The organism is Deltaproteobacteria bacterium, from assembly GCA_020848905.1.
GTDB lineage: Bacteria > Myxococcota_A > Polyangia.
Map to the genome: position 1 here is coordinate 1 of JADLHG010000061.1, position 57671 is coordinate 57671.

41 protein-coding genes (1 of these 41 running past the window's edge) are annotated in these 57671 nt (G+C 71.7%); 17 read left to right on the forward strand and 24 right to left on the reverse strand.

Annotation, left to right across the window (positions count from 1 at the left end; translation table 11 throughout):
* Window positions 1–7 precede the first annotated feature (7 nt).
* Both IT371_26470 and IT371_26475 read right to left on the reverse strand, forming a co-directional pair.
* Entirely contained in the window at window positions 8–1081 is a 1074-nt protein-coding gene (locus tag IT371_26470) for a hypothetical protein (GenBank protein ID MCC6751225.1), read from the reverse strand.
* A 270-nt stretch (window positions 1082–1351) separates the two neighbouring features.
* The gene (locus tag IT371_26475; GenBank protein ID MCC6751226.1) at window positions 1352–1810 is read right to left on the reverse strand and encodes a hypothetical protein; all 459 of its coding nucleotides are present in this window, start codon (window positions 1808–1810) and stop codon (window positions 1352–1354) included.
* A gap of 369 nt (window positions 1811–2179) precedes the next feature.
* Between IT371_26475 and IT371_26480 the strand changes: the two genes are divergently transcribed.
* From IT371_26480 to IT371_26490, 3 genes are read left to right on the forward strand one after another with little or no spacing between them, the layout of a single operon-like run.
* On the forward strand, window positions 2180–2743 hold the full coding sequence (locus IT371_26480; protein ID MCC6751227.1) for a redoxin domain-containing protein: 564 nt from the start codon (window positions 2180–2182) through the stop codon (window positions 2741–2743).
* The gene (locus IT371_26485) at window positions 2740–4320 is read left to right on the forward strand and encodes an NAD(P)/FAD-dependent oxidoreductase (protein ID MCC6751228.1); all 1581 of its coding nucleotides are present in this window, start codon (window positions 2740–2742) and stop codon (window positions 4318–4320) included. Before IT371_26480 ends, IT371_26485 begins: the two co-directional genes overlap by 4 nt.
* A gap of 11 nt (window positions 4321–4331) precedes the next feature.
* Window positions 4332–11213, forward strand: coding sequence for an SDR family NAD(P)-dependent oxidoreductase (locus tag IT371_26490; GenBank protein ID MCC6751229.1), 6882 nt, complete (start codon window positions 4332–4334; stop codon window positions 11211–11213).
* Window positions 11214–11240: 27 nt separating this feature from the next.
* Here the strand turns inward: IT371_26490 and IT371_26495 are convergent, their stop codons facing one another.
* Together IT371_26495 and IT371_26500 are read right to left on the reverse strand one after the other, a co-directional pair.
* Window positions 11241–12017, reverse strand: coding sequence for a glutathione S-transferase family protein (locus IT371_26495; GenBank protein ID MCC6751230.1), 777 nt, complete (start codon window positions 12015–12017; stop codon window positions 11241–11243).
* Between the two features lie 27 nt (window positions 12018–12044).
* Window positions 12045–13076 (reverse strand): hypothetical protein, encoded by a 1032-nt coding sequence (locus IT371_26500; GenBank protein MCC6751231.1) that lies wholly within the window; start codon window positions 13074–13076, stop codon window positions 12045–12047.
* A 563-nt stretch (window positions 13077–13639) separates the two neighbouring features.
* Between IT371_26500 and IT371_26505 the strand changes: the two genes are divergently transcribed.
* The gene (locus IT371_26505; protein MCC6751232.1) at window positions 13640–14740 is read left to right on the forward strand and encodes a hypothetical protein; all 1101 of its coding nucleotides are present in this window, start codon (window positions 13640–13642) and stop codon (window positions 14738–14740) included.
* Window positions 14741–14789: 49 nt separating this feature from the next.
* On the opposite strand, the gene IT371_26510 is transcribed toward IT371_26505, so the two are convergent.
* Complete coding sequence (locus tag IT371_26510; protein ID MCC6751233.1) at window positions 14790–15998, reverse strand: M28 family peptidase; 1209 nt, start codon at window positions 15996–15998, stop codon at window positions 14790–14792.
* A 292-nt stretch (window positions 15999–16290) separates the two neighbouring features.
* On the opposite strand from IT371_26510, the gene IT371_26515 reads away from it, so the two are divergent.
* Window positions 16291–17424 carry a M23 family metallopeptidase gene (locus tag IT371_26515; GenBank protein MCC6751234.1) on the forward strand — a complete coding sequence of 378 codons (1134 nt, stop codon included), beginning with the start codon at window positions 16291–16293 and terminating at the stop codon, window positions 17422–17424.
* 25 nt (window positions 17425–17449) lie between these two features.
* On the opposite strand, the gene IT371_26520 is transcribed toward IT371_26515, so the two are convergent.
* The gene (locus IT371_26520) at window positions 17450–18529 is read right to left on the reverse strand and encodes an endonuclease/exonuclease/phosphatase family protein (GenBank protein ID MCC6751235.1); all 1080 of its coding nucleotides are present in this window, start codon (window positions 18527–18529) and stop codon (window positions 17450–17452) included.
* Between the two features lie 403 nt (window positions 18530–18932).
* Between IT371_26520 and IT371_26525 the strand changes: the two genes are divergently transcribed.
* On the forward strand, window positions 18933–20720 hold the full coding sequence (locus IT371_26525) for a hypothetical protein (protein MCC6751236.1): 1788 nt from the start codon (window positions 18933–18935) through the stop codon (window positions 20718–20720).
* Here the strand turns inward: IT371_26525 and IT371_26530 are convergent.
* Window positions 20696–21625 (reverse strand): trypsin-like peptidase domain-containing protein, encoded by a 930-nt coding sequence (locus IT371_26530; GenBank protein ID MCC6751237.1) that lies wholly within the window; start codon window positions 21623–21625, stop codon window positions 20696–20698. The two genes, IT371_26525 and IT371_26530, sit on opposite strands and share 25 nt — an antisense overlap.
* Before the next feature lie 459 nt (window positions 21626–22084).
* Here IT371_26530 and IT371_26535 point away from each other — a divergent pair, with 459 nt between their 5' ends.
* A complete protein-coding gene (locus tag IT371_26535; GenBank protein ID MCC6751238.1) occupies window positions 22085–22690 on the forward strand; it encodes a hypothetical protein in 606 nt (201 codons plus the stop codon).
* Here IT371_26535 and asnS read toward each other — a convergent pair.
* A complete protein-coding gene (gene asnS / locus IT371_26540) occupies window positions 22687–24087 on the reverse strand; it encodes an asparagine--tRNA ligase (GenBank protein ID MCC6751239.1) in 1401 nt (466 codons plus the stop codon). The two genes, IT371_26535 and asnS, sit on opposite strands and share 4 nt — an antisense overlap.
* Window positions 24088–24170: 83 nt before the next feature.
* Here asnS and IT371_26545 point away from each other — a divergent pair, with 83 nt between their 5' ends.
* The gene (locus tag IT371_26545) at window positions 24171–24656 is read left to right on the forward strand and encodes a hypothetical protein (protein MCC6751240.1); all 486 of its coding nucleotides are present in this window, start codon (window positions 24171–24173) and stop codon (window positions 24654–24656) included.
* A gap of 38 nt (window positions 24657–24694) precedes the next feature.
* On the opposite strand, the gene hemW is transcribed toward IT371_26545, so the two are convergent.
* A complete protein-coding gene (gene hemW, locus IT371_26550; protein ID MCC6751241.1) occupies window positions 24695–25975 on the reverse strand; it encodes a radical SAM family heme chaperone HemW in 1281 nt (426 codons plus the stop codon).
* A gap of 4 nt (window positions 25976–25979) precedes the next feature.
* On the reverse strand, window positions 25980–29057 hold the full coding sequence (locus IT371_26555; protein MCC6751242.1) for a hypothetical protein: 3078 nt from the start codon (window positions 29055–29057) through the stop codon (window positions 25980–25982).
* Here IT371_26555 and IT371_26560 point away from each other — a divergent pair.
* The 4 genes from IT371_26560 to IT371_26575 all read left to right on the forward strand — a co-directional run bounded on the left by IT371_26560 (window position 29046) and on the right by IT371_26575 (window position 33250).
* Window positions 29046–29285: a hypothetical protein gene (locus tag IT371_26560; protein MCC6751243.1), complete on the forward strand. Its 240-nt coding sequence runs from the start codon at window positions 29046–29048 to the stop codon at window positions 29283–29285. The two genes, IT371_26555 and IT371_26560, sit on opposite strands and share 12 nt — an antisense overlap.
* Window positions 29286–29398: 113 nt before the next feature.
* On the forward strand, window positions 29399–31453 hold the full coding sequence (locus tag IT371_26565; protein MCC6751244.1) for an FAD-dependent oxidoreductase: 2055 nt from the start codon (window positions 29399–29401) through the stop codon (window positions 31451–31453).
* 37 nt (window positions 31454–31490) lie between these two features.
* Window positions 31491–32795: a hypothetical protein gene (locus IT371_26570; protein MCC6751245.1), complete on the forward strand. Its 1305-nt coding sequence runs from the start codon at window positions 31491–31493 to the stop codon at window positions 32793–32795.
* A gap of 29 nt (window positions 32796–32824) precedes the next feature.
* Window positions 32825–33250: a GNAT family N-acetyltransferase gene (locus IT371_26575; GenBank protein ID MCC6751246.1), complete on the forward strand. Its 426-nt coding sequence runs from the start codon at window positions 32825–32827 to the stop codon at window positions 33248–33250.
* Window positions 33251–33254: 4 nt separating this feature from the next.
* Here IT371_26575 and IT371_26580 read toward each other — a convergent pair whose 3' ends face one another.
* Window positions 33255–35267 (reverse strand): hypothetical protein, encoded by a 2013-nt coding sequence (locus tag IT371_26580; protein ID MCC6751247.1) that lies wholly within the window; start codon window positions 35265–35267, stop codon window positions 33255–33257.
* Between the two features lie 320 nt (window positions 35268–35587).
* Here IT371_26580 and IT371_26585 point away from each other — a divergent pair, with 320 nt between their 5' ends.
* Window positions 35588–36271 (forward strand): hypothetical protein, encoded by a 684-nt coding sequence (locus IT371_26585; GenBank protein MCC6751248.1) that lies wholly within the window; start codon window positions 35588–35590, stop codon window positions 36269–36271.
* Window positions 36272–36276: 5 nt separating this feature from the next.
* Here IT371_26585 and IT371_26590 read toward each other — a convergent pair whose 3' ends face one another.
* From IT371_26590 to IT371_26605, 4 genes are all read right to left on the reverse strand, one after another.
* Entirely contained in the window at window positions 36277–37398 is a 1122-nt protein-coding gene (locus tag IT371_26590; protein ID MCC6751249.1) for a hypothetical protein, read from the reverse strand.
* 892 nt (window positions 37399–38290) lie between these two features.
* Entirely contained in the window at window positions 38291–40591 is a 2301-nt protein-coding gene (locus IT371_26595; GenBank protein MCC6751250.1) for an NADP-dependent malic enzyme, read from the reverse strand.
* A gap of 43 nt (window positions 40592–40634) precedes the next feature.
* A complete protein-coding gene (locus IT371_26600) occupies window positions 40635–41993 on the reverse strand; it encodes a radical SAM protein (protein ID MCC6751251.1) in 1359 nt (452 codons plus the stop codon).
* Between the two features lie 74 nt (window positions 41994–42067).
* Window positions 42068–42643: a C-type lectin domain-containing protein gene (locus tag IT371_26605; GenBank protein MCC6751252.1), complete on the reverse strand. Its 576-nt coding sequence runs from the start codon at window positions 42641–42643 to the stop codon at window positions 42068–42070.
* Between the two features lie 402 nt (window positions 42644–43045).
* On the opposite strand from IT371_26605, the gene IT371_26610 reads away from it, so the two are divergent.
* Window positions 43046–44791, forward strand: coding sequence for a protein kinase (locus tag IT371_26610; protein MCC6751253.1), 1746 nt, complete (start codon window positions 43046–43048; stop codon window positions 44789–44791).
* On the opposite strand, the gene IT371_26615 is transcribed toward IT371_26610, so the two are convergent.
* From IT371_26615 to IT371_26640, 6 genes are all read right to left on the reverse strand, one after another.
* On the reverse strand, window positions 44785–45696 hold the full coding sequence (locus IT371_26615) for a hypothetical protein (GenBank protein ID MCC6751254.1): 912 nt from the start codon (window positions 45694–45696) through the stop codon (window positions 44785–44787). The genes IT371_26610 and IT371_26615 overlap by 7 nt on opposite strands.
* On the reverse strand, window positions 45686–46618 hold the full coding sequence (locus tag IT371_26620; protein ID MCC6751255.1) for a sigma-70 family RNA polymerase sigma factor: 933 nt from the start codon (window positions 46616–46618) through the stop codon (window positions 45686–45688). The genes IT371_26615 and IT371_26620 overlap by 11 nt, the downstream gene beginning before the upstream one ends.
* Window positions 46615–47691 (reverse strand): hypothetical protein, encoded by a 1077-nt coding sequence (locus tag IT371_26625; GenBank protein MCC6751256.1) that lies wholly within the window; start codon window positions 47689–47691, stop codon window positions 46615–46617. The genes IT371_26620 and IT371_26625 overlap by 4 nt, the downstream gene beginning before the upstream one ends.
* Window positions 47692–47782: 91 nt before the next feature.
* Complete coding sequence (locus tag IT371_26630; GenBank protein ID MCC6751257.1) at window positions 47783–48925, reverse strand: polysaccharide lyase; 1143 nt, start codon at window positions 48923–48925, stop codon at window positions 47783–47785.
* A gap of 131 nt (window positions 48926–49056) precedes the next feature.
* Window positions 49057–50310 carry a DUF4105 domain-containing protein gene (locus IT371_26635; GenBank protein ID MCC6751258.1) on the reverse strand — a complete coding sequence of 418 codons (1254 nt, stop codon included), beginning with the start codon at window positions 50308–50310 and terminating at the stop codon, window positions 49057–49059.
* A gap of 68 nt (window positions 50311–50378) precedes the next feature.
* Window positions 50379–51563: a hypothetical protein gene (locus tag IT371_26640; protein ID MCC6751259.1), complete on the reverse strand. Its 1185-nt coding sequence runs from the start codon at window positions 51561–51563 to the stop codon at window positions 50379–50381.
* 231 nt (window positions 51564–51794) lie between these two features.
* Here IT371_26640 and IT371_26645 point away from each other — a divergent pair, with 231 nt between their 5' ends.
* Together IT371_26645 and IT371_26650 are read left to right on the forward strand one after the other, a co-directional pair.
* On the forward strand, window positions 51795–53318 hold the full coding sequence (locus tag IT371_26645) for a HAMP domain-containing protein (GenBank protein ID MCC6751260.1): 1524 nt from the start codon (window positions 51795–51797) through the stop codon (window positions 53316–53318).
* Between the two features lie 108 nt (window positions 53319–53426).
* Window positions 53427–54239, forward strand: a complete 813-nt coding sequence (locus IT371_26650) for a TIGR02266 family protein (GenBank protein MCC6751261.1) — start codon at window positions 53427–53429, stop codon at window positions 54237–54239.
* 28 nt (window positions 54240–54267) lie between these two features.
* On the opposite strand, the gene IT371_26655 is transcribed toward IT371_26650, so the two are convergent.
* The 3 genes from IT371_26655 to IT371_26665 are packed head-to-tail and all read right to left on the reverse strand — an operon-like array spanning window position 54268 to window position 56414.
* Window positions 54268–55032, reverse strand: coding sequence for an SDR family oxidoreductase (locus IT371_26655; GenBank protein MCC6751262.1), 765 nt, complete (start codon window positions 55030–55032; stop codon window positions 54268–54270).
* Window positions 55029–55595 carry a hypothetical protein gene (locus tag IT371_26660; protein ID MCC6751263.1) on the reverse strand — a complete coding sequence of 189 codons (567 nt, stop codon included), beginning with the start codon at window positions 55593–55595 and terminating at the stop codon, window positions 55029–55031. The genes IT371_26655 and IT371_26660 overlap by 4 nt, the downstream gene beginning before the upstream one ends.
* 24 nt (window positions 55596–55619) lie before the next feature.
* The gene (locus tag IT371_26665; GenBank protein MCC6751264.1) at window positions 55620–56414 is read right to left on the reverse strand and encodes a hypothetical protein; all 795 of its coding nucleotides are present in this window, start codon (window positions 56412–56414) and stop codon (window positions 55620–55622) included.
* A 226-nt stretch (window positions 56415–56640) separates the two neighbouring features.
* Between IT371_26665 and IT371_26670 the strand changes: the two genes are divergently transcribed.
* Window positions 56641–57671, forward strand: the 5' portion of a protein-coding gene (locus IT371_26670; GenBank protein MCC6751265.1) for a PEGA domain-containing protein. 193 nt of this gene lie beyond the right edge of the window; only the first 1031 of its 1224 coding nucleotides appear in the window; its start codon is at window positions 56641–56643; the stop codon falls past the right edge of the window.

The window sequence follows — 57671 nt, forward strand, 5'->3', positions numbered from 1 at the left end:
GAAGGGTCTATTCTGCGGCGCTCGCGAGCTGCGCCTCGATGGCGCCGAAGAGCGAGGGGAGCTCGACCGAGCCCACCCGGCGGTTCTCGAAGCTCGAGCCCTTCTTGCCGGCGGGCAGATCGGGGATGGTGCGGGCCCCCGCGCCGATCGTCAGCCAGCCGTCGATGCCCTTCTTCCCGTTCGTGGGGCGGAGGTCCCAGGCCAGCGCGAGCGGGTCGGAGATCGCCGCGTTCACCACGGTGATCAGGCTCAGGGCGTCGGCGCCGTAGTTCTTGGTCACGAAGTACTTCGGGTGCGGCCACTGGCGCGCGCCGGTGCGGGCGGCGAAGGCGCGCAGCGTGGCGAGCGTGCCCGCGTTCACCCCCTGCAGCTCGGCCACGTCCGGGTGTTCCGCCGCGTAGGCCTGAATCCGGGGCAGGCTGCGCGCGAAGGCCGCCTGCCAGGCCGGCTCCAGCATCGAGGAGGAGGCGCTTGCGCACCCCTCCACCTTGAAGATGCCCTTCGTCGTGGAGTAGCTCACCCTCGGGCGGATCGGGTTGCCCTGCCGGTCCACGACGAGCCCTAGCGCGCGCGCGGCGTTGAAGGCCGTAGCCGCCGCTTGCTCCTCGGCGCTGGCCTCGAAGCCCACGTCGACCCAGGTCGCCCCGTGCGGCTCCCAGGCGGTGGCGTAGGGGAGCTCCCCCTTGTGCTGGATGAAGTTGAAGGGCCAGCTGCGACGACCGATGCGACCCCAGCCGGTGTGCTCCTGATGGGCCGGGGTGCCGTAGTCCTGGTAGCCGATCGTCCGGCAGCCCGCGGCCTCGTGCCAGCGCGTGAGCGTCGCGGCGTCGTTCACGACCGCCACGATGGTCGCGCCCATCTGCCCCCGGAGCTCGCCCGTGGTCCAGCGGAAGAGGTTCAGGTAGTGCGGCACCTGCGCCGCGGCGAGGGCTGCGTGGTCCCGGGCCAGGCGCTGCGCCTTGGCCGCGGGGAGCGTCACGGCGAAGCCCTGGTGCTCGAGGGTCACGTTACGGGCCCACGCGCTCTGCGCGGCGAGGGCGAGCAGTGCGGTGAGAATCGAGGCCCGACGGATCGAAAGCATGGAGGTCTCCCCGGGGCGATGGCCAAGGCCCGGGGCTCCTCGATGCAGGCTCCGTGCCGGCGGCCCCGGAGGACTGCGGTCGAGATTGCGAGAGCTTAGCGAGACGAGGGAGCGGCGAGCGCTGGCACCACGGCGAGCCAGACGCGCGCCGCTGCGCACATCAGGTTGCTCGCGTCACGGGGGTGTGAGCCACGCCGATCGGTCATGCGCCTTGAGGCAGCCCCACTTCGCCGGAGGCGGTCGCAAGCTCGCCCGCCGTCCTCGCGGAGCTCAGCGTCCTGGAACTTCGTCGGTACGCAGCCTCCCTCGCAGCTTCCAGCCCGTGTGCAGGAGCCAGGTTCGTGGCGCGCCGACCGTGGGCTCTCCCGAGGGCGGTACCGGCGCGCAGTGCTTCCGTCGGTTCTGGAGCACATAGCTGAGGGCGTGCTTCGTCTCGCTCGGCGTTTTCAAGATGCGCTGGTGGTAGCGGTCGGCGAAGACCCGCCCGTGTCGCCCGAGGCGGTCGTTGAGTCGCCGGGCGAGCCCTGCACGAAATGCACCCTCGATCAGCCGGAGCTGCGGCTTCGCGCGCAGGTTCGGGAGGTCTGACACGACCTTCATCGTCACGTGCACCGGAAAACGGCTCGCGAGCAGCGGCCGCATCCGATGGGGGAGGCCGCTCCCCGGCTGTTTCTTCCGCCCCGCACCCTTCCGCTTCCCGCCCCAGCCCGTCGCCTCCCGCAGTGGCAACGGGAGCTGCTTCGCAGAACCCGCCGGCGCACGCGCGTCCGAAGACCGGTCATCGCCCGAGGAGGATTTGCGTTTGCGTGCCAACATGAATAGGGCTAATACCAGCAAAGCGCCGGTCTGACGTCAAGCGATGGCCTTGCGCGTACACAAACACAACAACACAATAAACCCCCCCTCTCCGCCGCACCGATCCACCCCGGCCCTCCGCATGTGCCCACTGCCGCTCGCGCTCTCGCTCACCCCCCGCCATGTGCCTACTGCAGCCCGCGCCCTCGCTGACCTCCACCCCCACCACCTACGACACCCACCACCTCGCGCCGGTTGCGCGCGCGCCGGCCGTCGTGGTCCAATGATCCTTTGGCTTTGACGATGCGATTCCGGCTGGCGACGATCCTGTTCCTCCTGCTCCATCCCCTCCTCACCCCCTCGGGAGAGTGTCGGATGCTCGGGAAGCGACTTCCTTCCTTCACGGTAGTATCCGGCGACGAGCAGGTGGCGACGGCGGAGACCCTCAAGGGCAAGATCGGCGTCATCTTCTACGAGCACAAGGACGTGGCCGAGCTGACCCGCCCGGCCAAGGAGGAGCTGAACCGGCACTACGCCGCGTGGGGCAAGGAGGCCGTGCGATACGTGGTGCGCCTGGCGGTGATCGACGCCTCGTCGGCCTTCTGGCCGGCCACGCTGGTCTGGAAGCGCAAGCTGCGCGAGAACTCGCAGAGCTGGAAGATGACGATCTACGGCGACTGGAAGGGTGACCTGCGCAAGAGCCTGGGCGTCGAGAAGGGGACCACGAACCTCTTCGTCACCGACCATCGCGGCATCGTGCGCTACCAGCACGCGGGCGCCCTCCCGGCCGCGGAGGTGGAGCGCGTCAAGGCCCTGCTCGTGGCGATCTACCGCGAGATCGTGCCGACGGCTCGCAGCACGCCATGACGCAGGGAGCCTCCGCGGGGGCCTACGGCTTCTTGCAGGAGATCACCGAGCGCGAGCGCTACGGCTGGGTCCTGCCGCCCTTCCCGCGGCGGCGACCGAGCGGGAGCACCGAGCACGACGTGGTGGTGCTCGGCGCGGGTCTTGGAGGCCTCGCGGCGGCGGCTCTGCTCGCGCGGGCGGGGCTCAAGGTCCTCGTGGCGGAGCGGGCGGCGGAGCCGGGGGGCTTTGCCACCTCGTGGGCGCGCGAGGCCGAGGTGGACGGAGCGTCCCGCCGCTTCGTCTTCAGCACCGGCGCGCACGACGTGAGCGGCGTCTCGGCCCGCGGTCCCGTGACGAACCTCCTGCGCCGGCTGGGTCGCGAGGGGGCGCTGAGCTGGCACCGCCTCACGCACGAGTACCGCGTGGGAGGCGAGCGGCTGGTCGTCCCGCCGGACTACAGCGCGTTTCGCGAGGAGCTCGCGCGCCGCTTCCCGGCCGAACGGGATGGGCTCGCGCGCTTCTTCGGCGAGATGCGCGCGGTCTACGAGGACCTCTACGGCGACAGCGACACCTCCGGCGGCGTTCCGTCGCCGCCGAGGAGCGCGGTGGAGAGCCTGTCGTTTCCCTTTCGCCACCCCGTCGCCTTCCGCGCGCTCGACCTCCCCTATCGCGAGTTCGTGGCTCGCCACGTGCGCGAGCCGCGGCTGCGGCGCCTTCTCTCGGTGCTCGAGGCCTACCTCAGCGACGACGGGCGCGTGCTCTCGACCGCCACCATGGCCTTTCTCTTCGGCTACTACCTGCACGGCGGGTTCTATCCGGCCGGCGGGCTCGGTCGCCTGGTCGCGACGCTCGTGGAGGTGGTCGCGGCGCACGGCGGGGCTGTCACGACCCGTGCGGCCGCCAGCGCCGTCCTGGTGCACGGAGGTCGCGCCGTCGGAGTCGAGCTCGTCGGGGGCGAGCGCCACTACGCGCACGCCGTCGTCGCCGCGATAGATGTCTTTCAGCTCTATCGCCGGCTCCTCCCACCGGCCTGCGTGCCGGAGGAGTTTCTGGCGCGGTTCGAGACGGCGCGCCCCTCCACCTCGGCGCTCACCGTCTATCTGGGGCTGCGAGGCGTGCCCGCCCTCCCGCCGCTCGTCTTCGCCCCGTTCGCCGACGGGCGAGAGCTGCACGTCAGCAACCTGTCGGCCGTCGATCCGTCGCTCGCCCCCGCCGGCTGCTCGGCGGTCACCCTCTTCACCATGATCCCCGCGACGGAGGCCCCGCCCTGGCTCGTGCAGGGTCCGGACTACGCGGCGCGCAAGGAGGCGCTGGCCGACGAGCTCGTGGCGCGCCTCGAGGAGCTCGAGCCGGGGGTGCGTGCGCGGCTCCTCTTCCGGCAGGTCGGTACGCCGGCCACCTTCGCCCGCTACGGCGGTTCGGAGCACGGCGGTATCTACGGGCCGGCCCTCGGCGGCTTCCGTCCGTCGTACCGCAGCCCGGTCAAGGGGCTCTTTCTGGCCGGCGCCGGGGTCTTCCCGGGGCCGGGCGTGGAGGGGGTGGTTATTTCCGGCACGCTCGCCGCCGACGCGGTTCTCAGCAGCTTCCGTTCGCGCTAAAGGATCGGCCCATGTCCTCGCCCCCACCGTCGCCCGCGATCGCCGTCATCGGCCTCGGGTGCCATTTCCCCGGCGCGCGCACCCCCGGCGAGCTCTGGGAGAACGTGCTCGCGCGTCGTCGGCAGTTTCGCCGCTTCCTCCCCGGTCGCCTCTCGCTCGAGGACTACTATCACGCCGACCCCGACGCCCCCGACAGGACCTACGGCGCGCGCGGGGCCTTCATCGACGGCTTCGTCTTCGACTGGCAGCGTCGGCGCGTTCCGCAGCGCACGATGGCCAGCACCGACACGGTGCACTGGCTGGCCCTGGAGGTGGCGTTCGCGGCGCTGGCCGACGCGGGCTACGACCCGGCCGCCCTCGCGGGGCACGAGCGCGCCGGCGTACTCGTCGGGAACACGCTCACGGGCGAGTTCAACCGGGCGCACGGGCTCAGGCTGCGCTGGCCGTACGTTCGGCGCGCCCTGCGCCAGGCCGCCGTCTCGCGCGGGCTCTCCGAGGCGGTGACGGACGACCTGGTGCGCGCCACGGGGGAGCTCTACCTCTCGCTGCTGCAGCCCATCACCGAGGACACGCTGGCCGGCTCGCTCTCCAACACCATCGCGGGCCGCATCTGCAATCGCCTGGACCTGAAGGGGGGCGGCTTCACGGTGGACGGGGCGTGCGCGTCGAGCCTCCTCGCCGTGGCGGGCGCGGCCGAGGCGCTCTGCGACGGTCGCCTGGATCTGGCGCTGGCCGGCGGCGTGGACATCAGCCTGGATGCCTTCGAGCTGGTGGGCTTCGCCAAGACCGCCGCGCTCTCTCCGGGCGAGATGTCGGTCTACGACCGGCGCGCGAGCGGCTTCATCCCCGGGGAGGGGTGCGGCTTCGTGGTGCTCAAGCGCCTCGCCGACGCCGAGGCCGCGGGGGACGCGGTCTACGCCGTGCTCCGCGGCTGGGGGATCTCCTCCGACGGGCGCGGGGCGATCACCGCTCCCGATGCGCGCGGACAGGCGCTGGCTCTGCGCCGGGCCTATGCGCGGGCGGGCTACGCGCCGGGCGAGCTCGCCTTCATCGAAGGGCACGGCACCGGCACGCCGGTGGGCGACCCCATCGAGCTCAAGGCCATGGCGCTGGCCATGGAGGACGCGCCGCCGCCGCCGCGCTCGGTGGGGGTGACCTCCTTCAAGTCGCTGGTCGGGCATACCAAGGCCGCGGCAGGGATCGGTGGGCTGATCAAGACCGTGCTGGCCGTGCACCGTCGCGTGGTGCCCCCCACGGCGGGGTGCCTCGAGCCGCACGCCATCTTCGACGGGCCCGCCCTGCCGCTCTACCCGGTGCGCGACGGGGTGGTGCACGCGCCGGGGAGCCGGATGCGCGCGGGCGTCTCGGCGATGGGCTTCGGCGGTATCAACTGCCACGTCACGCTCGAGTCGGGCTCGGCCCCCTCGTCGCGGCACGGCTCGGCGCTCTCCGACGCGGGGCTGCTCGCCTCGGGACAGGAGAGCGAGCTCTTCCTGCTCGCCGCGCCCGATCGGGAGAGCCTCGCGCGTCGCGTCGCGGGCCTGCTCCTCGAGGCGCGGCATCTGGCGCAGGGGGACCTCGCGGACCTCGCGGCGCACCTGGCGGAGCGTCTCGACGACGGCTTGCCCGTGCGCGCGGCCCTCGTGGCCGGCGAGCCGGACGAGCTCGGCGTGCAGCTCGAAGCCCTCGCGGGGCACCTCGCGGGGAGGTCCTCCCTCGCCCCCTCGTCGCGCGCGGGCGCGTTCTTCGGCGAGCGCTCCGGCTCTGTGCGCGTGGGCCTGCTTTTCCCCGGCCAGGGCTCGCAGCAGCTCAACATGGCGCGCGCTCTCGTGCGCCGCTTCGACTGGGCCGCGGCGCTCTTCGAGCAGGCGGAGGAGGCCGTGCGCGGCGTCTGCCCCTCGCCGCTCCGCGCGTTCGTCGAGAGGCCGCTCGACCGCGCGCGGGACGAGGCCGAGGTGGCGGCGTGGAGCCTCGGGCTCGCGCAGACCGAGGTCGCGCAGCCAGCGATCTGCCTGGCCTCGGCGCTCTGGCTCGAGCTCCTCCGCAGGATGGGCGTCGAGCCCTCGGCAGTCGGGGGGCACAGCCTCGGCGAGCTGAGCGCCGCGCACGCCGCGGGCTGGCTCGACCTCCCTGCGCTCTTGCGGCTCGCCGCCGAGCGGGGGGCCGCGATGGCGCGCGCCTCGGGCGAGGCGGGGGCCATGGCCAGCTTGGCCTGCGGAGCGGCGCAGGCCGAGGAGCTGCTCGCGGGCCGCGCAGACCAGGTGGTGATCGCCAACCTGAACGCGCCGGCCCAGACGGTGATTTCGGGGCGCGAGCGCGGCGTGGAGCAGGTGCTCGTCGCGGCCCGGGGGCGGGGGATCGCCGCGGTGCGCCTGCGCGTCTCGCAGGCCTTTCACTCCCCGCTCATGGCTCCCGCGGCCGAGGAGCTGCGCCGGCTGGAGCTTCTCGCGACGGGGACGCCGTGCTGCGCCCTCCTCTCCGCCGCCTCGGGGACGGAGCTCGCTCCGGGCACCTCGCTGAGGGACTACCTCGCGCACGAGGTCACGGCCCGGGTGGACTTCCCGGCGCTCCTCGGGGCTCTCGCCGCGCGGAGCGACCTGCTGCTCGAGGTGGGGCCCGGACGGGTGCTGACCGGTCTCGTGGCGGACTGCGGTGGGCCCGTGCTCTGCTACCCCGTCGAGTCGAAGGCCGGACGCGACGGAGACCTTCACCGGGCGCTGGCGGCGCTCTTCTGCCGCGGGGGGCGCGTTCGCGCGACGGAGCTCTTCGCGGGGCGCCTCCTACGCCCTTACGTCGCGCCCGCCGAGCGCGTGTTTCTCGACAACCCCTGCGAGCGCCCCTTCTCCGAGGCGGTGCTCGGGACGATCGCTGCCCGTTCGCGGCCGGTGCCCGAGGTCGCGCCCGAGCTCGCGCTGCCGGGCCTCGCGCGCGACGAACTCGCGGCATACCTCGCCCGCCGAGGGGAATTCCTCTCCGAGGTGATCCGGGCCGATCTGCGGCACGGCGCGACGGAGCTGCCGGCGGCGGGAAAGCCTGCTTCGATCGTCGAGGGCGAGGTGGGCGCCCCTGCGACCGCGAGCATCGACTCTCCGTCGGAGAGCCCGGTGCTTTCGGCGGCGCAGGCCGTCGGGTCGGAGCCCCCCGTCGAGCCGGAGAACGCGCAGCAGATCATCCTCGAGCTCATCGAGACGCACACCGGCTTCCCACTGGCATCGATCGACCCGAGTGCGCGCCTGCTCGACGATCTCAACCTGGACTCGATCAAGGGGGCGCAGCTCATGGCCGCCGCCGCGCGGCGCCTCGGCCTGCGGGGGCAGCTCGAGAACCCCGCGCGCTTCGCCCGCGCGACGGTGGGGGAGGTGATCGCGGTCTTCCAGGGGCTCGTGGCGGCGCGGCTCGCGGGGCAGACCGGCGACGGCGCCGCCCTTCCCGGCGAGGGCGAGCTTCTCGCGAGGCTGCCAGGATGGGTGCGCCACTTCGTGGCCCGGCTCGAGCCTGCTCCGCGCGTCTCTCCGTCGAGCGAGCTCGCTTCGCCCACGAGCTGGCACCTCGTGCTCGCGGAGGCCGCGGAGGGCTCCGCCTTTGCGACGGAGCTCGGCGCGCGACTCTCGGCTGCGGGGGCGCGGGTCACGAGGCTCGACGAGGCGCCGATCGGCGGGGAGACCGTGTCTGGGTCCGCTCCGACGCACCTCGTGATTCTCGGCGCGGCCCCCGACCCCACCGCGACGCTCGAGGCGGAGCGGCTCCGCACGAGCGCGGCGCTCCTGCACCGGGGGCTGCAGGCGTTCGCGCGCCTCTCTGCCCAGCAGCCCGTGCGCGTCGTCTGTCTGGAGCGCGGAGGGGGGGCGTCCTTCGCCGCGCGAGGGGACCGGGTGGCCGACCCGTGGAGCGGCGGGGCCCTCGGTCTGGCGCAGAGCCTCTTTCTCGAGACGGAGCGACCGGACGTCCTCTACCTCGACCTCCCCGGGGAAACCTCGGGCGAGCGCGCGGGCGCGCTGCTCCTCGAGGAGCTCGCGGGAGCCGGGCCGTTCATCGCCGCCGTGTACGCGGCCGACGGCCAGCGCTCTGTGCCGGTGCTCGAGCTGGACGAGCCGCTCCTCGCGCCGCCGCGGGAGTGTCCGCTCGCTGCCGAGGACGTGGTGCTCGTGACCGGCGGGGCCAAGGGGATCACAGCGGAGTGCGCGCTGGCGCTCGGCAGGGAGAGCGGGGCGCGGTTCGCGCTGGTCGGGAGCACGCCGCTCTCCGAGGAGGGCGGGGGCGCTGCCGCAGAGACGGGGAGCCGGGAGGTCCGCGAGACGCTCGCGCGCTTCGCCGCCGAGGGGCAGACGGCCAGGTACTTCGCCTGCGACGTGACCGACCGCGACGCGCTCGGCCGCCTGATCCGCACCGTCGAGGCGGAGCTCGGGCCGATCCGTGGCGTGCTGCACGGAGCCGGCCGCAACGTCCCGCGCCGCGCCGCCGAGCCGAGCCTCGAGGAAGTCCTGGCCGAGGTGGGTCCGAAGCTGCTCGGGGCGCTGCACCTCGGCACGCTCCTCTCGGACCGCCCGCTCAAGCTCTTCTGGGGCCTCTCGTCGATCATCGGCGTCACGGGGCTCGCGCGGAACGCCTGGTACGCCTGGAGCAACGAGCTCCTCCAGCGACTCCTGCACCATCTGCGCGCGAGGTTCCCTGCGGCCGACGTGCTCTGCGTGGCCTTCGGTCTGTGGGACGAGGTGGGGATGGGGGTGAAGCTCGGCAGCCTCGAGCTGCTCCGCTCCCTCGGGCTCTCGCCCATCTCGGTGGAAGAAGGGACGCGCCGGCTACTCTACCTTCTGCGCGGCCAGCCTCCGGCGCACCAGGTGGTGATCGCGGGGCGCACGCCCTCGCAGGGGACCGTGTCTCTGGCGCGTCTTCCGCCGCCGACGGCGAGCGAGCGCTTTCTCGAGACGATCTTGACCGAGACGCCCGGGGTGGAGGTGGTGGCCCAGGTCCGGCTGCGGCGGGAGGTGGACCTCTACCTCGAGGACCATCGGTACGGCGGCGCGCTCCTCTTCCCGACGGTGTTCGGGCTCGAGGCCATGGCGCAGGTCGCGGCACGGGCGATGGATGTGCGAGCGGTGCAGGCGGTGACCTTCGAGGCCCTGCGCCTCGAGCAGCCCATCGTGGTGGACCCCGAGGGAGGGACCCGCATCTGCATCCGGGCCGAGGTGCTCGAGCGACTCGGCGCGCAGGCCGCGCGAGCCGCGCGCGTCACGGTCGGCCTCGCCTCGGACCCGGGTCGTCCGGCGTTCAGCGCGACGGTGGTCTTCGGCGCCCCCTCGGTAGGCGACGCGGCGACGGTGCGACCTTCGAGCGGACCCGCGGGGGGAACCTCCATCGTCCCCCGTCGGGACGTGTACGGCCCCATTCTCTTTCACGGTCCGCTCTTCCAGCGGCTCGCGAGCGTCGAAGAGCTGGACTCCCGGCACGCGCGGTTCACGGTGGAGGGGCACGGCGCGGCCGGGCGCGGGCTCGAGGGCTTCGCGCCGGGGACCTGCGGGCCGCTCCTCCTCGGAGATCCCTTCCTGCGGGACGCGCTCCTGCAGGTGGGCCAGCTCCTGAGTCCCCAGGAGATATCGCTCCCCGTGGGGATCGATCGGGTCACCCGCTGGCCCGTCTCGGCCGCGACGCCGGTGGCGGAGACGACGCGCCTCCACGGAGCGCTCACGCTCGAGGCCCAGGAAGGTCCGGAGCGGCGGCTGACCGTGGCGCTCTTTACCGCGTCGGGCGAGCTCGTCGAGCGGTTGGAAGGCTACCGAGTCCGCGTGCTGCGCAAGGACCTCGAGCGCCCTACCGCCGAGGCGCTGGCGAACGGCACCCGGTCGCAAGAGCTCCACGACCAGCTCGCGCGCGCCTACGACGCCGACCCGTCCCTCGAGCTGCTCGTGCGCGGTCCCACGGGGCGACGCACCTTCGTTTCGACCACGCCGCTCGACTTCCGGGAGCTCGCGAACCTGAACGGCGGGCTCTACTTCTCGCACCTCTTCGCCCGCCTGGGACAGCTCCGGGAGCGGGCCCTGATGCCGCTCTTCGGCTTCGTCGCGCAGAAGCTCCAGACGGGGCAGTGGGGCGTGGCCACGGTACGGAGCGAGGTGCGGATCCGAGGCGACGCGCGCCCCGGGGACCTCCTCGTCAGTCGCCTGTGGCTCGACGGTGCCGATCCGTCCAGCCCGGGGGCCCTGCGGCTCGGCGTCGACTGGCAGCGCGCGCCGCGCTTCGGCGAGACGACGTGGCTGGCGGAGGGGACGCAGACCCTGAACTGGGTACGGGTCGTGGCTCCGGGGGTGGTCGAGCCGGCCCCCTTTCCCGAGGAGCTGAAGGCGCCCCTCGCGCTGCTGAGCGAGCTCCAGCCGGGGCACGACGAGCGCGCGAACGTGCCGCGAGAGGAGCCCGCGCTCGACGAGGGGGCCGAGCTCTTCGCCGCGCGACCGGGGGGCCCCTCGCCGCTGCTCGCCGAGGAGACCTTCGCCACGAGCCTTGAAGACGCGAACCTGATGGGGAACATCTACTTCGCGAGCTACGCGCGCTGGCAGGGACGGCTGCGCGATCGCTTCGTCTACGACCAGCTTCCTTCCGACGCGCGGCTGGCCGGACCCGGGCCCGCGCTGGTCTGCACGCACAGCCGGGTAGATCACCTGCGCGAGGCGCTGCCGTTCGACGCGGTGCGCGTGTCCATGCAGCTCGCGCGCCTCACCGTGAACGGATTCACGCTCTCCTTCGCGTACCACGCCCGCCGCAGCCCCGCGCACGAGGAGCAGAAGGTGGCGGTGGCGGAGCATTCGGCGCTCTGGTGCGAGCGCGACGGGCAGGGTCTCCTTCGCGCCCTTCCGCTCCCCGCGCCGCTCGCGCGCTCTCTCTTAGATCCTCGACGCTAGGGTGCTGCGAGGCTCCTGCGCGACTCTCTACGCCACGATCTCGAACGAGCTCCCCCGATGGCGCCGATAGAGCTCGAGGACCCAGCGAAACCCGGTTCGCTCCGAGACGCTCTGCCGCAGCTCGACGAGCGCCTCGGGCCATGGCTCGGGCAAGGGATACGGGAACTCGGGCGGCCGGATGATGGCCGTCATCACCGCCGCCGCCGTCAGGTCGGCGACGGTGAACGTATCGCCCACCAGGTACCCGCTCGGGCCGAGCTCGGCCTCGAGCCGGTCGAAGTGGCCCGGGAGGCGCTCCCGCGCGAGCGCGACGGGCGAGGCCGAGAGGCCCATGTTTCGGCGGAAGAGGGGGCGCATCAGGGGAAAGAGGGCCCGCCAGACCGCGCGCGTCCCCTTGCTCGCGCCGTCCGTGGCCATGCGCGCGCTGGCCGCGGAATCGTCGATGTAGGTCGACCAGAAGAGGCGACGCAGGTCGGGCGCCACCTCCTCGTCGAAGTAGCGCTGGATGCCCAGCGCTCGTTCCAGCGCCGGCGGGTCGCGCGGAAAGAGGGGGGGGTCGGGGCGCAGGCGTTCGAGCTCGGCCAGGATCGCGGCGGACCCGTGCAGCCAGCGGCCGTCGAGCTCGAGCACCGGCACCTGGGACTGTCCCGTGAGACGCCGAACCCGGGGCACGTGGAACCCGGGCAGCAGGGTCGTGCGACGGTGGGGCCAACGCTTGAAGTCGAGGGCCCAGCGCACCTTCTCGTTGTAGTGCGAGACGCGGAAGTGGAGCAGGTGCGGGGCGACGTCCTGCGGGGGCGACATGCTTCCTCCTACTCCCGAGGAAGAAGGCTACTGCCGGGTCCAGCGACCGGTACGGATCGCCTCGACGGCAGCCCTCCAGGAATGATCGGTCCCGGGATAGGGGCCCATCTGGAGAATCGTCTCGAGGTTCTCCGCCACGCGCGCGCCGTGACGGTTGAACTGATCGCGCGCGTAGTCGGCGATCTCCTCTGGGTGCTGCAACGAGAAGGCGGCGCGGAACTCCCAGTTGTCGGGATAGCCGGCCGCCGCCGACTCCTGCTTGAGCGCCTCGATCAGCGCCGCGCCCTTGCGGGCACTAGGCCACGCTGCCGGGCTCTTCTTCGGCAACCGCGCGAAGGCCACGCACCAGGCGCCGCTCATCCCCTTCGGGGCTCGCTCGTCGAGGACGAGCTCGTGCACGAGGTGTCGGTTCAGCGGGTGGCGGCGGTCCATCTCGGTGAGGAACTCCGCGATCTGCTCGGGACGACGCAGGCTCTCCACGGCGACGGCGAGCAGGCTCTCGCGCCCACCGCCGACCGCCTTGCGCTCGAGCCAGCGCAGGAGCGCCGGACCGCGCCAGCCCGGCTCTCGGAGCGTCCCGAAAAAGGGTTCCACCTTCGTCGAGCGCGCCCCTTCCCGTGCGTCGATCCAGTAGGCGGTGACGTCCGATAGGGGCATGGTGGCCTCGACCTTGGTGGTGGCCTGACCGGCGGGGGGCTGACCCACACGTTCGTCACCCAGCGGGAAGGTCCAGTAGATCCTCCCCGTCACCTTCACCACCTTGCCCTTGCGGCCCGGGACGACGCGCACGCGGTCCACGAAGCTCGACTCCACGTTGAGCTGGGTCACGGTCTGGCCGCTTGGCCAGGTCGGCGTCGCGAGCCTGCGCGCGTGCATGGCGAGCGCGAAGCGCGTGGGTGAGATCACGCGCCACCAGGCCTTGGTGTAGCGCTTGGGCTCAAAGCCGCTCTGCCCGCGCACCGGCGCCGGTGCGGTCGATTCGGCAGCGCGCGCCTCGATCGTGCCGCCGAGAAGGAGCGCGAAGAAACATCCCGTGAAGAGTCTGGTCCTGGTCGACATGCTGTCACCCGCGAGCAGTCCCGAGAGGGCTGGTCGAGTCGCGACCAGAGCAACTCGCGCGCCACCGAGAAGTTCCGTCATGATGTTCGAGGGCCGAACCGGATCCCTGGCTCCCCGGCCAGCCGATCCGCGCCCTTTGGGCGAGCCATCCTGTTCGACCTTCGGTGAATCCTGCCGCGTGCTCTGGTGGCTTCTTGGGCGCGATGGGCTGCGCCACGACCTACCGGCAAGCGCAGGCGCCGTCCGCCAGGCCTGCCAGAACGCTCCGTCGGCCGGGGCCGAGACCAGCCAAGCCTCTATCATTACACGCTGGGTTCGGATCGACGACGCGGCACGAGGCTTGCGTATGCGTCCCCGTGAACCCAAGCCCCGTGTGATCTGAAGCCCGGTCCCGGGCCAGCAGGCTTGGCGTGCGCCGGGATAGTTCGTCGATGAGTACCACTAGGCCCCCGGCATTCTCCCTCGCAGCTCTCGTTTGGGTAGGCGTGCTGGCGCTGCCCTTCGGTGCTCGGGCACGAGCGAACGAGCCGACGCGCGTCGTCGCTACCCTGGATGCCTCGACGGTGATCCCCACGGGACGCGCCGCCGCCCTGAACAACGTGGTGAACCTCCTACGGCAGGCGAACCTGAGCCGCTGGGCCTACGCATCGGTCTTCCAGGGCAAGGGGACGAAGCCGTACAGCGGAGCGCTGGTCGTCGCCTCGGTCAACACGGTCACGACCCTTCCAGGCGCCGACGGACAGCGGATCACCACCCAGGCGGCCTGGGTCGAGTCGATCGGCAGACAGAGCATCGGCTTCATGGCCGCCGTCGGCCCAGGCAGCATCGGCTCGACGAGCGGCTACCTCCGTCTCGGAGACAAGTTCGTCCCCTACAAGTGGGTAGACGGCCAGGAACGGCTGTCCGACATGCGGGCGAAGTACTTCTCCGGCACCGAGGCCACCTTCATGGTCAACCCCGAGCAGATGAACGCCTTCCTGGTCTTCTACTACGCGCGACACCACAAGCTGTTCCTGAACGGCGAGGGAGCGCCCTACAGCCCGAACTTCGAGCCCCACGGGAAGATCATCTACGGCTTCAGCGGCAAGCCAAAGCCCGGCTGCCGCTTTCCCGGCGGCCAAGAAGGCTGCGCGGCGCTCGCCTCCTCCGGCGGGGGCTCGACCTGGGGGGGGCAGTTTGCAAAGCAGTATGTCGGCATCAAGCAACGTGCCCGCGAGAAGCTCGCGGCGCTTAGCGCTCCCGTGGCCGGCGAGTACAACTACGAGTACCACCTGCGGCTCTACGACCAAGCGCGCGAGGAGCTGCAGCTGATCATCGACGGGGCCCCGAATCTGCCGCAGGTCCTGCGGGCCTTCCAGAAGGAGCGGGGTCTCACCCAGCAGGCGGATCCGCACGTACTCGTGCGCACCCACAGCATCAAGGCCGACCTCGTCACGGTCTTCGGCGAGCAGCACGAGGACCCTATGGAGACGCTCACCTGGCGGCGGGACAACGTGCGCTACACGAGCCCGCAATCCGGCAGGTCCTATCGCGACCGCGAGAAGAAGGGCTGGCTCGGCATGGGCTTCCCCTACACGATCCCCGACCTGACGGCCGGCGAGACCCTCGGGGGCGTCGCTGCTCGGCGCTTGCGCCTCGAGGACCTGGCCTCGGCCCTTCGCTAGAATTTGGGCGACGGCCTCAAAGCAGAGGGCTGGCTGGACGACGCCGTCGCTAGCCCGCGGCCATGAACCGCTTCAGCGTCGCGACGGCGAACTCGACCCCGAGCGCGGGAACCGCCGGGTCGACGTTTTCGAGCACGTCGCTCGGACGGTGCAGGTGGGGGATGACCCCTTCCTTCGTTATCGCGGCGAGGGCCAGACACGGAAAGCCCGCCCGCAGGAAGTTGATGCTGTCGAAGTCTCCGACGTGCCAGTCGAGCTGCGAGATCTCGGCGAACCGTGGGTTCGAAGCAGCCGTCTCCAGCGCGGCGTCCACGATGGGGCCCGCGTAGGTCGCCCGCGTGATGGACCCCGTCGAGCGCACGACGCGCACCACGCCGGCGCCAAACCCGTCGAAGTTCACGACGTGGGTGCGGGCGGGGTCCAGCGACCTGCCGTGCGCACGCACGAACGCGCCCGAGCCGACCAGGCTCACCTCCTCGGCGGAGGTGAGTAGCACCTTGACCGACCAGCCGGCGGGTGCGCACCGCCATAGCTCGGCGGCGGTGGCCAGCGCGACCCCGACGCCCGTGGCGTTGTCGGCCGCACCGTTGGTGTAGCCCCGCCGAAAGAAGTCGAAGCTGGCGAGGACGAACAGCGCGACGAAGTAACCACAGAGGGGCCAGCGCAGCGACGCCACCCACGACGGACCCAGGTGCAGCGCGCCGGCGGCAGAGACGGCCACGGCGAGGACGATGATCGCCATCGAGATGAAGAGCGACCGACGAAAGCCCTTCACCATCGACGGCAGGTAGAGGAGCGAGATCGGTGCCGAGTCGAAGTGGGCCATGAGGAGCAGCGTGTTGGGTCGCTCCTCGTCGGGCGCAGCCGGCTGCTCGGCGAGCAGGTTGTCGGCTCGGCCGCGCGGCGGCAGGAGCATCAGCGGGGACCAGCGCCAGTCGAGAAAGAGGAGCCCGGAGAGGGCGGCGGAGGCCGTCAGCGCCAGGCCGAGCCAGGGGAGGAGGGGGCCGAGGAGAAGCCCGCCGATGAGGCCCGTCACGAGCCACCCCATGATGGGCACGTAGGTGCGCGGGGTGGCGAAGGGCAGTCGCGTGACGGACGCGCCCATCGCGCGCAACCGCTGCTCGAGGAGCTCGGCAGCACGTGCGCCGCAGGTCGTGGTCGCTCCGCGATGGGGGAGCGCGGCGAGCTCGCGCACGACCTCCATCGGATCGAGGGGGGCAGGGGCGGGAGTCTCCAGTTTCGCGGACAGCGCGTGCACGATAGACGGTCCCTTTCGACGCAGAGTATGCAGCCGTGCAGGCATTGCCACAGGCCTTCGTCGAAGGTCCAGGCGATTTTGTCCTCACGTCTCCTCACGAAGTGACTCGTGCAGCCGCGTGGCCGAAAGGGTCCATGACCGAGGCCGCTGCTCCGTCGTCACTAGCCAGCGGGCCGCTGATTCTCGAAGGCCACGGCGGGTTAACGCGGAGGTCTGGTCAGCGATTGCAGTGGCTTGGGTCGCGGCACGCAATATGCTCAGGGGCGCCGCATACCGTCTGGAGGATCGTTTCATGCGGCTGCTCGCCGACTGCGCGCCAGGTGTCCGTCGGTCGGGCCTCGTCGGCCTCGTCGGAGCGGGGCTCTGCGCGGCCGTGCTCGGCGCGTGCGGGGTCGAGCCGGAGCTCGCGCGCAGCCGGTCCGGAGGCCCCTCGTGTCTCGAGAGCCCGGGGGCGGACGAGGACCCCTGCACGACACGCCGCCGAGCCCTCGCCTGCGACAACGACTCGCAGCGGCTCTTCTGCGGGGACAAGGGGGTCCGCGCCGCGTTCCTCGCGCTGCCGAGCACCACCGCCGAGGGGAAGACCTGGATCACGGTGCGGCTCACCGTCACGCGCCCCCTCGCGCCCAAGGAGCGCTACGTCAATCTGAGCCTCGCACCCAAGGGCTGTGCGGTCGGCTCGGCGCCGGATTGCGCGCCCGACCCGCAGAGCTATCCGCGCATCTATCGCCAGAGCCTCGAGACGGACTACGCGAGCCAGAAGCCGGTGGACTACGCCAGGTGCTCGTCTGCCACCCCCTGCGTGGCCTTCTTCCGCTGGTGGGAGATCCTGCCCAAGTACCAGCGTTATGCCGCGACGGCGGTGCTCGAGCGCGTGGAGGACGGAGAGCTCACCCACGCGACGCACCTCAGGCCGAGCTACACCTTCGAGACCATCGACCCCGTCCTGTGCGGGGATAGCGCTCCGCCCTCGCAGTACTTCTGGCCGGTGCCGGCTGGCATGGACGTGAGCCGGGGCTACAAGGCCCACGTGGATTATCAAACCTGCGGCTGGCACACCGGCATCGACATCCCGGCCGCGGAGGGCGCGACGATCTTCAGCGTGGCGAGCGGCCGGGTGGTCCACGTCGGGCACCTCTGGGCGAAGGAGAGCGGCAAGGGCAGGGGGCCGTACGCCGTGGTGGTGCAGCACGCGCCGGGGCTCTACTCGACCTACAGCCACAACGCGCGCGCGCTGGTGAACCCCGGGGACTGCGTTTGGGGGGGGCAGCAGATCGCGGAGGTGGGCAGCCTCGGCAAGAGCACCGGACCGCACCTGCACCTCGAGATCCTGACGGACACGCGCTTCACCGGCAACTGGAAGCTCCCCTTCGAGGGAGCCTGCGCGCGCTACGCGAACCCGCTCGACTACCTGACGGCTCCCTGAGTCTCGGGGCCCGGCGCCGTCGGGACTACTGCAGCACCATCATCAGCGGGTAGTGATCCGAGCCCTTGAGCGGCAGCACGCCGGAGGCCTGCATGACCGTGGAGGCGGAGGTGAAGACCTGGTCGAGCTGCAGCCCCGGGTAGCTCGTCTCCCCCGCCGAGCGGCTCGGCCAGCTCGGTTGCGCGGGGCGGCCGCGGAAGGGGTCGACCAGGCCCTTCGAGATGGTGCGATAGGGCTTGGTCGGGACGCGCAGCGCGCTCCGCATGAAGTTCAGATCGCCGAAGAGGACCACGTTGCTCTTCGATAGGTCGCGGCCGAAGTCTCCGGCGAGGTTTGCCCGCAGGGCGTGGACCTGATTCATCAGCGGGTTCTTGCGACCGAAGACGATGTCGAGGCTCGTGCGAAAGAAGCCCCACAGCCCGCCGCCCCGCTCCTGCCGCAGCTTGTCCCAGGGCTGGATCGCGTGGAAGGGGACGAGCTCGACGCGGCGGCCGTCCGGCAGGTGGACCCCCACGCGGAGGTACGGCTTGTCGAAGTAGCGCGCGTCGCCATAGCCCGCTTCCCAGCGCTGGCGATAGCGCTCCGCCTGCTCGGGGCTCGAACCCGGCGGAGCGTAGCCGAGCTGGCGCGCCTGCTCGGGTGACAGCGCATGGCGGCTCAGGAGCAAAAGGCCGTCGTTCGGCGTGCCCGCGTTGTAGGGCTGGAAGTGCTGGTGCGGGTAGGCCCGCGCCAGCGCCGCCCGCGTCTCGGGGCGCAGGATGCCCTGCTGGTACTCGCCGAGCACGATCACGTCCGGGTGGAAGCGCGAGCTGGAGAGGGCCTGAAGGTTCGCGTCGAGGGGCGGGAGCTGACCTTTGCGCGTCAGCTTCGCGTTCAGCTCGCCGCGCTGCACGTTCCACCAGAGGAGTCGCAGGCCGCCCCCCTGCCCCGCGAGGGTGCCGAGGGAGCGGGTGGCCGGATCCACGTCCCAGCGGAGCGCCGGTGCGGGCGTGCGAGCGGCGACGGGCTGGGCGAGCGCGCAGAGCGCGACGAGCAGGCCGAGGCGCAGGCCGGCGGGGATCGCTGCGCCTCGCGCGAGGCGCTTTCCACGGTTCGGTTGTGGCACGGCAACCGGTCTTAGCAACTTCCCGGCCAATACGCGGCGCCGCCAACCATTGGAATTCAGACGGTCCGTGGCCCCGAGCGGCGTCTCGAGGCGTAGCCTGGGGACAACAAACCCCCCTGGTCGGCGTGGCGCGCGCGATCGATGGGGCGAGGGGACTGGTTCCTTGACCCGAGCGCCGTGGCGTCCGGCGCAACAGAATTGGGCTTCGCGCGGGGATACCGTCCAGTGCAAGCCGTCGGTCGGTGTGTGGCCTCGCGTGGCCTCCGGCGGGCCGTGCGGCCGATCCGCCGTGCGCGACGCGCCGTTGCGACCATGCGCCGACGCCGAGCCGCTCGCGAAGTGCGCGGGCTGGGTCTTGGCCCGGGACGTGCTCTCCTTCCTCGTACACAGCGGAGGCAGAAGCATGATGCGCGCGCGCTCACGTGTCGGGGTCGGGATCGTCGTTCTGCTCGTCGGGGCCTGTGGCGAGAGCGAGGACAGCCGCTTCGGCAAGGGGCAGTTCGGCAGCAGCGGCCTGGCCATCGAGAGCTCGGTGGGGGACGAGGGGCTGCTGCGCAGCGGTAGCGCGCTGCAGGTGCGCACGGGGGCGAGCGCGGCGTTTCGCGCGAATGCCCTGCACCAGGTGGTGGTCCTGAACCCGTCCACGGGGCGGGAGATCGCGCGCACCGATCTATTGACCGACCCGCTCGGTCGGCTGGAGCTCGCCTCCGTGGCGCACGACCTGGGCGAGTTCGACGGGGTCAAGGAGCGAGACGTCCTGGAGGTGAAGATCCACGACCTCAAGGGCGGTCAGGCGGTGGCCGCGGCCAACGTCCCCGTGGTGCCGACCCTGCACCTGCTTCAGGGCTACGGGTTTCAGGTGGACGAGGTGCAGCCGCCCTACATCTTCAGCGCGCGCTCCGACGGGCAGCCGGCCAACGCCTTCGTGGTCGGGGCGCTCCCCGAGCCGGGCGAGCTCGCGGGCCCCGTCTTCGCGGGCGGACGAGGCTTTCCCGCAAACGTGGCCACGGTGGACCTGTACCTCGTGCGCGATCGAGACGTCTGGAAGAACCAGCCCATCCCGCAGCGCGGGCAGGAGGGCTGGGTCGCCGGGCCGATCGCAGCGAAGGTGACGGGAGGCGTGATGCAGGTGACCAGCCTCGGGTGGCAGCCGGTCGGCCGGGACGTGGGTCCCTATGACCTCGTGGTGGACGTGGACCGCAACGGGCGGTTCGACTTCTCGGCCGGGTTCAAGGACGGCGCGGACGGCGAGGGGAAGGTGGGGCTGACCGTCCAGTACAGCGGCGCGTGGCTTCGCGCCCGGTCGAATGCGCTCACGGCCCGCGGGGCGGCCGACGCGGCGAAGGCGGCGGCGCGCACGGCCTCGATTGCGGCGTTTCAGGCCAGCTCGGCGGCGACGAACGACCCGCAGGCGACGGCCAAGGCCAAGACGATTCGCGAGGCCGCGACCCAGGCGCAGCTCCAGGCGACGGTGGCCGAGACCGCCGCGGTAGCCGCGGAGAAGGCCTTCAACCAGCTCCTCGCGGACGCCACGATCTGCGTCGCGCAGGCCTCGAAGGCCGAGGAGGCGGCGCGGCAGGCCGCGACCTTCGCCAAGGGGGCGGCGACGGACGCCGTGCTCACGGCGGAGGCGGAGAAGGCCTACGACGACGCGCTGCAGGCGCGCCTGACGGCCTCGCACCTGATCGTGAACCTCGCCTACGGGTCGTCCCGGCGCGGGGTGGACGACGGGTGGAAGAACCGCTACGCGCCGAGCGAGCGCGTCTACGCGTACATCAATCCGCCGGTCCAGCGCGGCGAGAAGCATGGTCGCGTGGCCAAGGTGATCGTGACGCATCAGGAGTGGGCCGGGTTCTGGAACAACCCGGCCCTCGTCGAGCCGGGCGGCCAGGGCTCCGTCGGTCGCATCCCCTATCAAAGCATTCTCGTGCAGACCCAGGGCGCCACGCCGCAGACCGGCTGCACCAACGCGCCTCCGGTGGCGATCCTGGACCCGTCGGCCCTGAGCCTCGGGCAGGTCGACCTGCTGCGCTTCGACGTGATCTACGACTACGGCAACGACGGCTACTACGACATCGGGGTCGACTTTCTCGACGTGGTGTCGACGCGCACCGACGGGGCGGTGGTGAGCGGCGTCGAGCTGGCCAAACTTCCTGCCGACCAGCTCTACGGGTTCTCGGTCGCCAAGTAGGGAGGCGCCGACGCGAGGAGCGCGTTCACCACGCCGCGCAGGGCGGGGTCCTCGACGCGTCCTCGGGTGCGGGCCAGGTGATCCAGCACCCGACCGATGGGCAGGACGAAGGCGTGGACATTGCCTCCGCCGGCGCCGAGCATGGCCACGGCGCAATCGCTGCCGCGTGCAAAGACCGGACTGCCGCTCGAGCCCGTCTCGTTGGCCAGCCTCAGCGTGATGAAGGGCTCGACCCACATCCCGCGATCGACGGTGCCCACCTGGAAGGTCTTCGGCGGGAGCTCCGGCTCGCCGAGCGCGCGCTCGAAGACGGGGCGACTGCCGAGCCCGCGCGCGACGAGCGACGGCTCGCCCCGGGTGGCGCGTGCGCGTTCCGCCTCCCAGATGCGCGGGAACCCCGCGTTGTAGACGGAGCGCAGACCTTCGTCCCCCTGGCGCGAGAGCCGCACCGGGGAGAGGTCGCGCAGGGGCGCGGGGAGTTGCACCCTGAGGAGCGCGTAGTCGATCTCGCGGTTCGCGGCGACGCAATCCACGATCGGCGCGGGGGTCGGTCGGGCGGAGCCTCCGCGATGAAAGAGGAGCGCGTCCCCCTCGACGGTGGCCTTGTCGAAGAGCGCCACGTGGTGGTTCGTCAGCACCAGCGCCAGGCCCGCCGCGTCGGGAGGCGTGACCAGAAAAGCCGTGCCGCCCGTGCGGCCGCCGTGCCGCTGGTACTGGGCCACGGCGTCCACGTTCTGCGCCACGCGGGGCTTCAGCCGCGCCTGGAGCTCGGGGGTCGCGAGGTGAAAGAGCGGCGCACGTGGGGCGCGGTCGCGCGCAACCGCGGCGCTCCCCGAGAGGAGGGCCAGCAGGGCGAGCAGGGCTAGAGATAGGCGCCGAGCCTCGGCCGGGCTGTGTCGTGACACGAAGGGCTTCTCGTAGCAGGAGCCGCGCCGGGCCCCGACCGCTGGTCATGGCCGTAATTACGAGGCGGTAGGTCTACAGCCGGGCAGTGCCGGTCACCGAACTCAGGAGCACGGCGCCGGATTCGAGGGACCCGACCCTCGGGCCCTGGTGCTGTGGACCGTCGGTTGCACGGTCGCAAGCCACCTGCGCGAGGAGTGTCCGCTCGGCTGGGCCCGCCGAGGCAGCGAGATCCGCAGCTTTCCAGGCATTGGGCGATGGCACGTCCCCTGCCTTTTGAGGACCCCGTGCAGAGGGCCCGGCCCGAGCGGTCGTCGCGCCGAGGCCCCGGACTCGGACGGAGGAAATGGGCAATGGAACGACAGCGAGGTTCTCGTCTTGGCAGCGGATGGATTCTCGGGGCTGCCGTCGCCGTTGCCGGCGCCGCGCCGGCGTGGGCCGCGCCCGAAGAACCTCTCGTCGTGGCCGCGCGGGAGGCTCAGTCGCAGGTCGAGTCCTTGCAGCAGGATCGGGAGGCCAGCGCCCGGGATGCGGCGAGAGTCATCGTGGACCGGGTCTGGACCTTCTTGCACGCCCCGGAGGTGATCGGCGCCGCGCGAGAGCACGCCGCGATCGGCGATGCGCTCCTCGGCCCGAGCGGCGGAGAGCCTCGTCACGGCGTCAATGAGCCGCTCCTCCGCTGCAGTTTCCTCGAGCACCCGAACCTCTGGGGCAGCGTCGGCACGCGGCTCGTGCGGACCTTCGGAGGATCCGTCGTGGTAGAGCACTGCACGCGAAGACGCGTCGGGGGGTATTACGGGGTGGATCAACCCGTCACGCAGTCTACGCCGGTGGCCTCCCAGGAGGCTGCGGTGGCGAAGGTGGCGGAGCTGATCCTTCAGGGCCAGGTCTTCGTCGACCGCCAGCCGGTTGGACTGCTCCTCAGGCCGGCAGCGCGCCTGCGACTCATGACCGACGTGGATGGCCTGATGCTCCAGTACCGTCAGAATCTCGCCGCGAATCTGCGCACGGCGACGCAGCGGCTGGCGGAGCGGCGAAGCGCGGCAGGGGGCGGTCGCGCGGACTAGAACTCCGCCTGGCGGGGAGCGCGCGGGAAGGGGATCACGTCGCGGATGTTCTCCACCCCGGTGAGGTACTGGATGGCCCGCTCGAAGCCGAGGCCGAAGCCGGCGTGGGGGACCGAGCCGTAGCGCCGGAGGTCCCGGTACCAGCCGTAGTCCGCCTTCGGCAGGTTCATCTCGTCGAGGCGCCGGTCGAGCATGTCGAGCCGGTCCTCGCGCTGGCTGCCGCCGATGATCTCGCCGATCCCGGGGGCGAGCACGTCCATGGCCGCCACGGTGCGGTCGTCCTCGTTGACCTTCATGTAGAACGCCTTGATGGCCTTCGGGTAGTTCACGACCACGACGGGGCGCCCCACCAGTTCCTCGCTCAGGTGGCGCTCGTGCTCCGACTGCAGGTCCATCCCCCAGTGGACGGGGAACTCGAACTTCTTGCCGCACTTTTCGAGGCGGGCCACGGCGTCGGTGTACTCGACGCGCTCGAAGGGGGCCTCGATGAAGGCCTGGACGCGCTTCACGCACTCCTTGTCCACGCGCTCGGCGAAGAAGGCCATGTCGTCCTGCCGCTCGTCGAGCACCGCGCGGAAGATCGCCTTCAGAAAGCGCTCGGCCAGCGCCACGTCGTCGTCGAGCGTGGCGAAGGCGAGCTCGGGCTCCACCATCCAGAACTCCGACAGGTGGCGCCGCGTGTTCGAGTTCTCGGCACGGAAGGTCGGCCCGAAAGTGTAGACCTTGGAGAGCGCGAGGCAGTAGCACTCCACGTTGAGCTGTCCCGAGACGGTGAGCCGCGCCTCGCGCCCGAAGAAGTCCTGCCCGAAGTCCACCGCGCCCTCCGGGGTGCGGGGGAGGTTCAGCAGGTCGAGCGTGGAAACGCGGAACATCGCGCCCGCCCCTTCGCAGTCGCTGGCCGTGATGATCGGCGTGTGGATCCAGAGGAAGCCTTCCTGCTGGAAGAAGCGGTGGATCGCCGCGGCCAGGCTGTTCCGCACGCGCGTCACGGCCCCGATGATGTTCGTGCGGGGCCGGAGGTGCGCCACCTCGCGCAGGTACTCCATGGTGTGGGGCTTGGGCTGGATCGGGTAGGCCTCGGGGTCGTCCACCCAGCCGACGACCCGCACCTCCTCGGCGTGGAGCTCCAGGGATTGCCCCTTGCCCTGCGACGCGACGAGCGTGCCGCGAGCGGTGACGGCGCAGCCGGCGGTGAGCCGCTTCACCTCCGCCTCGTAGTTCGGCAGGGTGGCCTCCGCGACCACCTGCAGCGGCGCGAAGCACGAGCCGTCCGAGAGGTGCACGAAGGAGAGGCCAGCCTTGGAGTCGCGCCGCGTCCGCACCCAGCCGGAGACGGCGAGCTGGGTTCCCGGCGCGAGCTTTCCGGATAAAATGTCGGCGATGCGTGTCGTGCTCATGAGCGGGAGTGAACGACACCGGGGCGGGGGGCGTCAACCGCTCCGTCGGGGGTAGAATGCGACGCTGTTTCAGGGAGGCCCTCATGCATGACAGAACACTTCGACCTGGTCGCGGCCGCGCGCCGCTCTGCGCCCTCGCCGGGGCCGCGCTCCTCGGGGCCGCGCTCCTCGCTCCCGCCGGGCTTCGCGCGAGCCAGCCGAGGGAGACCGACGTGCCGGCGCTGGTGCGGAAGGCGACGGTGGTCGCCATCGCCGAGGTCGAGCAGGTGATCGCGCGTCGCAAGCGCTGCGAGCAGACCATCTCCTACGTGCTGAAGCCCCGCACGGTCCTCGCGGGGAACGGCAAGCTGCCCCCGCGCCTCACCTTCGCGCACCGGGACGTGCTCTGGGGGCAAGGCTGCCCGCGCGTGGCCCGCTCGACCGTACCGGTGGCCCAGGAAGCCCAGCTCAAGTCGCAGGTCGTGGTGCTCCTCGAGCGCCACGGGGCCTGGACCGTCACGGGGACCTTCCCCCTCGCCGAGCGGGCCCGCGTCGAGGCCTGGCGCCGGGGAGCGAAGGGCGCGCCGTGAGCCACCTGGAACACCGCTCGCTGTGCTAGGGGCGCGCCCTACGCCTTCTCCGAGCGCTGCGCTGCCCGACCGAGCTTTTCGAGGATGAAGGCGCTCCACCAGCGCGCGGCGAAGAAGCGCCCCGGCCGCGTGAGTTCGAAGACCTCCGGTGAGGTGCGGGTGACCAGGCCCGCCTGCTCGGCGACCCCCAGCCACCCCTTCACCGTCGTAGCGCGCGCGGACCCGAGGTGCGGCTCGAGGAGACGTAGCTCGAAGCGCAAGGTCTTCGCCGAGAGCAGAAGGAGCTCCGTCGCCTCGTCGTCGGCGTCACGGGTGCCCCCGCTCCGCCGGGGCCACGCTCCGGCCTCGCAGGCCCGGAGGTACGCGCGCGTGTCGCCGAGGTTTTGCCAGTGGCGCCCCGCGGCCCCCGAGAGCGCACCGGCGCCGAGCCCGAGGCAGGCCCGGGCCGGCGGACGCCAGACGTCGAGCTGGTAGGCGCAATAGACGCCGCTCCTCGAGAAGTCCTCCGGTGTGTACGCGGTGAAGCCCGCCGCTTCGAGGCGCGCGCTGGCCCGCTCGTAGAGCTCGAGCTGGAGCGCCTGGACCTCCTCGCGCCGCCGGTAGAGGGGCGTGTCCGGCCGGTAGATCAGCGGAAAGATCGACAGGTGGGTGAGCGGCGCGGCGAGCGCCTGGTCCAGCTCGTGGTCGAAGTCCGCGAGCGTCTGACCCGGGAGTCCGTACATCAGGTCGGCGGAGAGCTCGGAGATCCCGGCTTCGCGGATCGTGCCGAAGGCGCGGTCGATCTCCGCGCGGCGATGGCGGCGACCGAGGGAGCGCAGGCGGGCCTCGTCAAAGCTCTGCACGCCGAGAGAGATCCGATCTATGCCGGCCGCGCGATAGGCCGCGAGCTTCGCCGGGTCCACCGATTCGGGATTCGCCTCGAGCGTGACCTGGACCTCCGGGCCGACGCGGAAGAGGCCGCGCAGCCTCTCGAGGAGATCGGCGAGCTTCTCGGCCGGGACGTACGACGGCGTCCCCCCGCCGAGGAAGATCGAGGTCACCCGCGCCCCGGCGAGCTGCGGCAGCGCGCCGTAGGCCTCTAGCTCCCACCGGAGCGCGTCGAAATAGCGCTCTATCAGCTCGTCGTCGCGCCCCTTGGCGAAACTGCAATAGGCGCATAGCGAGCCGCAAAAGGGGACGTGCACGTATACCGCGAAGGAATCGAGCGACGGGAGGCTCTCCGGCTCCGGCGCCGGTCCCTCGGGGGCGGGGGTCAGCGCGCGGGCGAGGAGCTCGCGCCCGAGCGCCTCGACGAGCTCGTACTGGAGGACGCCCGCCACGCGTTCAGGGATTGTGGTGGGGCAGCGGGATCCAGCGGCCCGCCCGCGCGTACTGGGCGAGGGCCCAGATCGAAAAGTAACGGCGGTAGTTCTCGTAGTTGATGAGGGCGGTCTTGTTGAAGACCCCCACGATGGACTCGCGCGGCCAGTCGCCGTCGCGGTCCTGCCGCTCGATCAAGAGCTCCGCGGCGCGCCGCGCCTCCTCGGTGGCGCCCTGGCCCCCGCGCACGAGCGAGGAGAGCGCCCAGGCGGTGTTCACCATCTGGCTCTCGGGGTGCTTGACGTAGCGCCGCTCGCTGCACGAGCTGTGGTGCTCGCCCCAGCCGCCGTCGGTGTTCTGGCGGGCCTTCAGGAAGGAGAGCGCGCGCTCGACGGCCGGGTCGGTGCCCTTGGCCCCCGCCGCGGTGAGGCCGTGCACGCCGAACCAGGTGCCGTAGGTGAAGCAGACGGCCCACGAGCCCTCGAAGCTGCCGTCGGCGCGCTGCTGCTGGCGCAGGAAGGTCTCGCCGCGCCGGATGGCCCGGGCGATCTCCGCCTCGAGAAAGCCGGGGAAGCGCAGGCGCGCGCGGGAGAGCGCCTGGAGGCAGGCCGAGGTGCACTCGACGTACGAGTAGTCCACCATGATCGCGCCGAAGACCTGCGACGGGTTCAGCAGCTCGAGCCAGTCGGGGCCGCGCTTGAGCTCGTAGGTGGCCCAGCCCCCGTCGGCGTTCTGGAAGGAGAGGAGCAGCCGCACCGCGTCGCGCAGGAGCTCCTCGGGGACCGGGCGCGCCATCTTCGGCTCGAGCGCGACGGCCGCCTTGAAGCCCTCGGCGGTGCAGTCGGTGATCGGCCAGCCGTGCAGGCGGTCGGAGAAGGGCCAGCCCCCCTTCGAGGCGTGGCGGAAGTAGCGCTCCTTGTGCGGCACGTCCTCGAGCACCTGGTTGTCCCGGATGTAGTCGTGCGCTCGGACGAGCGTGGGCAGGTAGTCGTCGGCGAAGGGGGTGGCCAGGATGCTCTGCACCGCGAAGGCCGTGTCCCACAGGGCCGTCGAGTTGTAGCCGTTCATCTTGGCGCCGTCGTGCCCGTCCCAGATGTACTGGTCCAGCGTGACGAAGCTGCGGCGCGCCTCCTCGCCGTCGGGCTCGCGGAAGTGGTGGACCAGCGTGTTCAGCACCGCGTTGACGGGGCCGATGCGGATGTAGTTCGTGACCTGGTCTTCGAAGCGGATGTGGTCGAGGAGCTCCTCCATGGCGCGGCGCCGCGTGGCGCGCGGGTGGCGGTCCTCGTAGAGGGCCATGGCCTGATTCGCGGCCCAGAGCACCTTGGTCGGCGGATTGTAGCTGTCGGCGCGGGCCACCGTGTCGCGGTGCCTGCGCCACTCGATGCTCTCGTAGGGCTGGGGATAGATCTCGCGCCGGATGGCCCGGATCTGCTCGTCGGCGGGGATCGCCGCGCGCATCCCATAGAGGTAGGCCATCGGCAGGTAGACCTGGCGGCAGTGGCACCAGAGCTTGCTCGGATGCACGGGGAGCGCGTCGGGGAGCAGCCAGAGCTCGGGGAGGATCGGGTTCAGCCCCTCGTAGTCGTAGAGCGAGAGGAGGGCCAGCGTGAACTTGCCCCAGCTCGCCGCGCCGAGGGGGCCGCCGTTCTCGTGGATCCAGCGGCGCATCCGTGCGAGGTCGGGGTCGGTCGCCGGGACGTCGAGGAGCCGGAGCGCCACGTAGCAGAGGACGCTCGTGAACATGCAGCCGTCCCCTTCCGCGTGCAGGCCGATGCTGCCGTCGGGCTGCTGGACGTTCCGCACGTAGCGGATCATCTCCGCGCGGCGGGCCGCGGGGATCGGATGCCGCGCGATGTGGCAGGTGGCCACGTACATGGGGAGGAGAAACATCGGGCCGCCGTAGTCCCCCTTCCACGACCCGTCCGCCTCCTGCAGCGCGGCCAGCTTGTCGAGCCCGCGGCGGAGCGTGCGCGAGATGACCTCGCTCGTGACGCCGTGGCGGGTGCGTCGGGGCCTGGCGTTCGAAGATGCGTCGGTGGTCGGGTTCACGGGGCTCTCCTCCGTCGGTGGATGGCGACGGGCGTCCGGCTTCGGCGGCGCCGCTGGCGTTCTAGCACCGGCCCGACCGCGTGGGCAAGGTGGCGGGCACCGCGTGTCGGGCCCCGCGGCTGCAACCTGCGGTTGGCAGTCGCGGCGCGACGGCTGGCGGCCGTCGTCGCAGGTGGCTGGCTGGACGGCGGCGCGAAATGCCGTCAACGCCGCGCGTTCACACGGGGCTCGAACGGCACGCAGGGTGCATTTGCGCGTCGGCGGAGGTGCTCGATGCGACGTTCGCGCAGGTCCTGGCTGGTCATCCTTCCTCTCGCCGTCGCGTGTCTCGCCGCGGCGCCCGCCGGAGCGGTCAAGAAGACGCCGCGACCGCAGGATTTCACCCGCGCGCGCGAAAGGCTCTTCGCTGCCGCGGAGGAGGTCGTCGCGACTCTCAGCCCGCGCAAGCTCGAGCGCCTCACGAAGGCCTTTGCCGGCGGGGGCAACGCCACGGCCCGCAACGAGGCGGCGATGGTGCTCGCGCTCCTCCTCACCGGGAAGGAGAACCCAGGGGGGCGCCAGCCGCCCAAGGGCGAGCCGCAGCCGTCGCGCAGCGGGCGACAGCAGCAGGGGGAGCGGAGCGTCAAGATGGAGGCGGCGCGGCAGCGGATCGCGGTGGCGCGCGCGCTGGTGCGCAAGGACCCCGAGTCCGCCATGCGCATGCTGCGGGGAGTGCTCGGCCGCGGCGACGACGCCTACGAGGTCCGCGGACGGTACGCGCTGGATGCCGAACTGACGCAGTCCGCGACGCACCTCCTCGCCGTCGCGGAGGGGGAGAAGTGGGTGCAGTACGCCGAGCGGATGTTCGGGGAGGGGAAGCTCGAGCACGCCCAGCCGTTCATCCCCGACGGTGCGTACTACACGCGTTCGATGAAGAAGCGCATGTACGACGTGGGTGCGCCGGCAGTCCGCGCGAACCTGGAGACGATGGTCGCGGACGGGACGCCGATCATCGCCAACCTGGAGGAGCTGGTGCGGCAGGGGCTGACGGCGGAGGCGATGAAGACGCATCCCGACAAGGACCGGCTCTGGCGCGCGCGCTACGACCAGATCAACGCGGCCAAGAACTACCTGGCGCACCGGGCGCTCTTCTACGCGGCGCACCGCTGGGAGGGAGACTACGCGCTGACCCACCGCGAGCCCCAGATCACCGCCCTGCGCAAGCAACTGCTCCAGATCTCGACGCGGCTCACCAGCCTCCTCGCGGGGCTCGGCGAGCGCGCGAACGGCGGTCAGTAACCGTTCCGGTCAGTAACCGTTCGACGCTCCGGGAAGGGGGGGCATCGGGCCCTGCGCGGCGACGAAGATGTGATACGGTCGCCGCGAGCGCCGCAGGACGCGGCGAAAGGACGATGCGCGAATCACGCTTCGACATTCTCTTCGAGCCGGTGAAGCTCGGACCGGTCACCGCGAAAAACCGTTTCTTCCAGGTACCGCACTGCAACGGCATGGGACACCGCCATCCCTCGGCGCACGCCGAGATGCGCGGGGTGAAGGCCGAAGGGGGCTGGGCGGTAGTCTGCACCGAGGAGGTGGAGATCCATCACTCCTCGGAGATCTCCCCCTTCGTCGAGGGGCGCATCTGGGACGACGCCGACCTCCCGGCGCACGAACGGCTCGTGGCCAAGGTGCACGAGCACGGGGCGCTGGCGGGGATCGAGCTCGTGCACGGCGGCATGGCGGCGCCGAACCTCTACTCGCGCACGCCCCCTCTCGGGCCGTCGCACCTGCCGGTCACGAGCACGCACCCGGTGCAGACGCGCCGCATGGACGCGAAGGACCTGCGGGACCTGCGCCGCTGGCACCGCCAGGCGGTAGCGCGGTCGCTCGCTGCGGGCTATGACCTGGTCTACGTCTACGCGGGGCACGGCCTGGCCACGCTCGAACACTTCCTCTCGCCTCGGTACAACGATCGCACCGACGGGTACGGCGGAAGCGTCGCCGGGCGGACGCGCCTTCTGCGCGAGGTGCTCGAGGACACGCTCGAGGAGGTGGCTGGCCGGGCCGCGGTGGCCTGTCGCATCTGCGTGGACGAGCTCCTCGGGCCGCAAGGGCTCGAGCGCGCCCAGATCGAGGAGGTGCTCGGGCTCGTCGGGGAGCTCCCCGACGTGTGGGACTTCATGGTGGGCAAGTGGGACTTCGACTCGCTGCCGGCGCGCTTCAGCGAGGAGGGCTACCAGGAGGAGTTCGTCCGGGGCCTGAAGAAGCTCACCTCGAAGCCGGTGGTAGGCGTGGGACGCTTCACCTCCCCCGACACCATGGTGCGCATGATCCGATCGGGGGTGCTGGACCTCGTCGGCGCGGCGCGGCCGTCGATCGCCGACCCCTTTCTGCCGAAGAAGCTCGAGGAGGGGCGGTGGGAGGAGATCCGGGAGTGCATCGGCTGCAACATCTGCGTGAGCGGCGACTTCACGCTGGTGCCGATGCGCTGCACGCAGAACCCGACCATGGGCGAGGAGTGGCGGCGCGGCTGGCACCCCGAGCGGATGAGACCGAAGAAGAGCGAGGCCAAGGTGCTCGTGGTGGGGGCAGGGCCGGCGGGACTCGAGGCGGCGCAGGGCCTCGGCAAGCGCGGGTATCAGGTGGTGCTGGCCGAGGCGACCGACACGCTCGGCGGGCGCGTGACGCGCGAGGCGCGGCTACCGGGGCTGGCGACCTGGATGCGCGTGGTGGACTACCGCAAGGGGCAGCTCGATCGGCTGAGCAACGTGGAGCTGGCGCTCGAGAGCCGCGTGACCGCCGAGGAGATCGCCTCCTACGGCTTCGAGCACGTGGCCCTGGCCACCGGCGCGCGGTGGCGGGCCGACGGCGTGGGACGCTGGCACACGCACCCCATGCGCCTCGTCGCGACCGAGACCCTGACCCCCGACGACCTGATGGCGGGCGCGAGGCCGGCCGGCGACCGCGTGGTGCTCTTCGACGACGATCATTACTACATGGGCGGCGTGCTGGCCGAGCTGCTGGCGCGCGAGGGGCGCCAGGTCACGCTCGTCACGGCCGAGCCGCGCGTCTCCGAGTGGACCACGCACACCATGGAGCAGCGACGGATCCAGAAGCGGCTCCTCGAGCTAGGCGTGACGCTCAAGACGTCTCACGCCGTGCTCTCCGCCGAGGGGGGCTCCCTGCGCCTCGGCTGCGCCTACACCGGGCGCGAGAGCGAGCTCTCGTGCGACGCGCTCGTGCTCGTGACCGCGCGGCTGCCGAAAGACGCGCTGGCCGAGGAGGTGCGGCTCGTGGTCGGGGAGGGGGAAGGCCCCCGCGTGCGTCTCATCGGGGATGCCTACAGCCCGGGCACCGTCGCCGCGGCGGTCTGGGACGGCCGTCGCTACGCCGAGGAGCTCGACGAGCCCGAATCGGACGGCGACGCCCCGCCGTTTCGGCGCGAGGTGGTCGAGCTGCAAGGGTAGTGTGCCCGGCGTACGACCAGAAGGGAGACTCGAGACAATGCGCCTGCGAACGTCGTTGCTCCTCGCCGCGCTGGTCAGTGGAATGGGCTGCGCGGCGAGCACTCCGGTACAGACCTGCCTTCAGGGTCAGAGCAGCGCGTGCACCTGCGTGAACGGGCGTACGGGGGCGCAGACCTGCACCGCGGAGCTCGTCTTCGGCCCTTGCCAGTGCAGCGCGCAGCCCGGCTCGGATGCGGCGGTTCCGACCGACGCCGCGCTCCCCCGCACGGACGGCCAGCCGACGACCCAGCCCAAGGGCTGGCGAGCTCTCCCCACCGCCGGAGAGCCCGCGGCGCGGTTCGGTCCCGCCGGGGTGTGGACGGGGAGCGAGTTCCTCGTCTGGGGCGGGGCGAACGCGGGTCCCTCGTACCCGCGAACCGGCGGGAGGTACCAGCCCGCGACGCGGAACTGGCGGTCGATCTCCACGGTCGGCGCCCCCGAAGGGCGGGCGTACTTCGCCGCGGTCTGGACCGGGAAAGCGATGATCGTCTGGGGCGGGCAGGACGCCGCGAACAACGTCTGGCGCGACGACGGCGCCAGGTACGATCCCGCGTCCGACACCTGGCAGCCGCTCCCGGCGGCCCCCGGCCTCCTCGGCCGCGAGGCGCACACGGCCGTCTGGACCGGCAAGGAGATGGTCGTGTGGGGCGGCTACAACAACAAGACCAAGACCTGGCTCGGCGACGGCGCGCGCTACGACCCCGCCACGAATCAGTGGAAGCTGGTGAGCGCGAGCGGTGCGCCCGTCACGCGCAACCAGCACACCGCGATCTGGACCGGGCAGGAGATGATCGTCTGGGGGGGCAACAACGGGGCGATGGTCCACCGGGACGGCGGTCTCTACGACCCGAAGACGGATTCCTGGCGACCGCTGGCGGCCCCCTCGAGTGTCGCCGCGCGTCGGGGACACGCGGCGGTCTGGACCGGCAAGGAGATGCTCGTCTGGGGGGGCTACGGCGCGGTGAAATCCAACCAGGAGGCCTTCTTCCTCGCCGACGGGGCGTCGTTCGACCCGACGGGCGGGACCTGGAAGGCCCTCGCCTCGAGCGGGCTCGATCCGCGCATGCGGCCGGCGGCGGTCTGGACCGGCAAGGAGCTGCTCGTGTGGGGGGGCGCGAGCCGGACGGAGGGCCTCTACATCTTCAGCGGAGGCAGCTACACGCCCGCGCCGGAGGCCTGGAGCCCGTTGCCCGCGATACCGGCCGACCTGACCGTCATGGAGCCGGCCGCGGTCTGGACCGGCACCGAGATGCTCCTCTGGGGGGGCCTCCAGGGGGGGGTCGGCCTGAGCTACGTGCCCTGAAGCGTTCGGACCCGGCGGAGCCTCGCACCGTGGGCCACATCGTCCTTCACGACGCCAGCTTCGACGAGCTCGACGCCCGCACCTGGCACGACCTCGTGCAGCTTCGCATCGACGTCTTTGTGGTCGAGCAGGCCTGCATCTACCGCGAGCTGGACGGGCGGGACGTGGAGACCACCACGCGGCACCTCTGGCTGGCCGACGAGCGTCCGGTGGCCTACCTGCGCGTGCTCGACGAGGGGAACGCCCGCCGCATCAGCCGCGTCCTGACGCGGAGCGATCGTCGCGGCGCGGGGCTCGCGGAGCGACTCGTCCGGGCCGCGCTCGAGCGGACGGTTCCCCCGGTGATCCTCCACGCGCAGTCGCACCTCGCCGCGTGGTACGCGCGACTCGGCTTCACCGTCACGGGCCCCGAGTTCCTGGAGGACGGTATCCCCCACCTGCCGATGCGCCGCTAGGGCGCTAGGGCACGCACCGGCGGTCCACGCACCTCTGCCCCTTCGGGCAGCGGTTTCCGCAGGTGCCGCAGTGGTTGGGATCGGCCTCGATGTCCACGCAGTAACCGTCGCACTCCATCGTCGCGTCCGGGCAGGCGGGCTCGCACTTCCCTTCGACGCAGGCCTCGGTCGGTCCGCAGGCCTTGCCGCACGCGCCGCAGTTCCAGCGGTCTCCGTCGGTCCAGGTGCAGCGCCCGTCGCAGAGCTCCAGCTCCAAGCCGCAGTCCGCGAGGCACTTGCCTGCGTCGCAGGCCTTGTCGAGCCCGCAGCTCTTCGTGCAGCTCCCGCAGTGGAGGGAATCGGTCTGAAGATCGAAGCAGCGCCCGCCGCAGGCGCCCAGCGTTCCTCCGCACTCCGCGGCGCACTTCCCGTTGCTGCAGACCTCTCCCTTCTTGCAGGCCTGGTTGCAGCCGCCGCAGTGGTTCGCGTCCTCTAGCACGCTCACGCAGGTCGCGCCGCAGGCGACCGTGTCGAGCGGGCAGCTCTCGCGGCAGCCGCCGTGCACGCAGAACTGGGCCGGCGGACAGGCCTGGTTGCAGCCGCCGCAGTTCATCCGGTCGGTGCGGGTGAAGGCGCACCGGTCGCCGCAGCGCGTCTCGCCGGGCCCGCAGGTCGCGAGACACTTGCCGTCCTCGCAGCCCTTGCCCGCGCCGCAGGCGTTGTCGCATTTGCCGCAGTGGTACGGATCGTCGTCGAGGTCGACGCAGAGGCCGCCGCAGTTGGTGTTCGTGCCGAGGCACTCCGCCGCGCACTGCCCGTTGGCGCAGCTCTGCCCCTTGGGGCAGCTCTTGCCGCAGGTGCCACACTCCTCCCCGGAGTGATTCTGCAGGTTGATGCAGAAGCCGAGGCAAGAGGTCGTGCCGTCGCCGCAGAGCTGTGTGCAGGATCCCTGCACACAATGTTCGCCGAAGTTGCACTGCTTGCCGCACACCCCGCAGTTGAAGGGGTCGCCGTGGGTCCAGACGCAGCGGTCCCCGCAGAGCTTCTCGTCGGGGTTGCAGTCGGCGAGGCAGGTGCCCTGGTGACAGAGCTGGTCCGGCCGACAGCTCTTGCCACAGGCCCCGCAGCTCGTACGGCTGTCGCGCAGGTCCACGCAGCGACCGTCGCAGTTCGTGAGGGGGCCGCCGCACTCTTTTTCGCACTTGCCGCTCACGCAGACCTCGCCCTTGCCGCAGGCCGCGTCGCAGGCGCCGCAGTCGGTGGCTTCGTTCTGCAGGTCCACGCAGCGATTGCCGCAGGTCGAGAGCCCGCTCGGACAGGTCGCGCCGCACTTGCCGGCGTTGCACCGCTCGCCGGGCTTGCACACGCCGTCGCACTTCCCGCAGTAGAAGGGATCTGTATAGAGGAAGGCGCAGTGCCCGGAGCAGGCCACGTTGCCCGTCTCGCACCCCTTCGTGCACTGCCCGCCCGCGCAGACCTCCCCCGCCTTGCAGACCTTGCCGCAGGCCCCGCAGTTGTTCGGGTCCTCGAAGAGGTCGGTGCAGGCCCGCTCCGGCTCGAAGAGCTGGGACCAGACCACGGGGCAGTTTCCGCGGGCGCCGCCGCATTCGGGCTCGCAGGCGCCTTTCACGCACACCTTGCCCGCCTCGCAGGCCTTGCCGCACGCGCCGCAGTGCGACGAGGTGGTCTTCAGGTTCACGCAGCGCCGGCCGCAGAGGGCATAGCCCTCGGGACAGGCGGGGACGCAGGTGCGGGCGAAGCAGGCCTCCTTGTCGCCGCAGCGGTGGCCGCAGCTTCCGCAGTGGTCGGGGTTGGCCCAGAGGTTCACGCACTCGCCCCCGCAGCGCGACTGGCCGACGAGGTCGCAGGGCTTGCCGGCGTCGGGACGCGGAGCTCCGTCGGGCCGGGGTCCCGCGCCGTCCGCGGCGGGGGGCGCGCCATCGTTCGTGGTCACCGCCGGCGAGCTCGGGCAGCCGCCGAGCGCGAGAAGACAGAGGGCAAGGATCCGATACCCGGTCGTGCGTTTCGACGTCGGCATACGCGTCCTCACTCGGCCCCCCCCGGAGGGGCCACGGCTAAGCGTCTAAGAGATGCAGTGCCACTAGAGTACGAGGCGGGGGCGGGCCGGTCAACGAGCTGGGACCGAGCCAGGACCGAGGGCGCGTGCGGACGTGACCCTACGCACGCCGACGGTGGCCGGTGCCCACGGGAGTCCTCCGTCGCGTCCGGCTGGCGACGTGTCCAGTCAGGCGGCGGCTCCCGCAGAGGGCTGGCCACTTACTTTTTCACCGTCATAACAGACCGTTCCATGTGGCCCGGTCGTTGCAATAGCGCCGCCGCGCCACGAAGGAGGCCCCCATGTTCGCATCTTCCGCTCGCAGCAGAACGCTTTCGGCTCTCTCCTTGTTCGTCACGCTGGCGGCCAGCTCGGCGGCGAGCGCGCGCGACACGTCGAACGACGAGCAGGTGCGGGCCATCGTGGCGGCAGCCACCGCGGACCTCGACCGGAGCGGCAAGGTCGCCGGGCTCTTCGGCCAGGCTTTCGCCGGGGCGATCGGCCTTGGCGACACCCCCAATGGCCGCTTCACCGCGGTGGTGAACGGCAAGAACGCGCGGGTCGAGGCCGTGAACGGCGAAGGGAAGACGCAGGTCGTGCTCGAGGTCGAGCAGGGCCGCGGGCTCTTCGGGGCGCTCTTCGGCGTGCGCAAGGTGAAGGCCGCGTCGCTCGCCACGGCTACCAACACCCCGGAGCAGGGGCAGCCCGTCCACACCGCCGTGGCGCAGACCGTGACGCTGACGTCGATTCGCCTGCTGCCCGGTGTGCGCCTCAGCTACCTCAAGAACGCGAACCAGACGACGCAGAAGGAGGAGCCCGCGCGCTCCTCGGAGGCGATGCTACGCGTGATGCTGAGCCAGGCCGGACCGCGCGTCACGGGGCTGACGGTCCTCAAGGTGGGGCACAACTACGGCATCAAGGTCGGGAAGCTGACGGGCTGGATGAGCCGCCAGACGGGTCGCGCCGAGCGCACGACCACGCACTAACGCATCTATCGAGGGGAGGGCTCGCTCCTTCTCCCGGCCGACGCCCGACGCCGCGCGCGTCGGCGGAACGCGCCGAAAGCGAGGAGCGTGCCGAGGAGGAGCACGGGACCGCTCCCCACGCCGGACGACCCGCTCAGGGGGCCACCCACCGTCGAGGCGCCGCACCCGGGTCCGCCGAGGAAGTAGACGATGAGCGCGTCGGCGATGTGCGTGGCCTCGAAGCGCGCCACCTCGGCGTTGCCGACGAGGAGGTTCGCGCCGCCCGCGGTCTTCTCGCTGAAACCCTTCTGCGTCAGCTCGGCGATCGCCTCGTTGGGCAGAAACTGCCCCGTGTATCCGTCTCCGTCCTGCTGCAGGTCGGCGGCCCGACGTGCGCAGGAGATGCCCGAGACGCCGCCGGTGGTGAAGACGTTGCTCACCACGAGCCCCTTGGCGCCGAGCGCCGCGGCCGTCACGCGAAACTTGGTCTTGAAGCCGTTCAGCCCGTCGGGAAAGAGGGCCTTCATGTCGCTCAGCACCGGCTGCGCGGGACCGGCGAAGACCTTGGTCACCGGCTGCCCCGACTGGAGCTGCGCCTCGACGGTCACCTCGTCGTCGGGGGCGAAGGGGACGGCCTCCGGCTGGTTGCTCGCCTTCTCGGCCTTCAGCTGATAATTGTCCGCCACGAGCGAGGCGCTGAGCTGGTAGCCCGACTGCTTGGCCTTGACGGTGAACTTCTTGACCTGCGCCTCCGGGTCGCTCGACCACTTGGTCACGTTCTCGTAGGCCACGCAGTACGCGCCGAGCTGACGGAACTTGCCGCGCAGCTCCTTCGAGGCGTAGCGGAAGGCGCCATAGACGCTGGTCTTGCCCTTGGTGAAGACCCCGCCCGACTCGGTCATGGAGGTCACGGCCCCGAGCGCCACGGGGTTCGTCTGAAGCTGCATGGCGGTGGACGGCGTGGGGCCCGCGTCGCCGCCTCCCCCGCCGTCACCGGGGGCGCTGCTCCCGTCGGCCTTCGGTGGTGCGCCCGAGTCCACCGTCGGAGAGCCGCCGGCGTCGGCGGTCGTGCCGCCGTTCGAACTGCACGCGGCGAGCAGCAGCGCGGTAGCCATCACGTTCACCCACGCACACCCCAAGGTCCGCATCGTCTTCCTCCAGGCTAGATAGATAGGACGCGCAGGATAGCACGCTGCGCCGAGCCGTCGAACGGCTGCGGCGCGAGTGCTATGCTCCGACGCGTGCTGCGCCTCTTGCTTCTTGTCGGACTCGCCTCGTGCGACGCGGGCGAGGAGACCCGTCTCGCGCACCGCTCTTTGCCTATCGTGAACGGTGTGCTCGACCGCAGCGTTCACGCGGTCGGTACCCTCCCGGGGTGTACGGCCACCCTCGCCGGACGGCGGCTCGCGCTCACCGCCGCGCATTGCGTGAAGACGGGCGAGCGTGTCGCGGTCACCTTCGAGGGCTGGCAGGGTCTGGCCCACGCCGAGCGCCACCCCGCCTACGACTTTCGCGCGCTCACCTACGACCTCGCGCTCCTCAGGCTCCTAGAGCCCGCACCCGCATCGATCGAGCCCCTCGCGCTGGCCTTCGTGGTCCCTGCGGCCGGCCAGACCGTCACCCTCCTCGGCCACGGGATCACCGCCGAGGACCGGACGGACGGGGCCCTCCGTCGGCGGGCGACGAGCCGCGTGGCAGCCGTCTCGCCGCTCCGCTTCGTTCTCGGGGGAGACGCGCCCGGTCTCGGGCAGAGCTGCTACGGCGACTCGGGCGGGCCCGTGCTCGACGAGGGGGGCGACGTCATCGGGCTCGTCTCCGGAAGCCTCCCCCCCTGCGGACGCAGCACCGACGTCACCCGGCTGGACGCGGCGGAGGCCTGGCTCCGAGAGGCCGGAGCGGGTGAGCTCCTCCTGGCAAACGCAGCGGGGTGTGCGGTGGCCGGTTCGTCGAGGCCGCCGTCTCCCAGCACGAGCTTCCTCGTCGGGATCGGGCTCCTCGCCCGCGCGGCGTGCGGTGCGCTCCGCCGACGCGCGCGGCGTTCTACGCTCCCGGTAGCAGGCAGAGCGCCCCGGGGGCGGCGACGGTCGGGTCCCGCTGCGCCGAGACGGTGGCGAGGGCCGCCATGCGCACCACCGCGTCCACCGAGTCGGCGCGCTGCATGACCTCCACCGGTCGCTCCAGCCCGAGGAGGATCGGCCCCACGACCTCGGCGTGTCCGAGCTGGCTCATCATCTTGTAACAGGACTGCCCCGTGTCGAGGTTCGGGAAGACGAGCGTGTTCGCCGGTCCGGTCAGCCGGCAGAAGGGGTAGAGCCGTCGCTGGAGCTCGAAGTCGAGCGCCACGTCCACCTGCATCTCGCCGTCCACCTCCAGCTCGGGCCGCGCGGCGCGCACGAGCTCCGTGGCGCGCGCCATCTTGCGCGAGCTCGCCTGCGGCGACGAACCGAAGTTGGAGAACGAGATCATCGCGAGGCGCGGCGTCACGCCGAGCTCGGCTACCTTCTCCGCCGTGAGGAGCGCGATCTCCGCCACCTGCTCGGCGGTGGGGTCCACGTTGACGGTGCAATCGGCGAAGAACTTCACCTCGTGCTGCAGGACCAGCATGTGCATGCTGCAGGCCCGCGTGACGCCCGGTCGCAGCCCGATCACCTCGAGGACCGGCCGCAGCGCCTCGGGATAGTGCGTGGTCAGGCCCAGCACCGCGGCGTCCACCTCGAGCTCGCGGAGCATCATCATCGCGTAGTGCGTGCGGCTCGCGCGCAGCCGGTAGTGCGCCTCCTCGAGCGTCACCCCCCGTCGCGCGCGGAGCTCCGAGTAGCGCCGGCAGTACTCCTCGAAGCGCGGGTGCTCCGAGGGGTGCAGGACCTCCACCTTGTTGCCGAACTCGAGCCCGAGGCGAGCCATCTGCTGCTCGACCCGCGAGCGACGGCCGAGGAGGATCGGCCGCGCGAGCCCTTCGTCCACCAGGATGCGCACCGCGCGCAGGATCGTCTCCGACTCCCCCTCGGGGAAGACCACCCACTTGGGCGCCTGCCTCGCCTGCTGGCGGATCTTGCGCATCTCGAGGTGCACGCGCCCGTAGACGCGGTCCTCGAGCTGCAGCCGGTAGGCCTCGAGGTCCACGCGCCGTCGCGCCACGCCGGTCTCCATCGCGGCCTGCGCCACCGCCGGCGCCTCCCAGGTCAGGACGCGCGGGTCGAAGGGCTTGGGGATGATGTAGTCCGGCCCGAAGCGCAGGGTCTGCCCCCCGTAGGCCGCCTGGACGGACGCCGGCACCTCCTCCCGGGCCAGACTCGCGAGCGCGTGCGCCGCGGCGACCATCATCGCCTCGTTGATCTCGCGGGCCTGCACGTCGAGCGCGCCGCGGAAGATGGCCGGGAAGCCGAGCACGTTGTTCACCTGATTCGGGAAGTCGCTGCGCCCGGTGGCCACGATCACGTCGGGGCGCGAGGCGCGGGCCTCCTCGTAGGAGATCTCGGGCGTCGGATTGGCCAGCGCGAAGACGATCGGGCGGTCGGCCATGGACTGGACCATCGCCGGCGTGACCGTGCCCCCGACCGAGTAACCGAGGAAGACGTCCGCCCCCTCGAAGGCCTGGGCCAGGGTCCGCGCGCGCGTGTGGCTCGCGAACTGCGCCTTGTAGGGGTTCATCCCCTCGGCGCGCCCCTCGTAGATCACCCCGGTCGAGTCGCAGAGGATCACGTTCTCCTTCTTCACGCCGAGCGTGACGAAGAAGCGCGTGCAGGCGATGCCGGCCGCGCCCGCGCCCGAGACGACGAGCTTGAGCTCGGACATCGGCTTGCCCTGGAGCTCCGCCGCGTTCAGGAGGGCGGCGCCGCTGATGATCGCGGTGCCGTGCTGGTCGTCATGAAAGACCGGGATGCCCATCCGGCGCTTGAGCTCCTCCTCGATGTAGAAGCACTCGGGGGCCTTGATGTCCTCGAGGTTGATCCCGCCGAAGGTCGGCTCGAGCTTGGCCACGATGTTGATCAGCTCGTCCGGGTCGAGCGAGTCCACCTCCAGATCGAAGACGTCGATGTCGGCGAACTTCTTGAACAGGCACCCCTTGCCCTCCATCACCGGCTTGCCCGCCTGGGCTCCGATCGCGCCGAGGCCGAGGACCGCGGTGCCGTTGCTCACGACGGCCACGAGGTTGCCCTTGGCGGTGTAGGCGAAGGCGAGCTCCGGGTCGCGCTGGATCTCGAGGCAGGGCTGGGCGACGCCGGGCGTGTAGGCCAGCGAGAGGTCGCGCTGGGTGAGGAGCGGCTTGGTCGGGACGACCTGGATCTTTCCCGGGCGCCCGCCCGAGTGGTACGCAAACACGTCTTCGGGGCGAATCATGGCTGCCTCTCGGTAAGGGGTGTGAGAGTTCTAGAAACGTCGTTCAAATAATGCCGAGCCAGGCCTCGAGGGTCTCCGCGGGCCACGCGCCGGGGCTCTCCGGCGTGAGCGCCAGCGCGTCGTCGAGCGGGAAACCGGCGATGGACGGCGCGCGGGGCCCGATCCGGGGCTCGCCGGAGGAGTCCTCCGCGGGCTCCACGACCAGCTCGAAGCGACCGTGATCGAAGGGCCGCCCGGGCGGGGGCGCCACGCGTACGACGCGCTCGCGCAGGCCGCGGCTCTCGAGCTCGAGGGCCCGGTGGATGCAGTACGGGTTGTTCCCGGGGGCGCCGAGGAAGCAGTGCGCGGTCCAGCAGCAGCCGCCGCGGCAGATCTCGGCGTAGTAGCAGTCGCGACAGAAGCCGGAGAGGCTCTCGCGTCCGCGTCGCGCGAGCGCGGCGAACCCCGGCGTCTCGGCGAGCAAGGTGGCGAGGCGCGCGGTGGAAAGCGAGCCCTTGCCGTAACTCTCCGAGGGGAGGGACGAGCAGCCCTTGACGGTACCGTCGGCCTCGATGCCGAGCACCCACTCTCCCGCCTGGCAACCGGTCCAGTGCGCGCCTCGTTCGCCGCCGTAGCGCAGCGCCGCCTCGAAGGGCCCGAAGTAGCCCACGTTGTTGCCGGGGAAGAGCGAGACCCCCGCGGGGGTGAGGATGCGCTGCTTGACCCAGGCGAGCAGCGGAAAGAGCTCGAGCAGCTCGTAGGGTTGCAGGAGGAAGGCCGGTCGGTCGGCGGCGTGCCCCATCGGCACGCTGAGCTGCACCTGCCAGCCGGTGCTGCCCAGGCGTGCGAGGAGCTGCCCGAGCGCGGGGAGCTCGGGGGCCGAGAGCCGGTTGAGCTGCGTGTTGTTCACGAGGGAGAGGCCCCGCCGGACCACGTTCTCGCAGGCGGCGAGCGCTGCCCGAAAGGAGCCCGCGACGCCCCGCTGCGCGTCGTGCGTGCGCGCGAGCCCGTCGAGCGAGATGCAGATCGTGCGTACCCCGGCGTCGGCGGCCTGGCCGACGCGCTCCGCGGTCAGATTGCGCCCCCCCGAGAGGAGACCGCAGATCATCCCTCGCTCGGAGATGGCGCGCGCGATGGTGGGCCAATCGGTTCGTAGATACGCCTCGCCGCCGAGGAGCGTTACTTCCCGGACGCCTACCTCGGCCAGCTGCTCGACGATCGCGAGGCAGGCCTCGGTCGAGAGCTCCGCGGCGCGCCCCTTGCCGGCGCGCGACCCGCAGTGGCGGCAGGCGAGGTCGCAGCGCAGCGTGAGCTCCCAGATGCAGTAGAGCGGGTGCGGCGCAGCGCGATCCGCCTCGGTCGGCGTGCGCGCGAGGCCTTCGGGATCACCGTCGAAGCGGGTGGCTGTGGGTGGTTCGTGCATTGGCTGCGCGATCGACGAAGGCGCAGCATAGCACCGCCCGGGAGCGGAGGGTCAGGGGCGGGGTGAGCGGAGGGTCAGGGGCCGGTGGGCGGCGTGGCGGGCGGGACGCGCTCGCAGATCACCGAATCGCGGGGCGGCTCGACGCACGGGACGTCGTTCCACTTGCCGTGCAGCGACGGATCGTTCTTGTACGCGCCGAACATGATCGCGCACTGCTCGATCCCCTTCGAGTTGTTGGGCTCGCCCGGCGTCCACTTCTTGAACGTGACCGGCTCGCCGCTCGGCCAGGTGAACTCGGACAGGTTCCCCGGCTTGCGCTCGAGGCCGATCCACGCCGACTGCACGAAGAGCGGCATGAGGCTGAAGATGAAATCGTTCTCCGCGGCCGAGCCGATGCTCGCGACCTGCGCCTTGACCTGCGCGCAGATGGCCTTGGCCGTGGCGAAGTCGATCCACTTGTAGCCGAGCATCGAGTAGCAGTGCCCGTTGAAGGGGAACTCCTGCCCCACGCACGGGTTCGGCGGCCCGACGTCCGGCTGCGGCGCGTCGGGGGTGCGGGCGTCGGGGGGCCGCCCGAGGTCGGGGGCGGGCTCGATGGGCGTCTGTACCGGCCGCGCCGCGTCGGGCGTAGCCGGTGGTGGCGGATTCACGCGAGCATCTTGGCGGGGCTTCAGGCGCCCCACCGGGTCCTGCGAGACTTCTCCAGAGATACAGCCAGCCGTCAGCCCGACGAGACTGCATAACACGCCGGCTACCGGCCGCCCTCCGACGAGGCGCGCGGTTGCCATGAAGTGCCACCTCTTGTTTGCAGTGCACTAGAGCACGGCGGTCGGACCCAATGCAAGGCCCGAATGAGGCTTTTGATTACAATATGTTGACCTGAGGCGGGCAACCTGGCCGCGCAGGTCAGCGGTGCTCCCACGCATGTAGGCCGCGCGACGTGGAAGTATGGAGATCTCCTGCGGAGCCCGCACCGCACTCACGGGGTCGGGGTCGCTTCCGGGGCGCAGGCGCGAGAGGCGCGAGAGGCGCGGTAGAGTAGCCTTCGGGCCATGCGCTGCCTCGACGAGAACCAGGCGATCCAGTACGTCGAGGGGCTGCTTCCCGCGGACCAGGACGAGCGCGTCGCGGCGCACCTCGCCGAGTGCGACGACTGCCGCTGGCTCGTGACCTCCGCCGGTGCGGCGGCGCTCGCCGAGGCCTCCTCGGTGGCGGTCACGCTCCAGACCGACGAGGCGCAAGACGACGCCGAGCGCGCGGGGGACGGCCCGCGCGACCGTCGCGGCGAGGTGCTGCACCAGACCTACGTCATCACGCGCTTCATCGGGAAGGGGGCCATGGGAGAGGTCTACGAGGCCTCCCACACGCGGCTCCCCAAGCGCTTCGCGGTGAAGTTCCTCTCGGGACCCGGGGTCGAGAATCGCGACGCCATCGCGCGTATGCGGCGCGAGGCGGAGGTCACGAGCCGCCTCTCGCACCCGCACATCGTGGACGTGGTGGACTTCAACCACTCGGATGACGGCACGCCCTTCATGGTGATGGACCTGCTCGAGGGCGAATCGCTCGCGGAGCGCTTGCGGCGCGAGGGACCGCTGCGCGACCTCGTCGAGGTGGGGGAGATCGTGAGGCAGGTGACCTCGGCGCTCGAGGCCGCGCACCGGCAGGGGGTGATCCACCGCGACCTGAAGCCGAGTCATCTATTTCTGTGTCGACGCGACGCGAGCGGGCCGTGGGTCAAGCTCCTCGACTTCGGCCTCTCGAAGATCCTGCTCGCGCGCGAGGCGCCCGGGGGCTGGAAGGGGCAGCTCACGCGCGTCGGCACGGTGCTCGGCTCCCCCGGCTTCATGTCGCCGGAGCAGGCGCTCGGTCAGTCGGCCGAGGCGGATGCGCGCGCGGACATCTTCTCCCTCGGGGCCACGCTCTACAAGGCGCTCTCCGGCTGCTCGCCCTTCGTCGGGCGCTCGCTCGAGGAGATTCTCGCGCACGTGGCGCACGGGGAGGTGCAGGAGGTCGATAGCTGGCGCGCGATCCCGCGCCCCATCCGGCGGGTCATCTGGCGGGCGCTGCGCAAGGACCCGGCCGCGCGGCAGGCCTCGATGGGCGAGCTGGCGGAGGAGTTCGCCTCCGCCGTGCGCGAGGCGCAAGGGAGAGCCCGAGCGGCGCCGCCCGAGCTGCGGAGCTCGACGGCGTCGCAAGGGCGGCGGGCCCGGCGGGGCTGGGTCCTGGCGCTGGGCGTCGTCGCACTCGGGAGTCTCGGGGCCGTCATGGCGTGGAGGTTCGGCTCGCGTCCCGTCGACGGCGAGAGGTCACCTGGTTCGCGGATCGCGACCGCGACAACGACCGCGACCGCGACCGCGACAACGACCGCGACAACGACAGCGACAGCGACAACGATCACCGACGCGCGGGTGCGAGGGGCCGTCGAGCGGGAGCGACCGGCGGTCTCGGCGGAGAGAACGGTCGAGCCCCGACCGGAGCCGCCCGTGTCTGATCCTTCGCGCGTGCGGGTGCGTACGGCGCGGCGGAGCGCGGTGGTTCGCAGCGCGGTGGGGCAGGCCACCCTGCTCGTGCAAAGCAAGGAGGCCGAGGGGGGAGCGCCCCTCTGGGCGGACGTGTACCTCGACGGCAGGATGGTGGGGCAGACGGCGCTGACCCTGCGCGGCCTCGCCGCGGGAGTCCACCGGGTGGAGCTGCGTCGAGCGGGCTACCGCTCCGCCGCGCGGCGGGTCGTGCTCGAGCCGGGCGAGAACGCGCGCGTACGCTTTGCGCTCGAGCGCGCGTCGGCCGCGAATCAGTAGCTCAGGTCGAGAGAGAGGCCGCTAGCCGCACCGAGCTGCGGGAGGACGCGCCACGCGCGGGCGGAGGGGGGTCGATCCGAGGCGGCCCGTTCCGTGCGTCCCTCCAGCCAGAAGAGCACTACCGCGCCCGCTGTGAGCACCCCCGCGAGGGCCCACGCGACGTTCGCGCCGACGAGCTTGCGCCCCATGGAGGCGTGGAGCTCTTCGTAGCGGCTCGGCGCGGCAGGCGTGGCGTAGCGGGTCCGCTCGGCGCAGGGCAGGCTCGGCTCGGCGAGCAGCTCGCAGGCCGCGTCCCGGTCGCTCCGCGCGGCCAGACCCACGCCGATGGCCACGGCCGCGCTGGCGAGCGCCGCCGCTCCCGCCACCCAGGTCCAGATCCGGCGGCGGGCGGGGCGTGCGGCGTCGCGAGGGGGTGGTGGACTCTTCGGCGGGGCCTTGGCGGCAGCGGGAGCGCGGGGGCGCGCTTCGGTGCGATGGGCACGAGGTGCGCGTTCGGCGGCCAGCGCGCGCTCGGCGGCCAGCGTGCGCTCGGCGGCCAGCGCGCGTCGGACCTCGTCGAAGAGGGCCACCACCTGGGGCTTGTAGCGGTGCGGGTCCGCGCGAAGGTGCGGCGCGTGGCTCAGCGCGCGACGGAAGCTCAGGCGCGCCTCCTCGGTCCGGTCCTCGGCCGCGGCGATGAGTCCCAGATAGAAGTGGACCTGCCCGAGCGTGGCGCTCTCCCGGGTCCGGGTGAGGGCCTGCCCGAGCAGAGCCCGCGCCTCCCGAAACGAGCCGTCGGCCACCCGGGTCACGGCGCGCCGGAGCAGCGACTCGGCCGTCATTGACGCCGCAGGCTGGCCGAGGGCGCTCGGCCCGCTCGAGGCCAGGCCGAGGCCGAACAGCAGCGCGACGAGGCTACGGCGCATCGTCGTTGCTCTCGGACGGTCCACGGAAGAAGGAGCGGAGCGACACCTCGAAGCTCCCCTGAAGCAGACGCACGATGGTGGAGCACTCCTCGGTGGGGATCTCGAGCTCCGCTGCCAGGCCGGCCAGCGTGCGTTCGAGCAGCGTCTGGCGCAGGCGCTCCAGGCGGCGATGGATCGTGCTCGCGTGCACGCGCTGGGTGGCCGCGATTTCTTCGAGCCCGAGGCCGTCGGCGAAGCGCTGCTGGAGCAGCGCCCGCTCCTTCGGTGCGAGCCCCTCGAGCGCACGGAGCAGGGCTCGGCGGAACGGCTCGCGGTATTTCGCCTTGGCGAGGTTCAGGGTCGGATTCGCCGCGTCCCGACAGAGCTCCTCGGCGAGCAGGTCCTGCGCCAGCTTCGCGTGCCGCTTCTCGTGCCCGAGGCCCCGGCGAGCGGTGCGTTCGGCGACCACGCGAAGCCAGGTCGAGAGGTGCCCGAGGCCGGAGTAGCCGGCGAGGAGCGGAGGCGAACCGCCGCGGCCCACGAAGAGCTCCAGGAGGAGCTCTTGCTCCAGCTCGTCGGCGAGCGCTGCGCCCAGACGCAGCTGGCGCAGCGTGGCGCGAAGGCGCGGGACGAACTCCGCGTAGAACGCGTCACGCGCGGCCGGACTCCCCTCGGCGCAGGCGAAGGCCAGGTAGAGGTCGCCGAGGCGCCAGCGCGGCAGGAGACGCGCCAGGGCGGAGTCGCGGGGGAAGCGGGCCGCCACATGGGCGCAGAAGCGGTCGAGCTCGACGGAGACCGCGGGCCAGGCGGCGACCCCCTCGCGGAGCGCCGCCTCGAGCGACTCCACGAGCTCCGGAGCATGGGCCAGCTCGGCGCGCGCGGCCTCGTCGAGGCGAGCGGAGACGCGCGAGGCCAGGTTCGAGGAGGCTTCGCGGGCGTTCATGGCCGGTACTGAAGGAGGGTGCCGCCCCCTCCGGCGATCCAGCCTTCCCCCGAGGCGCCGATCCACAGCGCGTGCAGCGTGGCGCTGCTGCCGCTCGGCTGTGGGGCCCACGTGCCGCCGAGCAGGCGCGCCAGGTTGCCGTCGCTGCCCACGGTCCAGACGTCGTCCTCGAGGGACGGAAGCGCGCGGCCGGCGATGGCGCGGAAGGGCTTGGCCGTGAAGGCGGGGTTCAGCTTGTCCCACGCGCCGGCCTTGCGGGTCAGGATCACGCCGTGACCGACGATCCACACGCGCTCCGCGGAGCGCCCCCAGACGGCTCGCAGCGTGCTGCCGGAGGGAGACGCGTCCGGGACCCAGGCGCCGGGCGCGCTGCCGTGGCGCAGGATCGTCCCCCCTTCTCCCACGGCCCAGGCCTCGTCGCCCGAACTCGAGGCCCAGACGCCGAGGAGGTTCGACGTCGTGGGGCTCGTTGCGCGCGTCCAGCTCGTCCCGTCGTAGCGCAGGATCGCGCCGCCCGACCCGACGCTCCAGACGCTCGAGGGCGAGCTCCCCCACACGCTGGTGAGATCCGTGGTGACGGGGCTCGCCTCGGCGCGCCAGCTCTCGCCCTGGAGCGCGAGGATGGTGCCCCCGGCGCCGACGGCGAAGGCGTGGCCCGCTCCGTCGCCCCAGACGGCCTGCAGCGCGGCGCTCGTCGGGGAGGTCGCGCGGCTCCAGCTCCCGCCCTGACAGCGCAGGATCACGCCGCCGGCCCCCACGGCCCAGAGGTTCGACGCGTCGGTTCCCCAGAGGCCGTAGAGCGACTCGGAGACCGAAGACGTGACCGCCTTCCACGCGCCGCCAGACGCGGCGTCGCCTCCGGCGTCGTGCGGCAAGGGCTGCGTCGCGTCCGTGGTGCGGGTGTCGCGCTGCGCCGCCCCGTGGTCGAGACCTCCGTCGCCGCGCGCCGGGGCGAGCCCGGAGGGGGTCGGGAGCGAGAGCTGACAGGCCGCGAGCCAGGTCGCGCTCGCAAGAGGGAGCGCGCGCACCCCCCAGCGTCCGATCAGTCGCGCTCGCCGTCGAGGGTCGTGCACGCTCGCGATCGTAGCGCCTTTCCGGCGAGAGTTCACCCTTAAGGGACCCTTCGTCCGACCGTGCCTCCTCGGCAGGCGCGCGCGCCGCGATCTACCGGGGCACGACCGACGCGAACGACGTGCCGATGCGCGGACTCTCGATCCAGTGGTAGGCCGTGCCGGTGAGCTCCGAGCTGCGGTAGAGCCCCATCTTGAGATAGACGTACGCGTCGCCCGGGCACATCGTGGGCATGCGGTACTGCGTGCTGCCGTCCTTGAAGGTCTGCCGCACGCCGTCCAGCCAGAGCTCGACGAACCCCACGCTCTGGCTCTTGGAGAACTTGATGTGGAAGACGAGGTCGTGCCACGCGCCGGCGAAGGCCGGTACGCTCGGGCCGTACCACATCACGCCGTAGAGCTCCGAGCGCACGCTCACCTTGCCGTCGTAGAAGGTGAGTCCGATGGCCGGGCCGCCGCACGACGAGTCGCCCTTGAACTGCGTCAGATTCCCGCCGTTGCCGCTCGAGCGGAAGGCGATGCCGGCGTTGATGCGCGTGCGCCAGCCGAAGTAGAGGTCGTCGCCCTCCACGTACTTGAAGTAGGTGCCGTTCGGCAGGACCGAGCCGTAGAGCTCGCAGCGGGCCTTTCCGTCGGTGTAGCGGTCCCCGTCCACGAGCTTGGCCTGGTAGACCTTGCCGAAGCGGCCCTCGGGGTCGGTCACGAGGTCCAGACGATCGGGGTAGGCCTCCTGCTGGTTCTTCCAGGCGGCCATGCCGTTGCTGTCGGCGTCCGCGTGCCAGAGCGGCGTCGTGCCGCCGGGAGGGGGCGCGGAGGAGTCGGCGGTCGGTGGGCGCGTCGTGTCCGTCGCCACGCGCGCGTCGGCGACGCGCAGAGTATCCGTCGCCACGCCGCTGTCGCGCTTCACCGTGGCGAGGTCCGCGCCCGGCGCGCCAAGGTCCGCGGCGGGCGCGGCCAGGTCGGCGCTCGGCACAGCGCCGCTGTCGGGTCGACACTCGCAGTACTTGGGCGTCCGCCCGTTGCAGGGGCACCCCTTTCCCTTGCCGTCGGAGTCGTGACCTCGGTACTCGGAGGGGCCCCCGTCGTCGAGCGGACCCCCCGCGAGCTGGCTCGAGCAGGCCGCCGGTCCGAGCAGGGCCAAAAGGACGAGGGACACGAGCCCGGCGCGGGGCCGGTCCTCCGTCGGGTGCCCTCCTCGGGCGAGGGGTCTGCGAGAGGCCGGATTTCGTCGCGTCATGGATCCCCTTTCGATGGCTCGCTGTGAAAGGGAAGTGCGGGGCGGCCTGGTTTTTTTGCGCGGCGGGGCGACGATTTCCGCGGTTATCTCACAAGGGCCTGAAATCCCGGGGCCGAGGCCGGGGCCCGGCCCTACGCCTCGACGGCGGTCGCGGAGGGGAGCGGGCCTTCTGCTTCGAGCGTCCGCGGCAGCCGGAGCAGGCAGAGCCACCCCGGCACGAGCGCGAGCCCGAAGAGGAGCCAGAGGCGCGGCTCCTGGTGCAGGAGCCCCACCGCGTGTCCGAGGAGGAGCAGCGCCACCCCGGCGAGGCGGGCCTTCAGATACCCGCGGAGCAGTGCCCCGACGAAGAGGCGTCCGCGCAGCAGCCGTACCGCCGGCCAGAGGAGCAGGAGGTCGGTCGGCCAGAGCAGCAGCGCGAGTTCGTTCTCGCGGATCTCGGGGAGCTTCACGAAGAGGACGAGGCTCCAGACGAGCAGGCCGTTCAGCCCCACGAGCAGCGCCGACGGGACGAGGCAGAGCCCCGTCCAGCGCGAACGTTTGCGCGCGAGATAGAGCGCGAGCGCGCCGAGGAGCGCGAGGCCTCCCGCGGTCAGCCCGAGGAGCGTCACGCCGGCGAGCGGATTTCCCTGATTGGCCTCGGGACCCACGCGGCGGTGCAGCACGTCGACCGGCCCGAGGAGCGAGCGCCCGCCGACCTGCACCTTGCCCAGGTCGGGTTCGAGGAACATCGGCAGAAACCCCCCTGTCCAGGCGTCCACGGGGCGGTCGAGCGCGCGGCCGAGGAGGAGCTCGCTCAGCGCCAGCACCTCGAGCCGCCCGGCGAAGCCTTCGCGCGTGAGGTCGCGGAAGGTATAGCCGGTGGGCCGGCCCCGAAGCTGCCGCTCGACCGCGCCGCCCGTCACGTCGTCGAGGAGGTCGCGCAGGCGCGTGGTGCAGTTGTCGAGGTAGTGGTGATAGGTGTAGGTGCGATTCTCGGGCAGGAGATTTCGCGCCAGGCGGCTCGCGAGCGCGCGGTGCTGCGCGTCGGTCAGGTTGAGCGGGATGCGCCGGATGCCGCGGTTCTCGCGCCGGTAATAGCGCACCGTCGCCGCGTAGCTGTCCGCCACGACCCAGAAGCGTGCCTTGCCGCGCAGAAAATCGAAGATCAGGCCCGGGGCGCCGAAGTCCGTGTAGCCGTAGTTGTAGACCGCGTCGTCGTGGCCGCCGCCCCGCACGCGAAAGGCGGCGTGCCCGAAGCGCGTGTAGAGGTCCTCCCCGCGTCCCATCGTGAGGAGCTCCACGCGCACGGCTTCGGGAGCGGCGGCAGCCGGCCGCGCGAGCGCTCCGAGGGCGAGCACGAGCGCGGCGGTCGCGCCGGTGGCGTGGAAGGAGAGCCGCGAGACCATCGATCTCTATGATGCACGCCGGCTTCGGGCGGCGCCAGGCGGTGTGCCGCTCTCCGCGGCGCGCGAGGTCACCGGAAGAGCAAGCGCCGCAGCGTCTTCAGCGCGTAGGTGGCGAAGTCCTGGCCGGAGCGTTCGACCGCCTCGAGCGAAAAGCCGGCGCTCGCGAGGAGGCGCTCCTCTTTGTCGCTCCCCTCTCCGACGACGAAGACCAGCGCGCGGTTTCGCGCGTCGGCGGCGATCGCGCGCCGGTACGCCGGCAGCACCTGAGCGAGGTTCTCGATCCCCGTGTCGGTGACGATGACGTAGTCCCTGGGCAGCGAGTGGCGGAGGGCCAGGTCGCTGGGCCGCGGCAGGCGCGTCTGGCCCTTTTGCTGGAGGGTGAGCAGGCGGTGGAGCTCGTCCACCTGCTTCGTGGGGCGCAGCAGGATGCTCTCCGAGGAGAAATTGACGAGGGCCACCGGATAGCGGCGCGAGAGGGCCGAGAGCGCGGCGCCGGCGGCGCAGATCACCGCGGCGGGGGCTCTCTTCTGCTGCTGCATCGAGCCGGAGGTGTCCACGAAGAGCACCAGCAGGCGCTCGGAGCTGCGCGGCAGCTGCCGATAGGGGTCGCAGGCCTGACGCCCGGTGGAGCCGCCGAAGGGAAGGGTGGCGAGCGTCAGGAGCCCCACCTCGCCGAGGCCCGGAGGGCGCTCGCGGTCGCCCAGGTTTCGCAGCAGGCGGCCGCCGTCCTCGTAGCGCGCCAGCTCGAGCCCGTCGAGGCGCTCGCGCGTGGTCACCGCGGGGGCCCTGGCCGTCGCGTCGGTCGGGTGACGCGGGCGGAAGGTGGCCAGTCGATCCTTTCCCACGTGGCGCGAGGCGGGGGCCTGTGCGGCGCTGCCCGACGGGCGATCGCAGCCCCGCATGCGCAAGAGGCACGGGTCGAGCGGTGGGCCGGCACGGTGGGAGCCCTCGGTCTGGCCGCGCCCGGGCTCGCGGGTGGCACGGGTCCTGGGCGGCGCGGCTCCGCGAGGCCTCGCACCCGAGGAGCGCACGGCGCGCTCGGACGCCGCGGTCTTCGGCCGGGGCACCGGGTCGGCGGGGGCGAGCAGGGTGCGAGCGGTGCCGGGGCGCGTCCCGTGAGAGCGCATCGGTTCGAGCACGACCTCGGTCACGGCGTCGGGGGTCACGGCGGCAGGCTCGCCCTCGGGGGTCACGAGCCAGAGCAGCACGGCCAGCAGGTGCAGGGCCACCGAGGCCGCCAGAGCGCGAGGCATCCTTCTCTCTGGCGCTCGACCCATGCCGATCGTTGCCTCCACCGCGCGGCCTTCACTGCTAAGGAGCAACCCGTGTGCCACCGCTCGCGCCGGGTCGCCGTCGCGCTTCCTCCAGGTGTTACGCGGCGGGCCGCCCGCAGCCTTGTGGCACCGGCGTCACACCGGCGCAGAGCCCGCACACCCGACGGCGATTGGCGGTTCGCGCCTCTGCGCGGTACAACCGTGGCCAGCATGCCCCGGTCGATCTCGGGCCGCATCTTCGGCGGCTTCCTCGTGCTGATGCTGGCCTTCGGCGGCGTGATGGGCTTCGCCATCTACCGCATGCAGGCCGTGCGCGAGCAGCTCGCCCTCATCAACCGGAGCTACCTGCGCCTGACGCTGCTCCTCGGGGAGCTGCACGTGACGCAGGGGAACCTGCTCACCACCGTGGCCGAGCGGGCCGCGGGGGGCGGCATCTCCGATTTCGTGCAACGTCAGGTGGAGCTGGCCCGCCAGTACCGGCTGAATCGCGTGCGTGCGGCGCGTCAACTCGTGCACCGCACGCTCGCGGCGCAGGCGGGTCATCGCGACGTCCAGGTGCTGCGGCGCATCGAGACCAGCCTGCGCGAGCTCGAGCAGGCCTTCGCCGGCCACGAGGGGCGCTTCGACCGGCTCTTCGGCGCGCAGGGGGGGGAGGGGTGGCAGCTGCGCCAGGTGGGGGAGGCGCTGCTCGGGCAGGAGCGCAAGCTCGGCAGCCGCATCTGGCGTCTGCGGTACCTTCTGCGCGGCGAGGTCGAGGCGGCCGCCCTCGAGGTGGAGGCCGATCAGCGCGCCACCGTCTGGGCCGGCTCGGCGCTGGTGCTCCTGGTGCTCCTCGTCAGCCTCGCGGTGACCCTGCGCGCGCGTCGCACGCTGAGCCCGCTCCGCACGCTCGTGGAGGGGACCAAGCGCATCGGGAGCGGGGACTACGCCGGGCGCGTGAACGTCCCCTCCGACGACGAGCTCGGCGTGCTGGCCGCCGAGTTCAACCACATGGCCTCCGCCGTCGAGGAGCGCGAGCAACGCCTCATCCGCAGCGAGCGCATGGCCGCCGCGGGGCTCCTCGCCTCGCACATCACGCACGAGGTGCGCAATCCGCTCAGCTCCATCTCGCTCAACACCGAGATGCTCGAGGAGGAGCTGACCGCCTTCGCTCCCGACGCGAGCCAGGAGGCGCGGGCTCTCTGCGGCGCGATCCGCAAGGAGGTGGATCGCCTGACTGGCATCACCGAGGAGTACCTGGCCTTCGCGCGCCTGCCGAAGCCGAACCTCGAGACCGAGAACGTGAACGAGATCCTGGGCAGCCTGCTCTCCTTCATGTCCGGCGAGCTGGCGGGTCGCGGCGTGAAGCTCGAGTACGCGCCGGGCGGGGTGCCCACGATCCAGGCCGACGAGAATCAGCTGCGGCAGGCCTTTCTGAACCTCGTGCGCAACGCCGGCGAGGCGATGGCAGCGACGGGAGGGGTGCTGCGGGTCACCACCGCGGCCGAGGAGGGCGCGGTGGAGGTGCGGGTGGCCGACACCGGCCCCGGGATCGACGGCGTCCACCTCGGGCGGGTCTTCGAACCTTTCTTCTCCACCAAGGAAGGCGGGACGGGGCTGGGGCTGGCGCTCACGCAGCAGATCGTGCAGGAGCACGGCGGCGGGATCGCCGTGGAGAGCACGCCTGGAACGGGCACGACCTTCACCGTGCGTTTGCCTGTTTCGGGGGGGCGGGATAGAGTGGGAGAGGTCTAGGAAGAGCGCATGAATCCTCGGCGGAGGCGTTTGGGCAAGGGTGGCCCGGCCAGAGGGGGGCGGAGGTCCGAACGGCCTGCCGTGGAGTCCGGCGGCGCGAAGGGGAACGTGACCGAGGACTCGTCCGGCGACAGCGACGACGATCGTCGCATCCACGCGCGAACGAACCTGGTGCTCAAGGTGGAGTACGGGAGCCTCGACGGCTTCCTGCAAGACTACACCACCAACATCAGCCAGGGCGGGACGATGATCCGCACGAGCCGCTCCCTCGTCGCGGGCGAGGAGGTGGAGCTCCTGCTCTCCTTCCCGGGGCTCCTGACGACCGTTGCTCTGCGCGGCGTGGTGCGCTGGGTCCAGCCGGCCGAGGGGGAAGACCAGGCGGTCGGCGTCGAGTTCGACCAGAAGAAGGAGGCCGAGTGGCAGGCCATCCGGGAGCTGGTGCAGCGCATCGCCGCGGGGGACGAGTCGGTGGTCGTCTCCGCCACCGTGCGCATCCTCGTGGTGGAGGACAACGTCCACGTGGCGAACCTGATCCGTCGCGGGCTCGAGGCGCACCTGCGGCGGCACGCGGGCAACATCGCCTTCGAGACGGCGCACGCGGGGGACGGTCGCGAGGCGCTGACCATGCTCGAGCAGGAGGCCTTCGACCTCCTGATGGTCGACATCTACCTGCCCGTGATGGATGGCGAGACGCTCATCCGGAAGCTACGCGCCGATCCGCGGTGGGCGACGATTCCGATCATCGGGGTCAGCGCGGGCGGCGAGGCGTTGCGCCAGTCGGTGCTCGCGGCTGGTGCGGACTTCTTCCTCTCCAAGCCCATTCGCCTCGCGGACGTGCTCAGCACGATGCGCAAGCTCGTGATCTCGGCGCGTCACCGCTTTCCGAGCGAGGAAGGGGCCTCGACCGACCACGACAAGTAGCGCGTCGCGTGCGGGGAGGAGGGTCAGGTCAGCCGAGGCCGCCCGTGACGAAGAGCGTGGTGCCCGTGACGTAGCTCGCCGCGGGCGAGACGAGGTAGAGCACGGCGCTCGCGATCTCCTCGGGGCGCGCGGCCCGTCGCAGCGGGATCTGCGCGGTGAGCTCGGCCAGCCGCTCCGCCGGGAGGCCGGAGACGAGGTCGGTCTCGACCAGGCCCGGACAGACGCAGTTCACCGTGATGCCGCGGGTCGCGACCTCGAGGGCCAGGCAGCGGGAGAGCGCGGTGAGGCCCGCCTTCGACGCCGCGTAGCTCCCCTGGCCGGCGAGACCCAGATGCCCCGACGGCGAGGTGAGGCTGACGATGCGGCCGTAGCGCGCGCCGAGCATTGCGCGCACCGCGAGCTTGCAGAGGTGGAACGCGCCCGTGAGATTTACCGCGAGGACCCGCTCCCAGGAGGCGAGGGAGGTCAGGCCCACGAGGGCGTCCTGGCGGATCCCGGCGTTGTTCACGAGGATCTGCGGCGGGGCGGGGAGCGCCGCGAAGAGGCTCTCCACGGCGGTCGGCTCCGCGACGTCCAGGGCGTGGAGCGAGACGCGCTCGGCGAGCGGGCCGAGTCCGTCGCAGAAGCGCGTCGCGGCCTCCTCGTCGCGCGCGTAGATGGCGTGGACGGCGGCGCCCGCCTCGAGGAGCGAGCGACTGATCGCCGCACCGATCCCGCGCGTGGCGCCGGTGACGATGGCCACCTGCCCCGTGAGGTCGGGCCCGGGCGCGGGCGCGGGGCGCTCGCGCGTCACGGCGCGCGCGGCGGGTCGTTGCTGCTGCTGCCGTTGCCCGGGAGCGGCGTGGGGCTGTCTTGCACGCACGGCCCTTTCGAGCGCGGCGGGGAGACGCGCAGGCAGGGCACGGTGACGGCGCGCGACGAGGACCCGTCGCTGACCTTGGCGGTGACCCGGTCGCCCGTGCCGGAGTAGGTGATCTCCAGGGCGAGCCCGCCGTTGGCCGTCAGGATCCGGACCGTGCCGGCGCCCTGCTCCACGCTGCCCGCGACCCCTCGAACCTCGCAGTACTCCTCGTTCGCGTCGAGGGTCGAGCCCGGCGCGTCGAGGGCCGTCCACTTGTTCCCCGCGATCCGTAGGCCGCTGTCGTCGACGCGCTCGCAGTTCGCGTCCTTGCAGCAGAACCAGTCCCCGTCGATGCCGCCCCCGCCTCCGCTCGTGGAGCTCCCCCACTCCGACGCGCCGGGGACCTCGTAGTAGCCGCCCGGGGTCCAGTTCGACGGGGGCAACGGAGCGCCACCTCCGTTGCAGGCGGAGAGCCACATCGGGCTGGCGAGCCATACCAAGCTCCGGAAGCGCATGGAGACCTCCTTCGGTGCGGTGTTCTAGAAATAGTAGGTGACGGTCAGCGCACCTCCAGAGGCCGTGGCCATGGTGAAGACGAACGCGCCGCTCTGGAGCTCGAAGTCGAGAGCGAAGAGGTACTGGGCAGTGAGGCTCACGCGATCCCCGATGTAGTACTCCACGCCGAGGGTCGGTCCGAAGCCGAAGCCAAAGCGCCAGTTGTTCGGACCGGCGGGGTCCACCACGCCGAAGGTGAAGCCGCCTCCGACGAAGGGAGAGATGCGGCGCCAGGTACGGAAGTGGTACTCGAAGCCGGCCCCTACGCGCAGGCCGTAGTCAGCCACCGCGTCGGCGACGTCCGGCTTCGTGACGCGCACGACGGCGCCGAAGTAGAAGGGGATGCGCCAGTTGGCGTTGATCACCGGCTTCATGCCGACCATCGTGAGGAGCGCGCCGGCCGCCACGGCCTGGGCTTCACCCACGTGCGTCATCGTGGCGAGCCCGCCGAAGCGGAAGAACATGCCCCAGTTGCCGGCCTCGGCGCGCACCACGGGAGAGGTCGGGTCGGTGCTGGAGGCTGGCTGGCCGACGCTCGGCGTGGCGGCGTTCTGGGTCGCTACCGGAGTCGCGGGCGTGGTCGGCGTCGTGGGGGTCGCGGGCGTCGTCGGGGTGGCCGCCGGCTGGCCGGGGGTCGTGGGCAAGGTCGGCTGCGGCGGCTCGTCCCCCTCCGGCGGCGGCGGGGGCGCGGGGGGCGTCTGGGCCAGCGCGAGGCTCCCCGAGAGGAGCGCGATGCTCAGGGAAGCGGCGAGGATCTTCAGGGTCGGTCGCAGCAACATGACATTCCTCCTCGACGGGACTCGATGCGGAGCCCCTGTGCGCGCGCACCATAGCCCACGGGTAGGTGCCAGGCAACGGGCGGAAGGTGAGACGGTCGTCACGCTCGCCGAGGCGACCGGTGCGGTGGCCGCCGACTGGAATCACGTTGGAATGGCGGCGGAAGTTGGAGACCGACGACGGCCTTCGTTATAATGGGCCGAGCTGAACGGGAGGCGAGGCACGAACATGCGACGGCTGGGCGCCCTGATTCTTCTCCTCGGAGTCGGCCTCGCCCCAGGGCGTGCCCACGCGCAGACCGCCGTCGCCGTGCTGGGGGTGGACCCGCTCGACGCCTCGGTAGACGTCGCGGGCCGCGTCTCCACGGTGCTTCGCGAGCTGGTGACGCGCACCTCGGGCTACCGACTGGTGCCCGGCAAGGCGCTCGACGAGATCAAGCTGGTCTTCGGCTGCGTGGACGAGGCGGACGAGTGCATGGCCCGCGTGGGGCGCTCGCTCCAGGCCGGCAAGCTCCTCTGGGGGACCGTGCGGCGGGTCGGCCGCGGCTACCAGCTCGGGCTCAAGCTGCTCGACGTGCCGACCGCCCGCGTGGAGAAGTTCGTCAACGAGAAGCTCACGGCGGCAGAAGGCGCGCAGCCGCGTCGCGCCGTGGAGCGGCTCGCCCGCGCGCTCTTCGTGCCGGGCAAGGGCGAGCTCACGGTGACCTGCGCGGCGGACGAGGCCCAGGTCACGATCGGGACCGAGGCCGTCGGAACCTGTTCCCGAGAGCGCCCCATCTCGCAGCGGTTGCTCGCCGGGACCTACGTCGTGGAGGTGACCAAGCCGGGCTATCGGACCTTCTCGCAGCGCGTGGTGGTCACCGGGGGACAGTCCGCGCGGGTCGAGGCCGTCCTCGAGCGGGCGGAGGTCGCGGGGCCGAAGGTCGGCGTCCCCGTGAAGCCCGTGACGCCGGAGCCCGAGGATCGACGCTCCGGGTGGCGCGGGGCCTTCTTCACGGGGCTCGCCGGGACCGTGGCTCTCGGGGTGGTGATCCTCGTGACCGGGCTGTCGGTGCTGAACCTGCAGAACACGAAGAACGACATCGTGGACAACCTGCTGCTGCAGCACTCGCGACGCGAGATCACCCTCGAGCAGGAACAGAAGCGCGCCTTCGAGAACGGGGACGCCGACGCCTGCGGGTTCGCCGGCCGGTTCGACGAGCTGCGCCAGACCTGCGACAAGGGCGGCACGCGCGCGACGGTGGTGAACATCCTCATCGG

Bases quoted from the DNA above. Each gene is read 5' to 3' on its own strand.
- IT371_26470 (MCC6751225.1), bottom strand. From the start codon at position 1,081: ATGCTTTCGATCCGTCGGGCCTCGATTCTCACCGCACTGCTCGCCCTC.
- IT371_26480 (MCC6751227.1), top strand. From the start codon at position 2,180: ATGCGATTCCGGCTGGCGACGATCCTGTTCCTCCTGCTCCATCCCCTC.
- IT371_26485 (MCC6751228.1), top strand. From the start codon at position 2,740: ATGACGCAGGGAGCCTCCGCGGGGGCCTACGGCTTCTTGCAGGAGATC.
- IT371_26490 (MCC6751229.1), top strand. From the start codon at position 4,332: ATGTCCTCGCCCCCACCGTCGCCCGCGATCGCCGTCATCGGCCTCGGG.
- IT371_26495 (MCC6751230.1), bottom strand. From the start codon at position 12,017: ATGTCGCCCCCGCAGGACGTCGCCCCGCACCTGCTCCACTTCCGCGTC.
- IT371_26500 (MCC6751231.1), bottom strand. From the start codon at position 13,076: ATGTCGACCAGGACCAGACTCTTCACGGGATGTTTCTTCGCGCTCCTT.
- IT371_26515 (MCC6751234.1), top strand. From the start codon at position 16,291: ATGCGGCTGCTCGCCGACTGCGCGCCAGGTGTCCGTCGGTCGGGCCTC.
- IT371_26525 (MCC6751236.1), top strand. From the start codon at position 18,933: ATGATGCGCGCGCGCTCACGTGTCGGGGTCGGGATCGTCGTTCTGCTC.
- asnS (MCC6751239.1), bottom strand. From the start codon at position 24,087: ATGAGCACGACACGCATCGCCGACATTTTATCCGGAAAGCTCGCGCCG.
- IT371_26545 (MCC6751240.1), top strand. From the start codon at position 24,171: ATGCATGACAGAACACTTCGACCTGGTCGCGGCCGCGCGCCGCTCTGC.
- IT371_26560 (MCC6751243.1), top strand. From the start codon at position 29,046: ATGAAGACGCATCCCGACAAGGACCGGCTCTGGCGCGCGCGCTACGAC.
- IT371_26555 (MCC6751242.1), bottom strand. From the start codon at position 29,057: ATGCGTCTTCATCGCCTCCGCCGTCAGCCCCTGCCGCACCAGCTCCTC.
- IT371_26565 (MCC6751244.1), top strand. From the start codon at position 29,399: ATGCGCGAATCACGCTTCGACATTCTCTTCGAGCCGGTGAAGCTCGGA.
- IT371_26570 (MCC6751245.1), top strand. From the start codon at position 31,491: ATGCGCCTGCGAACGTCGTTGCTCCTCGCCGCGCTGGTCAGTGGAATG.
- IT371_26580 (MCC6751247.1), bottom strand. From the start codon at position 35,267: ATGCCGACGTCGAAACGCACGACCGGGTATCGGATCCTTGCCCTCTGT.
- IT371_26585 (MCC6751248.1), top strand. From the start codon at position 35,588: ATGTTCGCATCTTCCGCTCGCAGCAGAACGCTTTCGGCTCTCTCCTTG.
- IT371_26590 (MCC6751249.1), bottom strand. From the start codon at position 37,398: ATGCGGACCTTGGGGTGTGCGTGGGTGAACGTGATGGCTACCGCGCTG.
- IT371_26595 (MCC6751250.1), bottom strand. From the start codon at position 40,591: ATGATTCGCCCCGAAGACGTGTTTGCGTACCACTCGGGCGGGCGCCCG.
- IT371_26600 (MCC6751251.1), bottom strand. From the start codon at position 41,993: ATGCACGAACCACCCACAGCCACCCGCTTCGACGGTGATCCCGAAGGC.
- IT371_26610 (MCC6751253.1), top strand. From the start codon at position 43,046: ATGCGCTGCCTCGACGAGAACCAGGCGATCCAGTACGTCGAGGGGCTG.
- IT371_26615 (MCC6751254.1), bottom strand. From the start codon at position 45,696: ATGCGCCGTAGCCTCGTCGCGCTGCTGTTCGGCCTCGGCCTGGCCTCG.
- IT371_26620 (MCC6751255.1), bottom strand. From the start codon at position 46,618: ATGAACGCCCGCGAAGCCTCCTCGAACCTGGCCTCGCGCGTCTCCGCT.
- IT371_26630 (MCC6751257.1), bottom strand. From the start codon at position 48,925: ATGACGCGACGAAATCCGGCCTCTCGCAGACCCCTCGCCCGAGGAGGG.
- IT371_26635 (MCC6751258.1), bottom strand. From the start codon at position 50,310: ATGGTCTCGCGGCTCTCCTTCCACGCCACCGGCGCGACCGCCGCGCTC.
- IT371_26640 (MCC6751259.1), bottom strand. From the start codon at position 51,563: ATGCCTCGCGCTCTGGCGGCCTCGGTGGCCCTGCACCTGCTGGCCGTG.
- IT371_26645 (MCC6751260.1), top strand. From the start codon at position 51,795: ATGCCCCGGTCGATCTCGGGCCGCATCTTCGGCGGCTTCCTCGTGCTG.
- IT371_26660 (MCC6751263.1), bottom strand. From the start codon at position 55,595: ATGCGCTTCCGGAGCTTGGTATGGCTCGCCAGCCCGATGTGGCTCTCC.
- IT371_26665 (MCC6751264.1), bottom strand. From the start codon at position 56,414: ATGTTGCTGCGACCGACCCTGAAGATCCTCGCCGCTTCCCTGAGCATC.